The sequence below is a fragment of the Leptospira andrefontaineae genome (genome assembly GCF_004770105.1).
Classification (GTDB): Bacteria; Spirochaetota; Leptospiria; order Leptospirales; family Leptospiraceae; genus Leptospira_B; species Leptospira_B andrefontaineae.
Genome location: NZ_RQEY01000018.1, coordinates 57,672 through 115,342 on the forward strand (window position 1 = coordinate 57,672; position 57,671 = coordinate 115,342).

Here is a 57,671-nt window from a genome sequence, read left to right on the forward strand (position 1 = left end):
AAAAATGAAGAGGCTCTTCTTCGTTTATTGGATTAAGTATCCGAACCTTTTCTAAATCGAAAATTAAAGTTTTATAAAATGGTCCGGTATGATTTTCAAACCACTCTCGACTTTCAAGTGAATCGGGTCCAGCTGAAAGGAGAACTTTTTATTCCAAGCCAGGCTGCGTTTTTAGCGGTCCTGGTTTTGGATGAGAAGGAAGACAAATTTGCGGATCGATTTTCTAAGATGAGAAATTTTCTGAATGAAAGGGGAGTGGCTACTCTTTTTCTAAAAGGTTTATTGACCCAAGAAGAAAGGGAAATCCACGCAAATCGTTCCGATATTAATCTTTTGTCAGATCGTCTTTCGGAGATCACTAAACAGATCAAAAATATAGACGGTGCAAATTCTTTAAAAATTTCTTATATAGGTTCGTCCGCAATTGCCGCTAGAATGTTCCGGGCAGCCGGAAGTTCAGATTCTCCCGTGGAAAGTTTGATACTGATAGGGAATGGTCTCCAAGAGTATAGTGGAAAGTTCTTGAATGCTTCCGTATTAAATATTTTAGGTGAACTTGATTTTACCGGAAGAATAGTGAATCGTTCTGTTCTTTCTAAGATAGAAAGCTCTATTAAAAAAGTCTATTTTGTACCTGGATCTCCCAGCCATTTTGAGGATAATACAAAATGGTTCATGGTATCGGAAGCGATACAAAGATGGTATCTATTCCCTGAAAAAAGATCCAGGGAATTCTCCGAATTTTAAGATTTAATGATGGTGGTGGTGATGTCCGCCTTCTTCCGTTTTTTCCCCAGGCTCAGAATGATGATCATGAGTATGATTCATTCTAAACAACATCAAAGAAATAGAAAGAAGAATGATCGCAAAGCCTGCGAGTTTGAGTTTGTCTTTTCCGAATTTCGCTAAGATCATTCTGGATCCTAAACCAAATCCGAAAAGTAAAGGAAATGTACCTAAAAAGAAAAAGAACATACTGAGTGCGCCGAATGCCGGTGAACCTGTTGCAAATGCCATTACGAATGCGGGATATAAAATTCCACAAGGTAGAAATCCAGTCAGCATTCCGAATGTAAATCCGATCACTAAGCGAGAACTTGGGCTTTTATTCTCTCTGGCTTTTAGAAGTTTAGATCCAACTTTAGAGAATACTTTGGAAAAAAACCTATTTTGGGTCCAATCTTTTTGGAATAGGATAGAAACTCCGAAGAGAAGTATAAAAGCTGCTCCAAACCAAGCTGCAAATTCTTGAGCAGGAAGTAAGAGTGAAAGGCTTTGGTTTGTGATGTTTCCTAAAAATCCAAAACCCAAACCGATAGAAGTATAAGAAACCAATCTCCCTAGATTATATAAAATTTGTAAAAGGACAGGACTCGTTTTTTTGTCAGAAGGAGAAAGTGTTAGATTTAAACTTCCCGCTAAAGGTCCGCACATTCCCAGACAATGGAAAGAACCTGTTAATCCATTTAAAAAAGATCCGAATAATATCGCAGATACCAGTTCCATGATAAACTCCTAATTCGATTTGTCCTGTTTGTCTTCTTCGAATAACATTCTGTATTTAGGGCCCTCGATATCTTCATATTGGCCTGATTTGAGATTGAGTAGGAATATGTAAAATGCTCCGAATGAGATCATGAGTGCGATCGGAATTGTTAAATACAAAGCGTTCATGTAAATACCCTATTTTTTAAAGAAATTGAATTTAATACTACAGTTAGAGAGCTTAATGTCATAAAGCCGGCACAGATCACAGGAAGCATTAAACCTCCCGCCGCGAGAGGAATCATTATGGAATTATAAACTAAGGAAAGGCATATATTTTGTAAAATTACTCTTCTTGTTTTTCTGGCAATCAAGACAGATTTTGGAAGTGAATCCAATCTGTCCTTCACCAGGATAATATCCGATTTATCCAAAGAAAGATCAGAACCCATTCCCATGGAGATCCCCAGATCCGCCTGCGCTATACATGCAGAATCGTTGATCCCATCTCCTACCATAAGAACCACTTCTCCGGAAGATTGGGCTTCTATAATCCTTTCTTTTTTTTGTATCGGAGTTAGATTTGCTTTGAAGTTTTGAATACCTAATTCTTTGGAAAGTGTTTCCACCTTTGATGGAATATCTCCGGATAGAATTTCCATATTAGAAAAGAATGATTTTAATTCTTGAATGGAACCCTTTGCTTCGATTCTGGCCTTATCTCTAAATTCCCAGGCAACTAAAGGAATACCGTTTTCGGAAAGATGGACCCATCCATCATTGTCCGGTTTGTTTTCCCAGGCAAAGCTCTTCTTTCCGATCCTATAGATCTTGTCTTGGAATTTTGCTTCCATTCCTTCTCCTGGAATTTCTTTGTAGGAGTTCCAACCTGAGAAGTTGCTGCTATTTGGATCGTTCGAAATATCATCTATAGAGATTTTTTCCAAGAACTCAGGTGACTCACTCGTAAACGCTTCTATAATCGATTTAGCGATCGGGTGAGAGGAATTAGATTCTAATCGAATTGCAATTTCTCTAAACTGAGAGCGGTTTTCCTCTAACGCGAAATACTTTTCCGCGTTTAATTCTAATTTTCCTGTAGTCAAAGTTCCGGTTTTATCAAAGAAGATCCGGTTTGCTTTTGCTAAAATTTCCACGGATTCAGGATTTTTGACGAGAACCCCTTCTCTGGATTGAAGCAAATGACTGATCACGAGAGCGGCTGGAACACTTAAACCCAAAGCGCAAGGGCAGGCTACGATCAATACGCTGATCGTATTTAAGATTGCGTCTTCTGTTGAATAAAATCTAAACCAATAGATAAACGTTCCTACCGCAACAAATAGGACTACTTTGATAAATACTGCAGCCAGTTTATCCGTACTTCTTTGGATTTTCGGTTTTGTTAATAAAGAATCTTCTAATATTCTGCCTATTTGAGCCAAGGAACTTTCATTTGCATTTCCTTTTGCTTGGAATTTTACGTCTGTAGAAAGTGAAACCGAGCCTGCTTTGATCTCCGCTCCCTTGGATTTTCTGATTGGTTTACTTTCCCCTGTCAAAACGGATTCGTCGAAAAATGCAGTTTCTGATTCTAAGATCCCGTCTACTGGCGCCTTACTTCCCAAGGATAATCTGACTGTGTCTCCTTTTTCGATTGAGGATGCAGAATGTTTGGACCAGATTCCTTTTTTGGAAACTTCATATTCTTCAGGAAGAAGGGAGAGTAATTCTCCAATTTTAGCTCCTGCCTTATAGCGGATCATTGCTTCGAAATATTTTCCGAGTAAAATGAAGAAGTAGATGGTACAAACCGAGTCGAAGTAAACTTCTCCCTTACCGGAAATGGTTACATAGATACTATAGAAGTAGGCGAGACTTACTCCTGCAAATAATAATGTGTCCATTCCGAGTAGTTTTCTTTTCCAAGATTCGTAGGCTCCTTTCCAGAATGGATAACCTGAGTAAAAATAAACCGGAGTAGCAAATATCCAGGAAATATAATGGAATAAATTTTTAATATTGAATTCCATTCCTTCGAAATACCCGGCGTATAGACTTGCGGAGAATAACATGATATTCCCCCAGCAAAAGCCAGCGACTAACATTCGAATGCTCAATTCTTTGAATGGTTTCTCCACTTTAGATTCGGCTTTTAGTGGGGAATATAATTTGGCTTTATATCCTAAACTTTCGATTGTTTTTAAAATTTTTCCGAGTGTGATCTTAGAAAGATTGAATCCTACTTTGAGCCTTCCCGTTCCGAAGTTGATCCTAGCTTCTTGGACTCCTTCCGTTTTGGTCAGAACGGTCTCAATTAGCCATACGCAGGCAGAACAATGTAGGTTGGTGACTGTGATATATACATTTGAATCCGAGCCGTTCTTTTTTTCTAAATATTCCGAATATACGGATTCGTTGTCTAAATCTTCTAAGGAATTTTTTTGGACTTCTCTATCGATCGGTTCTAAGGATTGGGTACCTCTGATCTGATAGAATTGGTCTAGTCCGTTTTCGAGTAATAGATGAGAGATCTCTGCGCATCCGTTGCAACAATATTCTCTTTCCGATCCTTGTTCTGTTCTGCGTATAGATACTCCGTCAATTTCAGTATTACAATGAAAACATAATGTTTTGTTTTCTAATACTTTCAATGGATTACCTTAACTGATACGGTTTTTTCCAAAGTTCCTTCCGGGATTTTTGCAGAAACTGAAACTCTCCATTCTCCTGGGAACGGGATAGAAAGTGTTCCTTGGTATTTTCCTGGAATAATTTCTTTTAAGCTGATTGTTTCATTGAATTTTTCAGTAGCCGTTTTATCCAATAGGACTTTGATCTGTGCACCTTTGATCTTTTCTTGTCCGTGTTTGAATTCCAACTCTAGTTCTTGTTTTCCTGATTGGAGAAGTTTGGGATTTTGGATCCAATCCGCTTGGAACCCATATCCGTTCTCTATCATTTTTCTTTGAGAGAGAATGGATTGTTCGTATTTGAGTCCTTTTTCGTAATAATTGGAATCGATAGTGGGAGTATGTCCTGCTAATGCAAGTTTTACTGTGAAAAATGTGGCCACGAATAATGTTAGGAAGGCAAACTTAATCACCCAAAATGCTCTTTTTAAACTAACGTCCATGGACTATCCTCTCATCATTTGGTAATTTCCATCCGGATATAGATACCGGAAGTAGGAATGGAACTGTTTCCGATTTGGAATATTCAGAATCCTGAATGTCTATCACTTTTAGCTTAATATCATGACTTCTTCTTTTGGCGTCTTGATCCGCTATTTTAAGTTCTATAAATAGCCTGTATCTTTCTTCCGAGTTTCCTTTTAGTTCTACTGTGGCTTCTTCTGTTCCGCCGACGAGTATTCTTCTTTCTCCTTGAAGATCAGAAGTTTCTATTTCGAATTTTAAGGTTCTGTCTTTAGAGGTCAGATTTTGCATTTGTACTTCATAGAAGTTACGAACGATCCCTTCTTGGACTAACATAGGTTGGATGTTTCTGTCAGGAAGAACTGATAGATAGAGTGGGACTCTGCTGGATAATAAGATTCCTATAGCAGAAATTGTAAGAATTAAAGAAAGGGCGTAAACGATTGTTCTTGGGCGGACCCAGCGGATAGGAGATCCTTTTTGGGAGATTTGGTTTTCCGACCAATAGCCTATTAGTGATTTTTTATTTTCCTTAGCCATTTGTTTTGTGCATGCGTCTGAACATTTTCCGCATGCGATACACCAAGGATTTGCTCCATCTCTGATATCTATACCTGTAGGACATACAACAAGGCACATATTACAAGCGGTACAGTCACCGATCTTTGTTTTTCCCTTTCTTCTAGGTTCACCTCTTGTGTAATCATAGGTAATGTTTACCGAATGATTGTCCATCATCACTGTTTGAAAACGTGCATATGGGCAGCCGTATTTACAAAACTGTTCTCGTATGAATGCTATATCTGCATACATCGCGAATGTAAAAAATCCCAGAAATAGGGACCAGGTAGGGAAATCTAAATTAGGATTTTTGAAATAAGAGATCATTTGGTATGGATCTGAAAAGTAAGAGATCCAAGCAAAAGATGCAGCAAAGCTGACTAAGATCCAGGCTATATGAGTTAAAATTACTAATGCGGAGTTTGCGTCTTTTTTTCCATATTTGGAATCTTGGATTTTTCTTCCGATCCAATCAAAAATATCTGAGTAGATGGTTTGAGGACAGGCCCATCCGCACCAAACTCTACCGATTAAAGTAGTAAATAAGAAGAGGCAAAGTCCTGCCGCTATTAGGAATAGATGAAGAAAGTATCCTTCCTGTGGAATAAAAATATGACCGAATAGAAAAAACTTTCTATCCGGTATATCCAATCGGATAACTTGAAATCCGTCCCAGCGAATCCAAGGAGTTATAAAAAAGAGAAGTACCAAGAATACCTGGACGTAATTTCTGGCGGTCCTTATCTTTCCTTGCATTGGCCTTGAAATGATCATTGCTCCTCCTATTGATTCATTGGGACGGTTAACTTATTCGGAAGATTTTAGCTCCGGATTCTTGGAAGCCAACCAGGCAAGCACTTGGTAAACTTTTTCAGAACCTAATGAGTTCTCATGAGCAGGCATTGGTCCTCTACCTAACTTAGTCCTTTCTACGGAAATTCCCTTCATTACGGTTGTATAAAGTTCTAGATCCGTATTTCCATGCAGCCATTCTTTATCCATTAGATTAGGGCCTACTAGACCTTCTCCTGTTGGACCGTGGCAGGCTACACAATAGGTTTGGAATGCTTTCTGTCCTGCATTGATTGCGTCTTGATTCCCTCTGAATGGATTGGATCCGTCAGTGGACTCAACTGCAACGTTACGATTCGGGAATTCTTTCTCGTATTCTTGGATTTGGGCAGCGTAATACGCGCTTGTTCCCCAATCCGAAAACACGTGGAAATATACCGCATAAATTCCTGCGAAAATTATACATCCTAAGAACACCCATTTCCACCATTCAGGAAGAGGATTGTCTGCCTGTCTGATCCCGTCGAATTCCTTGTTTGGGTCGCTCATATTAATCCTCCTCCAGCATTCTGAATTTAGGTTTTTCCATTCTTTCCTTTCTGGAACTTCTATATACGTATAAGATAATCGTAAATATGGAAAGAACCAGGATAGGAAGTCTTAATGATTTATAGATTTGTAATGTATCTAGATCCATATTGCACCTTACTGTAAACTTTTGGACAATTCGGCAGTATCTCTTCCCAACTTCAGAAGATAAGCGATTAATGCATCTCCTGCTGTTTTGCCTGCTAAAAGGGTAGAAGCAGAAGAAATGTCTTCCTCAGTATAAGGAACTCCAACCTTTTGGAGTCCTCTCATATGGTCCGCGATCTTAGAAGCGTCGATGATAGAAGACTCTTCGAATAACCATGGATAAGCAGGCATGATGGAGCCTTTTGCTGTATCCCTTGGATTGATCAAATGTGTCTTATGCCATTCCGCAGAGGGTTGGATCTGTGATTCGTGAGCTAGATCCGGTCCCGTTCTTTTGGATCCCCATAAGAAAGGGTGGTCGTAAACATATTCTCCGGCTTTGGAATATCCGTCTTTTCCGTAAGAATGTTGCGGGTCGAAACGATCCACTTCCCATTTGAAAGGACGTATCATCTGAGTATGACAGTTATTACATCCTTCTTTCTGATAAACGTCTCTTCCTGCTAATTCTAATGCGTTATACGGTTTTACGTTCTGGATAGGTTCCGCAGTTTTCGTGAGAAAGAATGGAGGAACCAGTTCGAATAATCCTCCGATCAAGATAGCGATCGTAGTATATAAGGTGAATTTAACCCCGTGTTTTTCCCACTGATCGGTAAAACCGGAGAACCAATCCAATAATTTGTCGAACCAATTCATACAACTTTCTCCTCTTTTGATCCGATCCTTAGATCGATTTCCTTGAATCCGGAGCCGGAGTTCATTATAGTGCGGACAACATTATAGATCATGATGATCAGTCCAATCAGATATAAACCACCTCCGATACCTCGGAATAATCTATAAGGTTTCAGAGTTTCAGTGATCTGTACCCAGTTCGGGAATTTTAAAGCTCCTGTTTCGTCTATCGCTCTCCACATGGAACCTTCGCTGATACCAGATACCCACATGGATACGATATACAGTAAGATCCCGAGCGTCGCTATCCAGAAGTGAGTGTTTGCAAGTCTTTCAGAGAATAGGTTAGTATTCCACATCCTAGGTACCAGGTAATAGATGACTGCGAAGGACATCATTCCCACCCAACCTAAGGTTCCACCATGAACGTGACCAATGATCCAGTCGGTGTTATGACCTAAACCGCTTACAGCTCTTATGGAAAGAAGTGGACCTTCGAATGTGGACATACCGTAGAATGTAAGTCCTACGAGTAACATCTTCAAGGTAGCATCGGTTTTGATCTTTTCCTTTGCCTGTGTTAGAGTTAAAAATCCATTTAACATTCCACCCCAAGAAGGCATCCATAACATGATACTGAATACCATACCTGTTGTTTGTAACCAATCAGGAAGAGGAGAATAAAGTAGGTGGTGAGGACCTGCCCAAATGTATAGAAAGATCAAACTCCAGAAGTGAATGATGGAGAGCCTATGACTGTAGATAGGTTGTTTGATATGTTTGGGAAGGTAGTAATACATTAATCCCAAAAAAGGAGTAGTAAGAACGAAAGCAACGGCGTTGTGTCCATACCACCATTGGATATTAGCGTCATACACACCGGAGTATACCGAATATGATTTGATCCAACTTACCGGAATGGAAAGGTTATTTACTATAAATAGAATTGGGATAGTGACCCAAGACGCTATATAGAACCAGATTGCGGCGTATAATTGTTTTTCTTCACGAGTAAAGATCGTTGCGAAATAATTAATTAGGAAGATCACAAACCAGATCACGATCATAAGGTCCAAAGGCCATTCCAATTCGGCGTATTCCTTGGATTGGTTTAAACCTAAAGGTAATGTGATTGCTGCAGCTATTATCGTAAGATTGTATAGAAATAAGTGTAAGTTAGAAAGCTTGTCGCTCCAAATCCTTACTCTACAAAGTCTTTGCACCGTATGATAAGCTGTTGCGAATATGATACTTAATGCGAAACCGAAAATTGCCGCGTTCGTATGTAAAGGTCTTAGCCTGCCGAAAGTGAAGTAGGGTCCGAAATTCAATTCAGGATATACCATTTGGAAGGCGATCCATACTCCTACAAGCATGGAGGCTACACCCCAAACCAATCCCGATATCAAAAATCCTTTGACGATCGTATCGTTATATTTTTGTTCTGAAGAACTCATTCTTGATCTCTCCGGTATTTTCCGTGAAGGATAATTCCACATTCAGATTGGAATGTCGAAACGCAAGGAATCCGACTTCTACTTCCCTCAAAATCGACTTGATAATTGTCAATTGGAGAAAGAAGAGTCAAGTATGATTGGAAATAAATTATAGATTAATGAAATTATAATATATGAAGAAGTATCTATTGGCTTTCGATTTTGAGAATTAAAATCCTTTAAATCTTTCGAACGCTTCTCTTTCCAGTGCTTCCCTGTGATTTGGATGAGCAATTTGTGTAAGAAGTTTTGCCCTTTGTTTTAGATTCTTGCCGTAAAGATCTGCAATTCCGTATTCAGTGATTACATAATGAACATGTGCTCTTGTAGTGGTTACACTTGCACCAGGTTGCAAAATTGGAACTATCCTTGATTTTCCATGAGAAGTCACAGAAGGAAGCGCAATGATCGGTTTTCCATCTTCTGAAAGAGAAGCTCCTCGGATAAAATCCATCTGTCCCCCCACACCTGAATATTGTCTGGTCCCAATAGAATCCGCACATACTTGACCAGTAAGATCGACTTCGATTGCGGAATTGATCGCAGTAACTTTAGGATTTTTGCGGATATTTGCTGTATCGTTTATATAACCTATATCTAAAAATACAACTTCAGGATTATCATCTACGAAATCATAAAGTTTTCTAGTTCCCATTACGAAACCTGTTACTATTTTTCCCGGATGGATCTTTTTGTTTTTACCGGTGATAACACCTTTTTCTACCAAGGGGATCACGCCGTCTGAAAACATCTCAGTATGGATTCCAAGATCTTTATGATTTTGTAAACAAGACAGAACTGCATCCGGAATGGCTCCGATCCCCATTTGAAGAGTGGCACCATCTTCTACAAGACCCGCAATATATTTTCCGATTTTAGTTTCTACTTGGTCTGGCTCGGTATGTTTTGCTTCTAATAATGGAATATTACCTTCTACTAATTTATGGATTTTGTTTATATGAATGATCCCGTCCCCGTGGGTCCTGGGCATAAATTGATTTACCTGAGCGATTACAATGTTTGCAGAATCTACAGCAGCCTTGCTCGTATCTACTGAAACCCCTAAAGAGCAAAATCCATGTTTATCGGGAGGGGAAACTGTGATGAGTGCCACATCCAATGGTAGTATCTTTTTCCTGAATAGAGAAGGGCATTCACTTAGAAAAATAGGAAGGTAATCCGCTCTTCCTTCTTTCACAGCCTCTCTCATGTTCGCACCTACGAATAGTGCGTTTGTATGAAAAGAAGTCTCCATTCCTTTCTGTGCATATGGAACTTCTCCTTCCGTATGGATATGGACCATTTCAATATTTTGTAATTCGGATGCTCGAGCGCTTAGTGCTTCAATTAGAAGTTTTGGAGCAGCATATACACTGTGGATGAAAACTCTTTGGTCGTTTTTGATCTCTGAAACTGCTTCTTTCGGGGAAACAAAATGTAAATCCATATCGGAAGAATTTTTAGTTTTTAGCTGAGTAGAAGTCAAGGGACAAAATTAAGTAAAATCCATTGATATTTCTTAGTTTCCTTAGTTTCGAGCTATTATAAGAAGAAGGTCCGTTGGACAGAAATGATCCCTAGAATAAGGGAGAATTTCGTTCCTTCTATTTCTTTACTGAATACTCATTTGGAATATTAAAAAGGTTTATAAATCCAGAATGGTCTGAAGAATCAGTGTAGATGGTTTCCGTTTTTTCTCGAAAATTTCCAGGAGTTTTACTGGTCTCAATCCTAATTTTCAGTTTGGGATGTGAGTTAGGATCTTCTGCTAAGAAAAAACCAAGAGTAGAAAACGGAATACTAGACCTAAGCAAAGATTGGGACTTTGGAAAAGAAGAACCTCTGAGTATAGAAGGTGATTGGGCATTTTATTGGTCCCAATTATATTCAGAGATCAAAAATCCTTTAAAGACCGATCTGGATCCTTCTCAAAAATCGAAATGGCAAATCGAATTCGGAGATGTTCCGAATGTTTGGAATGAGAACAAGGACCAAAAATATCCCGGTTTCGGATATGCAACGTATAAGGTGCTTGTTCGTTTAGAAAAGCCGGAAACGGATATGGCAATCAAGATGTTGGAAGCATCCACATCTTATACACTTTATGTAAATGGAAAGAAGGTAATTTCAAGCGGAGTAGTTGGAAAAACTCCCGAAACAAGCGAGCCTTTATACAGACCTGGAGTCAGCGAAATATTTGACTTAGGAACAGAGAACGAAATTGCGATCGAGATCTCCAATTTTTCCCATTTCAAAGGAGGTCCTTGGGCGAAGATCTTTATAGGAAAAAGAAAAGATCTGGTTACTATACGCCAAAGTAATGTTAGATTAGATTTGTTCGTAGGAGGAGGACTTTTTGTTTTAGGTCTATACCACCTAAGTTTATTCGCATTCTTAAGAAGAGAGACCTCCACGCTATATTATGGAATTCTAACGATCTGCTCAACCATTCGTATTTTGATCACAGGAGAAAGGATATTATATTCTATTTTTCCTAATTTTGATTTCGAATGGGGGTATAGATTGGAATTAATATCCAGCTTTTTTATCGCCATATTCTTCCCATTATTTATCCAAACCTTATATCCGGATGAGATAAACAAAAAAGTCATTCGGTTTTTAATTAGTATTGTTGTCGGGCTTTCCTTTATCGTACTATTCACTCCTTTGGTCATATATTCCAAGACCATTTCTATTTTTGGGATATTAGTAACTATCGCTTGTTTTTATTTGGTTTATGTTTTTTGGAAAGCAATGCGGAACAAGAAGTTAGGAGCCGATGTTGGCTTATTCTTCTTTCTTCTATTTTTTGCAGTGGTGACCAATGATATTTTGTATGCGAATATGATCATAAATACTGCATACTTCTCTTCTTATGGAATAGCTTCTTTTTTCGTTGCTCAAGCATTTATGGTCTCTCAAAGATTTACAAGTGCCTATCAACTTTCGGAAAAATTAGCTTACGATCTGAAAGAATCCAACCAAAGATTGATATCTTTGGATAAACTCAAAGATGAGTTCTTGGCAAATACTTCTCACGAATTAAGAACTCCTTTGCAGGGTATTATAGGAATTGCCGATTCTTTAAAAAGAGGAGTAGGTGGCCCGTTATCCCAATCCGTGGAAAGACAATTGGGAATGATCGTCACAAGCGGACAAAGGCTTTCAAGTTTAGTAAATGATATTATAGATTTTTCTAAATTAAAACATAAAGACTTAAATCTGAATTTAAGAGCTGTAGACTTATACCAAGCGGTGAATTTCACTCTGGAATTGAATAAGGTCTCAACAGATCAAACCAAGATTAAATTAGTAAATGCGATCTTACCTGAATTTCCGGACTTACTTGCGGACGAGAATAGATTACAACAGATCCTTCAAAACTTAGTGAGTAATGCGATCAAGTTTACGGAGAAGGGAGAAATCGTTGTCAGCGCACGTATCAAAGCCCTTGGAATCGCGGAAATCAGTGTAAAGGATACCGGGATCGGAATAGATAATTCAGAGCACCAAAAGATATTCGAATTTTTTGAGCAGGTAGAAAGGGGAGATTCTAAAAATAGTTCCGGTGCAGGACTTGGGCTTTCAATTAGCAGGGCATTGGTTGCCTTGCACGGGGGAGAGATTGGAGTGGAATCCAGCCTGGGGCAAGGTTCTCGTTTTTATTTTACCATCCCGCTCGTGTCTGGAAAAATCCCTAAATCGGATGGAAAGGAATTAAAGAATTATAAAGAAGGAAATCATCCGGATCCAACTGTCACACTTCAAGATGAGCCATCAGATTCGGAGAAGAATGCAAGGATCTTGGTAGTGGATGATGAGCCTGTTAACTTGCAAGTAATCCAAAACTATCTTTCGTTACGAAATATTTCCTCTGTCACCGCAAAAAGTGGACTGGAGGCCTTGGAAATATTACAAAAAGATAAGGCATTCGATGTTGTTATTTTAGATGTGATGATGCCTAAGATGTCCGGTTTAGACACAGCCAGAGAGATCCGTAAAACACTTAGCACACTGGAACTTCCTATTTTGATGCTGACTGCAAAAAATCAGGACAAGGATCTGATGGCGGCATTGAATAATGGTGCAAATGATTATCTCCTCAAACCTTTTGATTTTGAAGAATTGATCCTAAGGATCAATAATTTGCTCGCTTTGGCGGACGGTCACAAGAGCCGCTTAAATCAAGAGAATGAGAAGAGAGAGGCCGTGAATAATGTAAGGCAAAGGATCAATATCGATCTACATGATCACCTGGGCGGAAAACTCACAGATCTAAAATTTTTATCGGAAGAATTATTATCTCAAAACAAAGAAGACAAACCAATCTTCAGAAAGATAAATGAGGCGGTGAATCAATCTATCCATATACTCAGAGAACAAATGTTGAAGATAGAAGATCTGGGTTTATTGTCCGAGAATTTTATCACAGGTATCAATTTGGTTTTACTCAGAAGATATTCCGATGTCGAGAGAGACTTAGAATTCGAATGCCAAGAAGAGCTACTTCAATTCTTTGAAGAAGAAAGAAAAGAAACTTCTATCATTGAACTTTATAGTATTGTAAACGAGATCACGAATAACGATCTAAAATACGGACAAGGTGTGGCCAAATGGAATTTCTATTTGGAAAACGGGAGTCTCGTGACGGAAATGAATGTGGAATCATCTTACCATTTGAAAAAACATAAAACAGGAAGAGGAACGGAAAATCTGATCTATAGGATCTCTGGCCTGGGTGGAAAAGTGGAAATGTCCTTAGTAGAAAACATATATAAAATAAAAATAAATATCCCGATCGGAAATTTTTCCGTAAAATAAGAAAGGTGTGAATACGATCATGAAAAATTCAGATATCAAAGTAGGAATTGTAGAAAACGACGAAAGTTTTAAGGACCAGATCCTAAAAACTTTGGAATCTATTCCGGAGATAGGCGGAGTATTCCATTGGGAATCTGCAGAATCCTTTTGGGAAGATGAGAAAGGAAGAGCCTTAGATATTATTTTTCTGGATATCATGTTAGCTGAAATGAATGGAGTGGAACTTGCGGGAAAAATTTCTGCAAGAGATCCTGAAATTTCCAAAATTATGCTCTCCAATATGAATTCGGACGAGCTAATTTATGAATCCTTAAAGAACGGTGCCATAGGTTATATCCTGAAATCGGAACTTAAGGATATAGCGGATGTGGTGGATACAGTCTTAAAAGGTGGAGCGATCATCACTCCTACAATCGCATTTCGTGTATTGAATAGTTTTAAACAAAAAGATTATTCAGGTGAGTTTAAACTTACCCCTAAGGAAAAACAGATCCTGGACGAAATGGTAAAAGGTAAAACAATCGGAAGAGTTGCAGAATTCCTAAAAGTCAGTAAGTACACCGTACAGCATCATGTGAAGAACATATACAAAAAACTGAATGTACATAATAGGGCTGAGTTGGTGAGAAAGGCAAGCGATATAGGATTATTACCTTAAGCGGGTGATAATTCCTGCTTCTTTTTCAAACACCTAGATTAGTCAGTTCGTCTAAAAATGCCACGGCAAAACTTCCCGTGCCTGAGCATTTTTCTGCTGCCCTAGAGCCTGCGATTGCAAAAACTGCGGAAGCAGAAACAGCAGCACGTAATGGGTCTTTTTGAATGCCTAAGAAGGATGCGATCAACGCTCCTAAGGAACATCCGACTCCAGTCACTTTAGTCATCAGAATATGACCTCCAGGAACTGCTATTGTCTCTTTTCCGTCCGTGATATAATCTACTTCTCCACTGATTGCAACTACTGCTCCTGTGCTAATTGCTAATTCTTTAGCAAGAGGCAAAGCATCAGAAGAAGCGGCAGTGGAATCTACACCTTTTCCTCCACCTACAGCACCGGCCAAGGCTAAGATTTCTGAAGCATTTCCCCTAATAACTGTTGGTTTATGTTGTAGAAGGTCTTTTGCAATTTCAGTTCTGTATCTAAGGGCACCTACTGCAACTGGATCTAAAACCCAAGGAGTTCCGGATTTTTGGGCAGCGATCGCAGCTGACTTCATTGATTTGGCATCAAAGCTATTAATGGTCCCTACGTTAATCAGCATTCCGGAGGCAATTGTTGCGAAATCGGCAACTTCTTCTTCCGCTATAACCATGGCAGGAGAAGCTCCGGCTGCGAGAAGAACATTCGCGGTCCAGTTCGTAACTACTATATTGGTAAGTACATGCGTTAACGGCGCGTGTTTACGAACTTCCGCGAGATCTGATATGATCTCAGCGGAAGGCCATATCTTTTGGGGTATATCTGAAGCTGGCATATATACAGGTATAATAGTGAAGATTGGCCTAAAAAGTCGACCCATTACTCAAGAGACTCATGGTATCAGGTCGGTCACTCAACACTTATCTTAATTTTTTTTGCGAATTTTTTTGAAATCGTAAGACATAGTGTAGGGATTTTTTATAAGATCCGTCTATTTTCATAATCACTTGTATCTAGTTTCATTAGGGAGGAATAATGAAAGGAAGGATTGCCGGCATCAATGAGAAGTCGAATAAAATGATCATACTTACCGAGCACGGATATACATTCGGAATTGGTAATGTAGAATACATGCAATTGGATCATGTAATCACCGGTGAATTAAGAAGTAGTGGGACTGAGATCTTAACTAATATGACTTCTGGAGACGACTTCGTGTTGGATATAGAAGCATATGATTGTTCTAAAGAGATCGCACTTACTCTATTGAACGCGGAATAATATTATAAGATCCGAAGCCGGGAGACCCGACTTCGGAGAAAAGAATTATCTTCCGTATTTAGCTGTTAATTTTCCTTCCGCAAGTTTTAGGGAATTGATATAAAACCCAACTAACGCTCCAGAAGCTTCTCCATCTAAGTCTATCTTATCCTTCAATGCAAATACCTTGAATATATAACGGTGAGGTTTGTCTCCTTTTGGAGGACAAGGACCACCGTATCCAGGTTTACCAAAATCAGTTCTACCTTGGACAGCACCTGCTGGAAGAGGTCCTTTATCATTTCCTGCTTTTGCGGGAAGGCTTGTGACAGTAGCGGGAATATTGATCACAGTCCAATGCCACCATCCGCTTCCAGTGGGAGCATCTGGATCGTATGCAGTCACCGCAAAAAACTTAGTTTCTTTAGGTGCACCTGACCACTGTAAGTCGGGAGAGTTATTTTCTCCGGAACATCCGAATCCTGAAAACACATGAGCGTTGGTAATTGTTCCACCTTCTTTGAGGGCGGAGCTAGTGACTTTTAGGTCGCCGGCAAACGCGGATCCAGCAAAGAATAAAACACAAAGTAATATACCGCTTTGAAACGATATTGATCTCTTCATAAAACCTCCGGGTTCTTGCGATGCAGAATAACATCGGAAATCCAACTATGCATTCCAAATTTATGAAAAATTAGGTCTTATGTCCGGACCCGATCAAGGATTGTGCCGTTTCGATCACGACTTGCTTCTCTTCTTAGCATTGTGGGGGAATATCCGAATCTGTCTCTGAATCGGACCGCAAATCTTGAAGCTGAGTCGTATCCAACCTCTCTTGCGATCTCTCCTATACTTCTGTCCGTCGCTTGTAATAAAGAAAGAGCGAATGACATTCTGACATCGATCAATATTTCTGAAAAAGAAGAATGTTCTGAAGAAAGCCTTCTTCTTAAGGTCGCTTCGCTCATTTCCAGACGATCTGCAATTTCTATAGCAGACCAATCCTTTGCAGGATCTGCACTTAGGAAAGATCGAACTTTTTGGGAGATATTCTCGGTGGAAGGTATCTTAAACTTTCTGCCGTATTCTCCGAGCCAGATTAATATCTCGGTTGCTCTATGGATCGCAACTTGATCAGAGATCAATTTATCCGTGGTAATAGATTCTCTTGCGAGTCGAAATGCATCTGAAAATCCGGATATTATATTAGTAAAAATGAATGCTGTCTCTATATCATTCAAGCCAGGGATATTAGGCCTATAATTTCGGATCACGTTTGGATGGAACGCGATCCATTCCGCTTCGAATTCTCCATGATCCGGTCGATTGATCACATCGAAAGCTTGGGCCCCGGCAATTGCAACAGCCTCTCCAGATTTAATATCCAATTCCAGATCATTCTGTCTAAGACTTTTGATCCCTTTTTTGACGAACACAAGTGTGGGTAGGTCCGTGACTACTCTGGAGAGGTATAATTCTCTTCTTTGGATCACAGTGGCCGAGAGTCCGACCCCTTCCCTGGATATGATGGAACGTTTCATATTTTGAGTTTCCAGTTTGAAGTTAGACTTGTCTTCTCCGAAATCGAAGGAACGGATTTTGTTTTATTCGCTATTTAGAGGTATAAACCGACATTTTGGGTCAATAAATCGTATATAATTTCTGCTTGGACGAACTGCTCTATCCTTCACGAATTTTGCTCTTCACTTTCTTGTACTTTAAGATGAGCTATAGAGAAGGAGTTTATGCTCTTCTAAAATTTCTTTCATCATTCCTAAAAAGAATAAAAAAGTATTTCCTAATTTTGTTACTTATCGAATACCAACAGGAACGAATGTTTTGATCCATCTTGGTATATTTTATTTGTTTAATATACTTATAATCTATTAAAATATATTAAACAGAGTTATTTCGATATCTGAATCCTTTTATTCGTTTATAGGCGAAAATTAAATAAAGGGATCGAAACGTTCAGCTAATCAGGAGTTTTAATATGGCTGAAAACAGCATTCCGCAACATTCTTTGGGAGATAACGCAGCTCGTAAGCTTGCAAATACGACAAAAACAAATGCACAGTATGATTTAATCACTCCCCGGTGGTTAGTTCGTTTATTGGATTGGAAACCTTTAGAGTCCGGGACCTTAAGAGTGAATAGAGTTAAGGACAATACCTCTGTCGAAGTTCTTTGCGGACAAAAAGACGAACAACCTCTTCCTGAAACTTTTGTAGACTACGAAGAAAAACCTAGAGAATATACATTAAGTGCAATATCCACAGTATTGGATGTTCATACCAGAGTTTCCGACTTATTCAGTAACCCTCACGATCAGATCCAAGAACAACTAAGACTTACAATCGAAAGTGTTAAAGAACGCCAAGAGAATGAACTCATCAATAACGAAGATTATGGTCTATTGAAGAATGTTCCTAAAAAACAAAGGATCCAAACTAGGAAAGGAGCTCCTACGCCGGACGATCTGGACGAACTGATCTCTAAAGTTTGGAAAGAACCTTCTTTCTTCTTAGCACACCCATTGGCAGTCGCCGCTTTCGGTAGAGAATGTACCCGCAGGGGAGTTCCACCGGCTACTGTATCTCTTTTTGGAGCTCAGTTCTTAACTTGGAGAGGACTTCCTATTATTCCTACGGATAAACTGTTAGTGGGAGGAGAAACTTCTCCTAAGGCTCCTGGTGGAACAACCAACATTTTACTTTTGAGAGTAGGTGAAAAGAAACAAGGTGTGATCGGGCTATACCAACCTGGTTTACCTGGAGAACAAACTCCTGGTCTTTCCGTTCGATTTATGGGGATCAATCGTTCTGCAATCGGTTCTTATTTAATCTCTCTCTATTGCTCCGCTGCTGTTCTGACCGACGATGCGATCGCCGTTTTAGAAAACGTGGATGTAGGCAATTATTATGAGTACAAGTGATTTTTCTCCGGAACTTCCCGGAGAATTTTCGAATTGGAAAGGTGTTTCACCTCCTATAGATCCCAACTTGATCGCAGAATGGTCTAAGAATTTTTTTGGACCTCTGCCAAGTGGATCTAACGTGGATGAATTGGTTCTTTCTTCTTCCAAAATCCCGAATGAGATCCCTGCGAATAGCCAGAACGTTATTTCTCAGGTAGAGTCTGTGTCTGGTGGAAATTCTTGGACTTCTAATTCTGGGACAGGATATACAAGAATACCTGATCTAGGATTGTCCGGTGTTGGAGTGCCTGCATTCCCGGGTGGTTTGAATGTTCCCGGCTCCGGGCAAGGATTGCCTGGACAGAATTCCCCATTTTCCTTTTTGGACGAATTTAGATCTTTCGATTCAAATGTGCAGAATATCCAAATTTCTGATCCATTCAGTTTTAGCCCAAGTCTTGTTCCTTCTGTAGATATATCTTCCGGGAATTTTGATCTGAGTTATGCCAGAAAAGATTTTCCTATCTTAGAAGAAAAAGTAAACGGCCGGAATTTAGTTTGGTTAGATAATGCCGCTACCACTCATAAACCTCAGGCTGTGATCGATAGGCTTTCTTACTTTTACAAACATGAGAATTCTAATATCCATAGGGGAGCTCATACTTTAGCTGCAAGAGCGACTGACGCATACGAGGCTGCAAGGGAGAAGGTAAAGGGTTTCCTAAATTCTTCTTCTACCGAAGAGATTGTATTCGTTAGAGGTGCCACGGAAGCGATCAATTTAGTCGCTCAAACTTGGGGAAGACAGAATATCGGAAAAGATGATGAGATTCTCATCTCCTGGCTGGAACATCATGCTAATATTGTTCCTTGGCAGATGTTATGCTCCGAGAAGGGTGCTAAATTAAAAGTAATTCCGGTAGATGAAACAGGACAGATCATCCTGAGTGAATACCAAAGATTACTCACACCTAAGACTCGTATAGTTGCATTCACTCAAGTATCTAATGCATTGGGAACTGTTACACCGGCTGGGACAATGATAGAATTGGCTCATAAACAGGGTGCCAAGGTATTATTGGATGGAGCCCAAGCTGTATCCCATATGCCTGTGGATGTACAAGCATTGGATTGTGATTTCTATGTGTTCTCCGGTCATAAGGTTTTTGCTCCAACTGGGATAGGAGTTTTATTCGGTAAGAAAGAAATTTTGGACCAGATGACTCCTTGGCAAGGTGGGGGAAATATGATCCAAGATGTTACCTTCGAAAGAACGGTTTATCAACCAGCTCCTTTTCGTTTCGAGGCGGGAACAGGTAATATCGCGGATGCAGTAGGTTTAGGCGCTGCAATAGATTATCTGAACAAATTCGGGATGATCCGTATTGCAGAATATGAACATTCCCTTTTGGAATATGGAACCAAGGAATTGAAAAAAATTCCCGGCCTGAAGATGATCGGAACCGCACCTGATAAGGCCGGAGTATTATCTTTCGTGTTAGAAGGTTTTAAAACGGAAGATGTAGGAAGATATTTAGCTCAGGAAGGAATTGCTGTTAGATCGGGACACCACTGCGCTCAGCCTATTTTGAGAAGATTCGGATTAGAAAGTACTGTCAGACCTTCTTTAGCATTTTATAATACTTGCGAAGATATAGATGCTCTGATCCGAGCTCTTTACGATTTGAAAGGTGGAAGGACTTCCGGCCCTCTATGAGGGTCGGATCCGAAAACAAGTTTTAGTTGATATTCTTCAGATAGAAAAATCGATCACATTGTCTAGTTCTTTTGAATTTCTGACCCGGATCTCATTTTTCTGATACACTACGGAATAAGGAGGGACACTTTGTGTGACCCAAGTGTTTCCTCCTATGATACTATTTCTTCCGATCACAGTATCTCCACCCAGAATGGTTGCTCCCGCATAGATGATCGTATTTTCTTCAATTGTAGGATGTCTTTTTACGCTGGCTAAATCCTTACTAACGGACAGTGCTCCTAAAGTAACTCCTTGGTAAATTTTAACATTATCCGCTATTTCTGAAGTTCCTCCGATCACGATGCCGGTACCGTGATCCATGAAGAATGATTTCCCGATCTTAGCACCAGGATGAATATCAATCCCTGTTTTTTCGTGAGCATATTCGCTGAGCATTCTTGGAAAGATCGGGATCCTTAAACGATGTAATACATGAGCAACTCTATGTACTGCAATCGCGTAAAAACCGGAGTAGGCGAGTATGACTTCTTTAACACTTTCTGCTGCAGGGTCTCCCTCATAGGCTGCGATTGCATCTCTCCAGATCAGATCATATAAAATAGGTAATTCTTTTTTGAATTCCGCAAGTACCCAATTGATCTCCGGACCATTGGAACCTACTAAGTATGGTTGCAACTTCTTCTTTGCATCCAAAAGAAATCGGGAGATACTATCTTCTACCTGAGTTCTATCTCTAAAGTTTAGGTCTGAAAAGAAACCGGCAAAAAGAATATCGAATAATTCTTGGACGAATTGCCCTGCAACCTGCCTCCCCCCGTAACGATGGGGATCTTCATTCTGTTTTTTGAATATAGAATCTAGGAAATTACGATAGGTATCTTCCGAGGTTGGATCAACTTGAGATGTTCCGTTCGTTTCTTGGATTCCCATAATATTCTCCTGATCTATTCTTTTTGCGGAATAAAATCTGTTATAATAGATATACTTAGAGCCTATTTCTATAAAATCCATAATAATTTTAATATATTAAATATATTTCTGTTTTAATTGTATAATTTGCTCAATCTAGTTTAACCGGATGAGATTCATGAATAATATATTCATCTATTTTGAAGACTTGTATTCGCTTTGTTGGATTTTTAGAGTGCTATGACGGAAATTTTAAGGAAACTTATAGTATTCAGGGTTCTGGGGAGGAACAGAAATGCAGAGAGGTTTGGTCCGAAATAAGTATTCGGTTTTTATAATATTATTATTCGTTTTTGGGAGTGGAGAAGTTTTAGCGGTCGATGGATTATACTTCAACGCGATCAATTCTAGATATTTAGGTCTTGCAGGAGCGGGTTATGCACTTGGCGGCTCTCCGGTGGATGTGGCTTTGAATCCTGCGAATTTATCCTTGGTCAAAGGTAAAAAATTGGAATTTGGTTTGGGAGCTTCTCTCATTCAAAATAGATACAGAGACCGTTTCCAAGATCCGAATCCGGAACTTGTTTATGAGAATGATAAAACGACTAACGTAGTTGGTCCTGGTCCTTATATTGCTTTTAAACTTCCTGTTACTGAAAATATAAATTACGGAGTCACATTCTATGTTCCGGGAGGAGCTTCCGGGGGAGTGGATAAGATCACAAGAAATACTCCTACTGGAGAATCTGTAAACCAATGGGCGGATGTTAATTTGCCAGGTCCTCTCGGGAATTCTAAACAGATAAAAGAATCCAATTCGAATACGTTTGCAGTTTTTAAATTGGTAAACGGACTCTCAGTTAAATTAGGAAATTTATCCTTGGGTGGAAGTGTGGAACTTGCTTATGGAACCCAGAAATTGAATCAGAAATATTACGATATCACTGGAAATATCGAGATTCCTGGACAAGGTTATTATTACGAAAGTTCCAAAAATGCTTTTGCTTTGGGTGGAATTTTAGGAGCTAATTATTCTTTCTCTGATTCTTTCCGAATTGCATATGCTTACCAATCTCATGTAGGAATTCCTTTGAATGGCGGATACAATATTGGAACAAATGATCCGAATTATTATCGTAAGACAGGTGTTTCTTATACTTTCGATCTTCCTGAAAAACATGTATTGGGCTTTGCGTTCGGACCTGAAAATCTGAAATTCGCATTGGATTTTGTATATACGAACTATGGTTCTTATTTAAGAAAGGCAAACCAAACTTTGGAAGATCCATGGCTTCCTACTCCTTTAGGAAAAACAGGTTCTGCTGATGCACATTTGAATTTCAGGGACCAATGGGCGGTCATTTTAGGAGTAGAGTATAAAGCTTCTACTTCTTGGATACTGAGAGGAGGTTATTCTTATAATTCCCCATTGGTAAAAAGTAATGCTTTAGGGGGAACTACCGGGGGATTTTTCTCTCTTACGGATATTGTTTCCGCAGGTTTTAGTTATCTATTCGATAGCTGGAGTTTGGATTTAGCAGTAAGTTATAATATTCCTAGAAAAACGATAGAAGGAGGAAAGGGAACAGATTGGGATCTTTCTCATGCAGTAGGAAATGTGGGTAACGCGAACTTAACCGGATATTCTTATAATGCAAGAGCGGGAATTCCATCCTTCAATATTGGTGCTGTAAAATCTTTTGATTGATATGATAAGTCAATAGGAGCCGGTTGCGCCGGCTTTTAAAAGAAAGATAGAGTTGATCAGGACTTATTTATTCTTTCTAAAGAAGAATTTAAGTCCTTGTTCGTTTTTCGGCTTAGTAAACGAAATTTCTAAGTTGTTGGAATACGGAACCGGAGTGTGCTCTTATATAAAGAGCATAGCTACTGGTTAATATACTCAGTACAAGCGGTAGAAATTTGAAAAACTTATTTTTCGAAAACGAGAACAGGATAAACGCAGGGAATACTCCTACGATCGGGATTAACGATCCTATAAATAGGAAAAGATAAAATACCCAAAAGGAGGCGATTTCTTCCTCTTCCGGTTTTCCTGTTCTATACTTGATTGGTTTCTGGGGCTGAGCTCTTGAATGAATCACGACGCCGCCCGGTTGGGTTCTCATGCGGTACTTTTGGTCCGACTTCTGGCTTCTATTGTCCATTCCTTAAGTGTAGATCTTTTTGAATAAAGGAGCAACCTGATTCGGTATATTCACAAAATAAATAAAATATTATAGAAATCGAAATTTGATCCAATTCAAAGAAATTCGATGAAAACGGATACTTAATTAATAAATAGAATTAAGAACCTTCTATAAGATCGGAATTCCTACAATAACGTAAGTTTTCGTAGGATATCAATTTAAGGGGGAAAGAGACTGTAATTCTATGATCATTTTCGTACCATGATCCAACTCACTTTCTGCATAAATTCTGCCATTTAGAGCTTCTACTTGAGACTTGGTGAGAAATAGTCCAACCCCTCTTGCATCTGGATGTCTATGGAATGTTTTATGTAAACCGAACAGTTTGCTTTGGTATTTATTCAGATCTATCCCTAATCCATTGTCTTCTACGATCAGTAAATATTTATCTTCCACAATTTCTGTTCGGATTTCTATCTTTGGAATTCGATGGGAAGATCTATATTTAATAGAATTTGAAATTAGATTTAATAAGATACTTTCCAAGTAAGTCTTATCGTATTCGAATTCTTCGAGTGCGGAGAAGTCGAAGCGGACCTCAGCGGAAGTTTCCAGGATTTGGCCTTCTAAAATTCTCAGGATCTTTTTTAGGATAGAATCGAATCTGACTGTTTCAATCTTTCTTCTCGTCCCTTCTTGTATTTTTAAAACTTCTACTAAGCTGTCTAAGGTCTCTTGTAAATAATCCACAGAAATCTTGAATTTTCCGACTAAAGAATGGACTTCTTCTTCAGATTGGGCTTCTTCCACCAATTCCACTAGGGAAATCAAATTGCTTGTAGGAGCTCTTAAATTATGAGAAGTGATATGTGCGTAGTTTAGAAGTTGTGCATTCTTTCTGCCCAATTGGTCGGCTAAAATTTCCAATTGTAGTTTTGTATCTTCCAGTCTTTCTAAATATTCCTGAGCGCCCGATACATCCGTACCGATTCCTAAAAACCCGGAAATTTTAGAATCATAACCTTTGACAGTGGTGATGATCATTTGTGCAGGGAAAACGGTTCCGTCCTTTCTTCTGTATTTCCAGATCCTGGAATCGTATGATTCTCTTTTGGCAACCTCGCTAAATATATCGAAACCTTTAAGTTCTTTATTATAAAGTTGGCTTAGTTCTTTGCCTCTTTTACTTGTATCTTCTTTGTCGTGGAGTATTTCAGGTGTATATTTACCGATCAATTCTTCTTCCGAATATCCGAATAGATTCTCGGCTCCCTTGCTGAAAACCGTGATTACTCCTTGTAGATCCGTTTTAATAATAGCGACTTGGGTAGCCGAATCTAAGATCTGTTTCATCTCGTAGTTGATCGCCATTAACGATTGTTCTGCGATTTTCTTTTCAGTGATATCTTCTATCTGTGAAACAAAATATAAAAAGTTATCTAATTTATCCCTGACGGAGGAAACGCTTAGGTTGATCCAAATAATGGAACCATCTTTTTTGAAGTAGCGTTTTTCCATTTTGTAGGATTCAATCTTATTGTCTAAGATCTGTTTTACGAATGATAAATCCTTTTCTAGATCTTCCGGATGAGTGATGTCTTGGAAGGTGAGGGAGTGAAATTCAGCTTCTGAATATCCTAACATCTCACAAAGTTTTCTATTTACTTTTAACCATTTTCCTTCAGAAGAAACGACTGCCATTCCAATCCCATTATTCTCGAACGCCCCTCTGAACATGAGTTCACTTAAGACAAGGTTATCTTGATTCTTTCTGGATTCTTGGTCTGCAAGTTTGATACGGGTGATATCCCAATTTGTTCCGATCATTTGGATCGGATTCCCTTCCGAATCTCTGAAAACTGCGGCAATTGCTTTTATATAATGAACAGATTTATCGGGCCAAATAATCCTGAATTCAGTATCGAATTCTTTTCTTCCAGCAACTGCATTATAAAAATCTTCTATAGCTCTGGTCTTATCTTCCGGGTGTAGTGACTTCTCCCAAGCCTCATATGCACCTGAAAATTCCGTTTTCGGAATTCCATATAGCTTATACATTCCTTCGTCCCAGACTAGAACGTTTTTTATCAGATCTAGATCCCAGATCCCGACATTTGCCGCTTTTGTCGCGAGTTTTAATCTTCTATTACTTTGTCTGAGAGATTCACGATCTGCTTTTGGTTTTGTAATTTCTTGGAGTAAGAATATATATTTGCCTGAACCGCTTGTAGAAGATTCTAAATACCGAATTCCGACCTTAAAGTATAAAAAATCTCCGTTTGATCCGGCGATCTTCAATTCGAATGCCTCCGGATTTTGTCCGCTTTTTGCGGATCCAATTTCTACTTCTAATTTTGTCCTGTCCGTAGGATGGATCTTTGTGAGGAAAAGTGAGAGAGAAATTTCGGATTCGTTTAAACCTAAACGTTTAGAGAGTTGAGAAGGGATCTTGCAAAGATTTAGATCTTCCGTTTCCCAAACATATGTGTCCAGAAGTTCGGTTAGGAAATCTAGGGTTTGAGTGGATTTGGTTTTTCCGAGTTCTTCTTTTTGAGACATACCAGGTTTAACTCGGGTCAATGGAATCTTAGACGTAAGATATTGGAAGTCAACACCAAACAAAAAAGTTCTTTCTGTATTATGGATCTAGTTTCTTATTTTGGCATGTCTGATCTCCCATTGATTACAAATATTCACGAAGTCCCAGGTGGTAAAATTTTCCAGATCACCATGAATCGCCCGGAAGTTCATAATGCAGTGAATAAGGAAATGGCAGATCTGTTTGTAGAAGCATGGAGAACTTTTCAAAAGGATCCCGAACTTACGGTAGCTGTTTTACATGGAGCAGGTGATAAGGCATTTTGTTCCGGAGCAGATCTTTCCGGTTTGGATAAAATGGCAAATCTGTATCTAAACCAAGAAGAAAGAGAAGAATATGCTAAGAACGATCCTGGTCCTTTAGGAGGATCAAGGATTGTTCAAAAAAAACCTGTGATCACTGTATCTCATGGTTATACATACGCAGGCGGTTTGGAATTATTTTGTCATGGCCATATTCGTATTGCGGAGCCTCAGGCAATCTTCTCTGTTGCTTGTAGAAGATGGGGAGTTCCTCTAGTAGATGGAGGCACTGTTTATCTTCCAAGATTGCTTGGTTGGGGATCTGCATTACCACTCATACTAACAGGGCAAAGGATCCGCGCAGAGAGAGCTTACCAGCTTGGCTTAGTATGGGAACTTGTTAAAAAAGGAAAAGGTTTAGAAAGAGCATTCTCTTATGCCACCCAACTTTGTAGGCAACCTAGAGATGCAATGTTTGCGGATCTAAATTCTGCCTTAGACGGTTGGAATCTTACTGTAAAGGAAGCCTTAACATTAGAAGCCAGAAATACTTTTCCGGTAATGGAAAGCAAAAGCACCAAAGAAGGAGTAAAACGTTTCTTAGATGGAGATCGTTTCTGGTTTCGTTAGAATATAATAAGCTTAAGCATTCTCTATATCTAAAATTGTATTGTTGATTCCGAAGAATAGTGATCTAATCCTAAAACCATTGCGGTTCCTTATCAATCAGATATTATTTGGAAAAATCTATCTGCCATAATATGGAGAATGTTTATGCGATCTAAAAAAAGGATTTTGATCTTACTATTGGTTTTATTTTCGTTTGGTTTTGTAAATTGTGATGCTTATGACGATTTATACGGAACCGGAGATGATAAGAGTGACAAAAAAAATTGCAGTGCAGCTGCTGCGTTGTATTTAAGCTGCTCTAACGAAAACCCGGGATATGCAAATACTGCATGCTCTTCCCAATATCTATTGGCTGCAGCAGCTTGTGGTTATGGCGGGGGAAGTGGAGGCGGCGGCGGGGGAGGTTACTAAACTTTCTCCCCGAGTTTTGAAAGCGGATCAGCAATTGTTTGATCCGCGTTTTAATTTTATTTCTGTCCTGAAAGAATTTCTACATTCCATTCTTTTAAATTAGTTAATACAAAATTCAAAAGTGTTTCCTGGGCTTTTTTAGAATCTTTGGTGTCTATTTGAGCTCCGAACTTCATATGGATCTTTCTGTCTCTATATAAGCTACCTAAATCCTTCCAGATCTTACCGTTTTCCCAAAAATCAGTTTTGATCGCAAATGGTACTACCGGAACTCCAGCTCTGGAAGCAAGTTTGACCGCAATTGAATTGAATTCCGCAGGATTAAAAGTTCTAGTCCTTGTACTCTGAGGAAATACTACGATAGAAACTCCTTTTTTCAGCAGAGTAGCACCTTCTTCTAATACCTTGACTAAGTCTTCTCTTGGGTTGTCTCGTCCTACAGCGATCGGATCCCTACTTCTCATGATAGGGCCAAAATAACCCTTTATTAAACTTTCTTTAACTACATAGGTTAGTCTTCTATGAGGCACTAAAAAATAGGAAAAGACGAAAGTTTCTAGAACACTCATATGGTTTCCCGCAAAAACCACAGGCCCCTTAGGAGAAATAACATTCTCTAAATTTTCAATTTGGAATTTTCCTTGGCAACCTTCGATCAAGTCCAAGATCCCACCCGATAATTCAATCCAACGAGGATCGAAAAACTTTCCTTTTAGAGCAGTTTGCCTTGCGATCATGATTTGTCGGAAGTATCCGTATAAAAATGTAAGATCTGAACCGAGTAGGACCCGATCTAAGAGCCATCTTCTTCGATTGGAAGGAGTGACATATCTCAAGCTCACTCCTTCTCTCAGCTCGATCCTTTGTCCCAATTCTTCCTTGGTTAAGTCGTAGATCCCGGTTTTTAAGGCTGAGTCCGGGATTTTGACTATAGGTGTTGTGATCTTATCATGAATGGATTCTGTTAAACTCACTCTAGGTTCCTTTTAGAAGCGAAAGAATGACGAACATATTAATTTTCCCCGAATTCTTTTCCAGCTAATAAAAGGTTTTTTAAGATCTATTGTGCAGAGCACCGTTACAAAAATTTCCGGGAGAAGATCACCAGTGCACTTCCAAAAACGGTTTTTCTACTTTGCGTTTCTCTTCGAAATTTAGGATCTCTTTTGCATTTTTCAGAGTGATATCAATATCGTCTAAACCTTCTCGGATCCGGTTCACAGAAGCGGGATCCAAATGAAAGAAGAAGGTTTTATCTCCCGCTTGCACTTCCGAATTTTCCAGATTGATCCTGATTTGAGATCCTGGATTTTTAGAAACCCATTCATTTAGATATGTGATCTCTTCTTCTTTCAAACGGACTAATGCGATCCCATTCTTTGCGGAATTAATGGAGAAGATATCCGCGAAAGAAGGAGCTAAAATCGCTCTGAATCCGAAATCTGCAAGTGCCCAAGGTGCATGTTCTCTACTAGAACCGCAGCCGAAATTTTTTCCTGCTATAAGAACGCTTGCATTTTTAAATCCTTCCCGATTCAGAATAAATTCAGGATTTGGAATATTTCCCTCTAAGTCTGAATATCTCCAATCATGAAAAAGATGTTTTCCAAAACCTTTCTTATCTATTAATTTCATAAATTGTTTTGGAAGGATTTGATCCGTATCAATATCCTCTCTTGGGATAGAGATCGGGACTCCGGTATGTATCGTCCAAATTTTTGAGCTCATGCTAATTTCCTCACATCTGAAAATTTTCCGGTCACTGCGGCAGCCGCTGCCATAGAAGGACTTACCAAATGAGTTCTCCCACCTCTACCTTGTCTTCCTTCAAAGTTTCTGTTGGAAGTGGAAGCGCATCTTTCTCCCGGTTTTAATACGTCGTCGTTCATTGCAAGACAAAGAGAACAACCAGGCTCTCTCCATTCAAATCCAGCATCTTTGAAAATTTTATCTAAACCTTCCGATTCCGCCTGACGTTTTACAGAACCTGATCCAGGAACGACCAAAGCTTGCACATTAGGATGGACTTTTTTTCCTTTGGCAACTTCTGCTGCGGATCTCAAGTCTTCTATCCTAGAATTTGTGCAGGAACCAATGAATACCTTATCGATTTTGATCTCAGAAATTGGAGTTCCGGGTTTTAAACCCATATACTCTAACGCGTTCTGAGCAGTTTCTTTTGCTCTTGGATCTTGGAATTCTTCCGGGTCAGGAACTACAGCTCCGATCGACAAAGACTGAGAAGGATTTGTTCCCCAAGTGACCTGGGGTTCTATTTTAGAAATATCTAATTCTATAATCTCATCGTATACAGCGTCTTTATCTGTGAAGAATGTTTTCCAATATTCGACTGCTTGATCGAAACTTTTTCCTTTTGGGATCAATTTTCTATCTTTCAAATAATCGAATGTGATCTGATCAGGAGCGATCAAACTTGCTCTTGCTCCTGCTTCTATACTCATATTACAAATAGTCATTCTTCCTTCCATGGAAAGGGAATTTATCCATTCTCCCTTATATTCCATGGTAAAACCTCTTCCTCCTGAGGTTCCTATTTTCGAGATCAATTCCAAGACGATATCTTTTGCAGTGATCCCAAAACCGGGCTTGCCGATAAAACGAACCAACATTGATCTTGTTTTGGCTTGTTTTAAAGTTTGAGTGGCAAGCACATGTTCCACTTCACTTGTTCCTATTCCGAAAGCCAATGCACCGAATGCCCCATGTGTTGCAGTATGAGAATCGCCGCATACGATAACTGAACCTGGGATAGTAAACCCTAACTCCGGACCCAAAACGTGTACGATGCCTTGCTCAGGATCTTCCGGACCGAATAGACGGACTCCGAAGTCTTTGCAGTTTTTTTCCATTGTATCTATTTGCAATCTGGAGACAGGCCCTGCTGCATCTCTATTCTTACGATCTCTTGTGGAAACATTATGATCCACAACTCCGAAGGTAAGATCGGTCCTTCTTATATTTCTATTCTTAGTTCTTAAACCTTCGAAAGCTTGGGCAGAAGTCACCTCATGAAGAATATGACGGTCCACATATAATATAGATTCTGAGTCAGAATCCTCTGAGATCCGATGACTTTCCCAAATTTTGTCGTATAAAGTTTGTCCCATATTTCCCTCTCGGTAAAGAAGGTATCAAATTTACTGATATAATGCAAATAAATTGGTTTTATAAAATATATAACTAAAAGTTATATGTTCTTATGGAATTCAGACAGATCATATATTTTCTGGAAATTTCAGAATCAGGCACATTCCAAAAGGCAGCTTCCCGTTTGGGATTAACTCAACCGGCTCTCTCTAAACAGATCTATCTTTTGGAAAAAGAATTAGGCGTTAGTGTTTTGGAAAGAGGAGGGAGATCTGTCCGACTCACTCACGAAGGAGAAAGATTCTACCAGTATTCTATCCGTATGAAAGAATTATGGGAAGAGATCCAAGATGCTTTCTCCAAGGAGAATGAACTAAAAGGAAATTATTCCATATCGGCTGGAGGGACAGTTTCTGCTTGGATCCTACCTCAGATCTTAAAGGAGATACTGAAAAAAAGACCAGGACTTTCTCTTTCCGTAAGAGAAGGGGACGCCGGGGAAACTAAGGATGCAGTATTGAAGGGAGAAGTGGATCTAGGGATATTGACGGGTCCGATCTCAGAACCTAGTCTGAATGTTTTGGAATTTTTATCGGACCAGATCTTTCCGGTGGCTTCTAAGGATCATCCGCTCTTTCTAAAAAAGAAAATTAGAATAGAGGATCTAAAAAAACAATCTTTTGTATTATTCCATCCAGGTTCCGCTCTTAGGAAAGTAGTTGAGAAGAGGATAAAATCATTCTCTAAAGAATTTGGTCCTAAGATCGCAATGGAACTTAGGAGCGTAGAATCGGTTATCAAATCTTTGGAAGCAGGGCTTGGGATAGGATTTTTATCCGAATATTCTATCAGCCCAAAATTAAAAAAAATAAAATTCGAAGATTGGAACACGGAAAGGAAATTTTATCTTTGTTATCGTAAAAAATCCGGACCTGGACTTGCTCTACTTGCTGAAGAAATTTTAAGATCTGCGAAGGAATGGGGATCTGCGAAAGGACCTTCTTCCCTTTAAAAGGAAGAAGGTGATCATCTTATTTTACTCCGGTTTTATGCAAGAAGTCCAAAACTTCTTTTTGGACTTTCTCCTTATCGGAGAATACATGTTTAGAAGTCAAAACATGGCTTCCTATTTCTATTTGAGCCTTTGTATTAAGAGGATTCGGATTATCTCCTCCGATCTTATCAAAACCTTTTAACATAGCAGGCACACTTGCCGTTTTGTCTTGATGATCCTTGTCCTTATAATAATATACTAATAGAGTAGGAACCTTTATATTTTCCAAACTATGTTGGCTGAGAACGAATTTAGTCGCGTTACTTACGTGTTGGATCGCGGCTAAATATTGATCCTTATACCAATGTTCGTAATAATGTTCTCCAATTCCATCATCCGGTGTTTTAGGAGGAGACTTTCTGATCTTTCCTTGGACTGTTTCTCCGAATGTCATTCCACCCGGGTAGAAGAATATTTTAGCCAAAGGAACGGCAAAATCAAAGAATGGGGAGAATAATACCAGATCCTTGATCTTATCCGGATACTTTCCAGCCAGATAAACAGAGATCAAACCGCCCATACTTGTTCCCATAAGTATAGTTTGATTTCCTAATTTATCCATCATTAATAAACTTTCTTCAGCCACGCGTAGGTATTCAGTAAAAGGAGTATCCCTATGATCTTCATTATTTGTTCCATGACCAGGGAGTCTTAAGTAGTATGTATTTGCCTTGAGAGAGGCAGAAATTTTATCTACAGTTTCTTCTCCTTCTGCGCGGGACGCGCCGAAGCCATGTATATAAAGAATTGCATATTCCGTTTTACCGGCAGAGTAACGGATCAGCTTTTCTTCCGAGCCTTGTCTACCTTTGAGTGATTTGGTCTCTTCTAATTTAGTTTTATAAAACGAATCAAAACTTTGAGTTAAGTCCGCCTTTGGATGGAATTCGTATTTGGGAAATGTAGCGTAATAGATCCCCAAATAGGCGATAAGCACAGCACCGAGGCCAATCGAAACCCGTTTGAATATTTTTTTCATCCTTCTCTCCAATTATTTTGCGGATTGAAATGAGCGACGAAAAGAATATTAGGAACCCTTTATTTTGAGGCAAGGATTTTTGTTGGAAGAAATATGAGGATTTAGACCGAGTTCTTCTTTAACTAACGGCGCTTATGCCCGCTTTTTCTTTTCGGAATCCAATTGGAAAAGCACATCTGAAAGATGGAACTCACCTAGTTTTGCTTCTAGCGCGGATTGAGCCTCTTGGAAAATTCCAGTCAAAGTGGTTTGTATTTTTTTGCCCACAGGGCATTTCGGGTTGGGCTTATCATGGATGGAGAATAAAGGACCCTCTGTTTCCACTGCCTTATAGATCTGTAAAAGTTGGATCTCTTCCGGAAATTTAGCGAGTTTTGCTCCTGTCACACCTTGTTTAGAAACTACAAGGCCCGCCTTTTTCAATTTTCCTAGGATGTTTCGGACTACCACCGGGTTAGTCCCAATGCTATCCGCCATAATTTGGGAAGAACTGGCTTCTTCTCCATCCTTGTCTATCAAGGAAAGAATATGGATCGCTATGGAATATCTGCTCGGAATCGACATCTTTCCCCCTTAGTTGATATTGGACGATATGATCGGATTCGCCAATCATATTTTCGAACGGCAAAAGTACCTAGGAACTCTCCCGGCAGGGAATAAAAAACAAATATGAGTCTATTTTTTCGTTTTCCCCTGGTTTAAGAAATATATTTCTGATTTCTGCAATTTCTCGGAGGCAATCCTATGTTCGCCAAATATTCGACTCTATTATTAGGGGCATTGTTCTTTTTTCACTGCGGTAAAAAGTTGCCGGTTTCTATGATCACGGCTACTTCCATGGATAGTGGGCTTCCGTTCGAGATATTGGATGGGAAAAAATGGAGACCGGAAGAAGGTGCCAAATTTGTTAAACTTCATTTTTATCCGGACGAGACCTTCTTATTATCCAAGATAGAAGTAGAATCCTGCAATGGAGACTTCTCAGATCCTATCACCGCCTATATTAATTTTGATGAATATAGTCAGGAATTGTCCACAGGATCCACTGCTGCAGTTACCTTTGACGCACCTAAAAGTACTCGATCCGTAACTTTTAACTTTCATAGAAATGCAAATCTATGTGTCCAAAAGGTAAACTTCTACGATGACAAGGGTTCCAAGATGAAATGGAAGGGGCCAAAAGTTGTAGAAGCAACTGTTTCAGCATCCGAAACAGCTAAGCCAAATCTTTCTTATGATGTGATGAACTTATTCGATTCTCGATACGAGTACGCTTGGGCTTCCGACAAAAAAGGACCGGGAGTAACTTTAGATTTCGACTTTAAGGAAACACAAAAGATAAAATCTATCAAGATCTGGAACGGTTACCAAAGATCCGACAGACATTGTCAAACCAATGGAAGATTAAAAGTAGCAACTCTTACCGGTGATAATGGTTTCGAAGAAAAGATAGAAGTGGGAGATATCATGGGGCCTCAGACCATCCAATTCTCCAAAACTTTTGAAGGTAAAAAATTAAAACTTAAAGTAGATTCTATTTATACAGGAAAAGATTATAAAGGATTAGTTATTAGCGAGATCCGTTTTTCTGACGGAGATGATTGGATCTTACCAAATCCGATGGAACAAGTTAAGAAGATCGCAAAAAATAATTTTTTCCAATTCTCCGCAGCTAATATAGATAATGTTCTGAACTGGAGTTATGTGGGAGGAGAATATACGGGAAATATTCCTGCTGCAACTGCAAGTGTGGAACAACAACAAGCACAAACTACGGAAGGTTCTCCAGCGGAAACATCTGGAGAAGAAGGTCAGACCCCGGAAACCGGTTTAATCTCTTCTAACTGGACCTTACGTTTAAGATCTGACGGAAGTCTTTTCTTTGAAGGAAATACTACGGAAGCGGATGGTGATAGCCAAATTAATAAAAGTTTCTTTGCATTAGGAAATTATGAAGTAAAGGAAGCTAAGCCTGACGGTTTGAAACTTCGTATATTCGGTCTTGTTCGTAAAATGACCCAAAAAGAGTATAACGAAGATTATTACGGAGGGGACTGCAATGGTTGTGGAAGGGACTGCAATAATAGCCAGGATTCCGAGAATGGAGAGAAAATTTTCCAAGAACAGATCCTTCTTCGCAAATCGGGAAATAAACTTTTTATAAAGAATGAAAATCCGGGAAAAGTTTTCCAATTTTCTACTTTAGAATTGGTTCAGGAATAATTTTTTGTTTAGAAAAATTTTCCCTCCACTTTTCATTTTGATCGCACTTTTGCTTTCATGCGAAAAGGAAAAAAGTTCTGATCCTTCTTTTTCCCTGAATCTATCCGGGAAAAAGGGGGGAGTTCCAGTTCGAATCGATTGGATCTACAAAGGTTTTCCCGGAGAGATGAAAATTTATGAACTGGCCTCTCAAAGGCCGGTTCAGCTCTGGGATACGAATACAGTATTGGATCTGAATCTGGCTCCTGTTTCTAGTTTGATAGAAGGTTCAAAATTGGTTTTGGGTCCCGGGGAAACTCGTAAGTTTGCATTGGTATATAAGAATGAAACAAAGGAGAAACTTTACTTCTTCGCGGCTCCTCACTCAGTCAATCCGCCTGAATTCGGTTTTGGTTTTAAATTTAAATGTCTATGTGTGAACCATCTATTCCAAGTAGAACCGGGTTCCGTTTGGTATAGAATTGTAGAAATTCGCACAATGCCTAACTGGGCGAGTGATCCATTTCAGATCACTCATACTTTGGTGAGGGTTGATCCAAGCCAGGCAAAAGAATGGAGTAATTCAGGAACACATTCTCATTCAGATGAATGAGAATATTCTTATTGTTGAGTTTGAGGTGTAGCAGCCGGATCCGGTTTTACACAAACCAAAACCTTATTTTCCAGATAACATTCAGTTTCTGTTCCGTCTTTTTTGGTATAAGGTCCAGGATTAGAATTGCTGGAGTCAGTAAACTCAGTCACTAGAACGCTTCCATCGGTGAATGTAACTTTGCCGGAACCTTTAATGATCCCTTTTGCAAAATTTCCTCGGATTACCGTTCCATTGGAGTAGAAATACATTCCATCTCCTTCTTTCAGATCGTTTACATAAATTCCTTCGAACTTGTCGCCATTCTTGTAAACGAATTTACCTTTACCTTCTCTCATTCCGCTACTGAATCCACCGGTGTATATATCTCCTGTAGAATATACATAGGTGCCTGTGCCGTTCTCACAATTGCCTGATTCGCAACGGCCGTCTTCAGCTTCTTGGTCTGGATTGATAGATCTGTTGGAAACAGAGTTTGAACCCTCTGATCTGGCTGTACTCGCGCTTGTATTGCTGGAAGATTCGGAAGAATCCTTTGTTTCCCCGGAAGAACAGTTGAATATTATAAAAAATGCGAAAATGGAACAGGTAACTGTGAAAATTCGAGCCATAGTAAAATTTTTGACCCTAAACTTAGTTTCGTCAATCCGATTTCACTGTAATAATTCTCTGACTGGCATTCCTTGGCGGTTGATAAAGTCGGGGAGTTTGTTCTTGATCCCCAAAAATACCAAATAGTAGATTTTAAGCAAAATCGGATGAAATAAGATTTTGTCGCGTAACCGGTAATGGCTCCTGCCTCTTAGAAATAATTTAAGTATAAACCCGATCAATCTGGAAGGTTCGGACTTGGATGCCTGGAATTGGAAGCGGAACGTTTTAGGATATTTTTTATGATATTCTTTTGCGAGCCTTTTGGATGCCGCTAATAGGCCTGAGTTTTCCGTATAGAGTAGTTTTCTTGCGTTTAAGATGAGTCTGAATGTCTTTTTCTGGAATTGGGAATTATAAGGTAGATCTAGTTTTTCAGAGATCTTCTTCATACGAGAAAGTTTGGAGAATGCTTCTTCTCCTAATTGTAGAGACTCTTTCGGATTAGGATTTAAGTAGTGGTATAAAGATCGAAAAGGATCGGAAACTGTGATCTTGTCCCATGTGATATGAAGAATGGGAGGGATCCGAACACGATGCATATAAAAACTTTGTCTGGCAAATCCAGGATCATATAAAAGATTTAGGATTAATTCTTCACTTAATCTCAAAAATTCTATAAATAGATCCGCATTCTTTCTGCCGTAAAATTTATGCAGAATATCTTCTAAACTTTTTTCCGGCTTAGTAAATAGCTGAACTGAAACGAATGTATTCAATTCATTCCAATAAGAAGAACGTCTTAAAAATGTGATATTTTTGAAGGAAGACCAACCTCCAGTTTGTGTCCAAACACTGATCCCAGCAATATTCGATTTTCCTAAAAGTTCCGATCTATATTTTTCATACATCCAGCCTACAAAACTTGGGTATTCTCCGAAACCTTCGTATTCTCTTCTTGCCTGTAATTCTAAAAGTTTAGGCTTATCATCTTCGAAAAATAGAGGATTGATCGGAAGATATCTAAAAAAATCACCTTCTCCATATTTTAAAGAAATGATTAGGGATTTACTTTGTATATCTTGGAATACCTTACGATATGTTTTCGGATTCCAGATCAAATCTCCTATTTCATATGCTCCTAAAGTCCAGGTCCTGAATATTAATATTTTATTATATTTTTCGAAAATAGGCAGGATTTCCTTCAAGAATGAATTTGCCTGGTTAGGGTTTTTGAGCAGAAGTTTACTTCGGAAATCCCCAGTAACGTCTACTCCGTCCGATTCGCCGATCCTAAGAACAATTCCTGAAATTTCCGCAAAACTTGAAAATAGATCTTCTAAGGATTCTTTGAATAATTGAATGATCTTGTCCAGGTTTCCGTTCGTATGTTCCAGAATAGAATCATTGATGGAGAAAAAATCGCTGGTGATAAATACTTTCAATCTTTGAGAAGAAGCGATCTTAAATAGTTTTTTATATTTTTTACGATAGGAAGAGATCTTTCGTTTTAGATCTTCCGGATAAAAATCCCTTTCGGAAAGATAACAAAGTTCATCCAGACTAATCGCATTAAATCCTAATTTAGAAATTCTTTTAGTGTATCTATAAAAAGATTCCCTGACCCTTTTATGTTTTTTCTTAGAAGGTAGAGAAGATTTTTCTAAATGAGCTAAAGGAGCCTTGGACCAATTCTGATGTTTTTCTTTGGATTCCAGAAAGAAAGGAGCAGATCCGTCTACAAGTGCAAACATTCATCTATTCCGTTTTTCTTCTATATCTAAAAGATTCGAGGGCCGCTGCAAATAAGATCAAAGCACCTCCTATAAATTCTTCCTTTCTGGGAACTTCTTGTAAGATGGCCCAGGCAAGGATTGCGGAATATACAGGTTGTACAGTGGATAGTAAACCTGCGGTTTTGACCTTCATCTTGAACACAGACTTGATATAGAACGTATGTCCGACCGCAGTAAAGAATACCCCTAATAGAATGACCAGTCCCCAATCCTTAGGAGTGATAAATAGATCTTCGAATAACAAGATCGGACTTAATACAAGGCAAGTAATAGCAGTTTGGTGAAACATCACTTGTGTTGATCCATGTCCTGATAAATATTTTTTGGTGAGAATATTCCTGAATGCCATTGCCCAGGATGATGAAAGACCGAGTCCTACCCCCAGAAGGTATTTGTTTTCTATATCAAAACTTGGGACGAGTATCCACATTCCGAATAGAACAAGCACCGCGAGTCCAAGGTCGAGACTTCTGATCTTAGAAGGAAAAAATAAAGGTTCAAGTAATACAGTCCAAACTGGATGAGTGAATAGCGTAAGCACAGCCACCGCGATAGTCGCTTCTTGTGCAGATGCAAAAAAAGTAACCCAATGAAATGCAAGAAGTACTCCTAAAGAAAATGAGATCCAATTTTCTTTTTTGGTAGGGAAGAAGAACGGTCTTTTTCTAAACCAAAGAACGAAACCTAATAAACTTGCGGCGAACAATGTTCTTCCCCATGTGATTAGGGAAGGGGAATAGGAAAGTACCTGGGCGAATAATACGTTTCCGCTGATTAAAATTTGGGAAACTTGGAATTCAAGATAGGTTCTAAGTCTGTTTTCCTGCATCTGGCAGGACTAATTTTAGATGCCTATTCGGAACGGAAAGGAATTACTTTTGCTCCTTAAACGATTTCTATGATTTGTAATAATCTAAAAAAGAAGAAGGATCCGGGTTTGCACCCGAATCCTATACCAAAGAAAAATCTGTTTTAAGCCGCTAGTGCCTGCTCTTTACCCAAACGATTTCCCCTGAAAATACTTCCGAAATCATTAAATCTAATCCCATAACGTTTCATCGCAGGGTGAACGAAAGGTGCCACCGCTTGTCTGAGATAAAAAGGCTGGTTCACTACGAAGTGATGTATTCCATGAGTGCTTCCAAAATTAAAACAGAATAGATGAAGAGGGAATAAAAACCAACTATTCAAAACTTGAGTTTGATCGTGAAGCCCCTTTACATCTCCATAATAATGCATATTAGAAGAAACAATCTGGATACTTGTTTGTCTGATCCAATTCGGGATTGTATAAACCACTGCCGAAATATTCAAGAAATGGCGGACAGTACCCAACCAAGCTGGAATTTCTAGAGGTTTTCCTAATAATTCATTTCCAATATAGAAAAGATTGATGAATAAAAAGTTATACCAAAGATGAAAATAGATCACAAGATAAGGCCAACTGGAACGAGTGATCTCACTTCTTTTGAACTTTGGAGCCTCTCTTCGTAAGATATGAGATTGGAATAAGAAGGACATATTCCCATCCATCATAGTGATAAAACGTTTTAATCCGAATTTCATTCCGTTCCCGATCAAACGTTCTTCTATATCTTCTTTATGACCGGATACCTTATGATGAAGAGTATGGATCATTCTTCTATACCAAGGACTTACCGTATTACCTCTAAAGATCCAGACCGTCCAGAACATGAAGTTTTGGATCTTTAGATTATCCTTATAATATAAATTATGAATTAAGTCGTGCTCAACTTCATGAAGAATGGATGCAAGAACCCCGTTCGCAACGATACAGGCCCAAGCAGGAATGAGCCCTGCAATATATAATCCTGCGAACAAGATCATACCTGCGGCGGAACCTAAGGTAATTGTAAGACCTAGTGCGTCTTGGTGTTTTAAGAATTCGAATTTACCACGTAATTTTCTGTCCCTGAATCGGATCCATTTCATGATCTTCTTACTTTTTTCTTTCTGAGACAATCTAGTATAAAGTTTGGTTGGAACCTGAGACGTCTTTCTTTCTGCAATGGCGATCATCGGTTTCCTCCGTTTTTGTTTTCGGTTGTCCATATCTTACGGAAATTTTCGGAAACAGTCGTCTCAATTGATCGAATGCAACTGGGTATTTGGTCCCAATCTATAAATTTTTACCGATCTTTCTAAGGAAGGCGCAATTAGTTTGGCGACAAACTGATTAACTCCCTCTGAATTCGGAAGGAGTTTTGCCGGTATGTTTTTGGAATGCTCTATGGAATGAGGATTTGGTAGCGAAACCAACTTCGAATGCTATGTCCAAGATCGATCTATCAGGTTCTTTTTGTAGAAGTTCGCAAGCTTCTTTGATCCTATAATCGTTCACAAACGCGGAGAAGTTTTTTCCAAGTTCCTGATTGATCAGTTCCGAGACCTGATGAGTGGAAAGTGCGAGTTCGTCTGCAAGATCTGCAAGCCCCAACTTCTCATCCCTATATAATTTTTCTTTTTCCATAAGTTGGGTAAGGCTGTCTCTGAGTGCGTGTCTATTCACTCCAGAGAGGAGGGAGCGTGCGTATTTTTGTCTGGTGGCCTGGCTCACTTCTTGGAGCACTTGGAAGAATGCGGGCCGCTTGTGTCCGATCAGGTAGGCGAGACAAAGACTTATCCCCATCATGGAGGAACAAGCGAGAAGAAAGATAGGCGATTTACTCGATAGGTAAACCGCGCCGAATCCAAGATTCACGAATGTAGAAATTACCATGAATGCTAAGATCCTTGCGGTCCATTCTTCTTGTAGTACCTCCCACCGAAGTAGGTCAGAACTTCCTTTTAGGATGAATAATATATAAAATACGAGGATTAGGATAGGGGAAGAAAGTAGGATCTCTCCTTCATTCCATCCGGTTTCTTTCAAGAAGATAGAGATCTTTTCTAAGATCCATTCTTGGGGGAGAAGGTACACTGCCAGGAAATATGCAACCCAGACAAGACCAGGTAGGATTAGATGCTTTTTCTCTAATCCTAAATAAGAGATTTCCTCTGAGTCTCTGTCTTGGCTTACGCTGTGAATTCCGAAAAGGATAGGGCCCACGGATGCAATAAGAGGAAATTGTATAAGAGAAAGCCTGGGAAATTCTACATACAAACCGGAAACTAAGAGCAGAAAGCTACCTTGTATTAGCCCCAAAATCAGGAAAATCAGGGCCAAAAGCCTGTTTAGGGCAGACTTATTCTCCATAACAAGCTGCCCGAGAGACATTAGAATTCCAAGTGCTGTTCCGAATTGGGTGATTGCCCAAAGGACCTGGAACCAAATCCCTGGATTGTAGTAACTATGACTTCCCATTGCGTCTGGAGGCATGGCAGGGAGAATGAAAAAATATGAGCAAGTTGTCAAGGATTCCCTTTGCGATTTGCAGCCTCTCTTAGAGAGAAGAATTTTGTAGTCACTTCTACAAGTTAGAACGAAATCTAGAATAAATTTTATAAAACAGTTGTTCTTTTTAACCCATCTCCCAAGGGATAGAAGGGTAGTTTCGTTTTTTGTAATATAGTTTTAATTCGAATGGACAAAATTGAAGTCTCAAAAGATAGATTGAGACCTTCAATCGAAAAGTCCTATATTGAATAACAATTGTTATTTTAAAAACAACCCAAAATCAGCCGGAAACTTTTTATAGAGTCTCGCTTATTTTTTTTCAAATGCACCGGAAATATAAGCCTGATATAAGCCCGCTTTATGTAGCGATCGCTATGCTTTCCACACTTGGAAAGAAACTGTTAGGATAAGCTAATAGATATGAATATAAAGAAAGCACACATTCTTTTCTCGCTTTGTTTGGCTCTGGGGATGGGCTGTCAGGCAGGTGGAGAAAAATCAAGCGCGGATACTTTTTACGATAATATCGATTATAAAGGAATTCGCCTTTTTAATATATTTGATGATTATCCTTCCATCAAATCAGGTTTCCAAAGTTTAGAACCTATTCATTTTAATCTTAAATTAGAGTCTTCCATGACTATTCCTTATAGAGAGGATATCGTGGGATTCTTACGAGTTTCCGGAGATCTTCTTCTTAAACCGGAAGCTCATGTGCGTCAGTCTCTTCTTAGAGTTCATTCTCTTTTAGATCGTATAGAGAAGGCGCCGAATAGCGCATTCGATACTCTTCAACCATGGTTGGAATCTTTACGCACGTATCGTAGACCTGTACTTCGCAATATGGCACCGCTTAGCCAAACTGCTTTGAAGTATATGTATACAAATTATTCCAAAGAAACTATGGAAACTAAGTTCAAAGAGGTTTCCGCAGTATTAAAAGATCCTGAAATTCGTATCCTTTTCGTGGAATTGGAAGATGTGCTGGATAAAGCAATCAACCGAAACACGAATGCGAAACAAGCGATTGTAGGTCTTTTACAAGGGATGGTAGATCCTTCTCTCATTTCTGACAGAGTGATGAAAGAGAAAATGATCCAGATCATTTCCGCTCTTGGAAAATCCTTCCGCCAAAGAGCTGGTTTTAGCGACGCTAAGTCTTCTGAAACGGTTCTGAAAAACTTGGTAGTTAATTTAGAAAAATTTTATACTGCAGGCGGTTCCGTTTATTCCGATCCGGCCTTTGCTGATTATAGAGATGCTACTTATCCTACAGAGTTTGCTACTGTACTTAGCGAATCCTTCCGTTATTTGAGACCAATGCTTGGAAGAGGAGGGAATTATACTTCTGATCCAAACGTTATTCTTTCCTTGGAAATGGCTAAAAATTTTGCCAAGTTCGACTTCTCCTCCGGTGTAACCGGTGTTGATCACTCTCTTCGTGAGTTGATCCGTATGGATGCTTCCGGATTGGATAGAGCGGATCCTGCAAATATTACAAGCAGCCCGATTACCGCATTAGAATCGTTGATGTTCATCCTAACCTTATCCGACACTTACGGATTCCGTTGGGAAAATCCTGCTGATACTTCTATGATGAGACTGGAGCCGAACGGTTCCGGTAACGGTGGTCCGATGACCGGTGGAGTTCTTACTGTAGGTGACAGTATCTATTCTATGAAGTCAGCGATGACCGGCAATATCGGTATTAAAGCTTTCATGAACCAAAGCTCTAACGACGCTGCCGTGTTCAAGAATGGAGATGCAAGCACTCCGACTGCACTTTCTATCGGGATCAATACTCCAACGTTGACCTTATTGGAAGCTCCGGATCCGGCTATTATCCCTGCTGCAAACGATCCTGTTTATACTAAGACCATACCATTTATCATGAAATTAATCCGCACAGTCCTGATCTCAGGCGGCGGGCCTTATTATAATAAGAACCGAGTGGATTCCAGCGGGAATGTTCTTACTTTGGATGGGAAATTATATAGAGATTCAAACGGTGTAGACCTAATCTACAAAGAATCTTGGAATACTTCGGAATATAGGGTCAAGGTCTCAAATACTGCCAGCGGCTCTTGTACCGGCGGTACTATTTGTAAATGGGTAGGTCCAGGCGGAAGAGAGACTAACGCAGTTGTTGCAAACAATTCATTCACACCTGTTGCATCAGGGCAGAACGCTTCCGGTGCAAAAGGTTGGAGTATACCTGTTTGGGAAATTCCAAAAGATAATACAACTGAAAGAGCAGTGAATACGGACGAGGAAGCGCTTTATAAGAACTTCCAGTGGCTTCTTCATGAAAAACGAATGGTGGCTGTGATCCCACTTCGCGCTTCTTTGGGTGCAGGGGTTCCATACAAAATGGCTGCCTTTGTTACTCTGATCGCTAACGGTATGACCGGTCTTATGAACGCAAGACCTGTTCTACAAGACGGATCTGCATGCGCGGACCGTATCAATGCGATTTGGAAAATTAAAAATACTTTCTTAAAACCAGGATGTGCAAGTTCTACTCAACCGAATTTCAGACAACCTGGAGTTCCGATACTCCAAGAGAATTATTCCGATATTCCTGGCGATAGTATGTTCTATCTAGAAGCATGGGATTACGGAACAAGCGGTGCTAATTCCTTGACCTTTAATAGCTTGGGAGATGCTTCCGTTTATAGTATCTTCTATCCTGATCCTGAAAATTCTTACGGAGTAATTCCGCAAGTAATCGCAGCTAACTTTGCAGTGATGGAAAGACTTTCTTTCTTAACTCCGGATAAGGTTCTTCCTTCCGGTGCGAACGTTGCCTACGGAAAATCCGTAGAAGAAGCTTGGGGACAAAGAAATAGACTTCTTCCTTTAATACTTTCTCTTGCATGGACCTTGGATGACCAAGCAAATCCAAGCTTGAACAAAAACCCGTTCCAAATACTAACTGGACTCAGTGCAGCTCTAACAAGACCACTTCTTGCAAGAATTACGGATCCGGAACCTAATAGTGGAGGAAGAACGATCGATGTAGTTAAGATCGTGAACTCTGATGCAAGTGTAAGAAGTAACTCTGCAACTGAAGGTGAATATTTCTTCAGATATCTGGATCCTGTTTCGAGCAAACCGGTACGTTCTCCACTTTCTATCTTAGCTGAAAACGAAAGAAGATACCAAGACGGGTTATTAAACCTAATGTCCAGAACGGATCTTCTATCCACATTTGTGCAGATGCTTGCCGAGATGGGGAAACCGGAAAGAGCAAGCGGTGCACTTCTTACGTTCCAATCCATTGCGGATCTGATCGGAGAAATAAAACTTACGAATGAAGCTCCAACAGCAGTTCAGTTTAACTTAGAAGCATACTTGGGAGAAGTTAGAGATATGCTCGCGGCATTCCCTGACTCTCGTGTTGCCAATATTTATGATCCTGAATGGGATAGGCTCGGGAATTGGGCAGTTCGTTTAAGGGATTATTTCGATCCTGATTCCGTTTATAGTTTGATCCCAACCTTGGATTTCTCCATGGACATGATCATAGACAATATTCCTACCAACACTCAATTGGTATCGATCGTGGATCTTCTGGGCGGACTCACTCGTAATGAGAGTAGCGTCCAGGATTACTTAATTACGAATTTATTAAGTGTAGATACGGCGGATCTTGCACAAGTCTCCGCTCCTTACGGAAGAAGCACCGTGGGAGTGTTGATGGGTATCGTTAAGACCGGTGAATTCTATTCTTACTTAGAAGCGGATATGAGAAGTCCGCATTCACTCAAATCCATATTCAAAGACGCTAAAAGACTTTTGGTGTCGGATATGATACAAACACAAAGAAAAGACGAAAGCTCTCTGATCTATACGGCGGGAGTGTTGATGGGTATTTTTGCGGATCTTGCTTCTACGGGTAAAAAACAATTCCCGGATGGGTTCGTATTCTACGACAGATTTAACGAAGATGAAAACTCTGACACCTATTGGGATAGGTTCGTTACGGTATTCACCCGGTGAGAATAATGAAGAGAATTTTTTTGGGAAAAATAAGTCGAGGGCTGGAAATGAATCTGAAAAATATAAAAGTTTCTAATGTCGATAAGGGAATCAAACTCGCGATCCTTTCTATTTTATGGGCAGGTGTCTTAGTCGGATGTAGCCCTGAAAAGATGAAAGGATTTGCAATGTCGGATGTTTTCGACCTAGGATTCTTTTCAGGCGGAAGAATATTTGGGGCGAATCCGAATCTTCAGCCTCCGTATAACAGTGTGGATAATGACACTGCGGTTCTTCCTGTGGATTTCGGTTCTACCAGTCCTCAGGCAACTTTATTTATCAACTCCACTGAAAACGTGGATAGATACAAAGAGTTGGAGATCCGTTTTTCCCACCCAATGAATAAAACCACAGTAGAGGCAAACTTTACTATCAATGGTACTACTGGAAATCTTTCCGGGCCTAATCCTGGCGGAGAATTCTACTGGATGAGCGGTCAGAAACTTCGTTTCAATCCTTACAGAGAATTAAAACCGGCCGAGTCTTATACGATTACAATTACTCCGGATGCCGCAACAATCGGTGGAGTAGCTCTGGAAAATTATACGATCACTTTCAGGACTGGGTTAGATTATAGTCTTACAAATAAGATTACCCAAGGTAGCCAATATACTCTGAACGGAACGAATGATATGACATTCGACCAATCAGCAGCTTTAACATTGGCTTCTACCTATTCAAATCCTGTTGTAGGTGAGAATTATATCCAATCGGTCCTTTTGAAAAAAATAGGTTCTAATAATTCTCAAGATATTTGTACCACTGCTCCTTGTTCTATGAGCGGTACTATTTCCTTAAACCTAAGCACTTCTCAAGTTCCTCCTACAGTTGGTGGGAATACCTACTATTATGAGATCGCTACTACGAACGGAAAAACTTTCCGCAAGTATTTCAGCTTTAACTACGGTAAATTGGAGAATGCGAACGGCGTTCTTCCTTACGTAGCAAACGGTGTAATGGATGAAGCGCAGATGCTTCCATTCTTAGGAAAAGCGATCCAGAAATATACTACTGGTGCTTTCAAAGTTAAGGATGCAACCGGAGTTCCTCGTACTTTCCAAGAATTCTTATTAGGAATGCCTGATTTTCCTAAGAAAAAATTCTTTGAGAATGGACAATGGACCATCGGCGAAGCTTGTATGAGACAAGACGGTAAGATGTCCGGTAACGCAAACGAAGCTGCATTTAAGGATTTCGATTATATTCCTGTGTTCGGAGCTAAATCTGGCGGAGCAGGAAGAGGATATTGTTGGGTAAGGCACCCTGATTGCGTGACAGACAACGGACCTCCTTTTCATCCTAAAAAAAGAAATGGGATAGATAGAGACCAATGGTGGAATATATACAATAGTAATAATTGTGGCCAAAACCAGAATAATGCGAATTATCCTCAGGCTTGTAAGAACTTATTCCATTGGAATGAGGCTGCTTGGAGTCTTTGTCATTATCCTACCGACGTGAAATCCTACAAAAACGGTGGATATACTTCTACTGTATTCTCTACATTTGGTAGACCGGAAGGAGATATTACATCAGCTGGAGAAGACTTATTAGATTGTGCATTCCCAGCATGTTTCTTCGATTCCTATCATATCGAAAAAATCGCTCCGGGACCATTCTCTAAATACAGCGCTATCTTGAACGTAGCTTCCGGTGGAATTGCAGACGGTAGTGCTGCGATTACCTTGGACGTATACGTAACGGATATGAGACTTCCTAAGTTCGTCCGATGCGGATCGAATAATGCAACTCATGGTTGTGCGGCAGGAACTGGAACCCAATTAGGAAACGTTGTTGCTGACTTAAAAGTGAACCCTGGCTCAGGAGCAGTAAATCCTGGATTGGGACTGGATCTAAAATCCAGATACACCGAAGTGGATCTTTTGGTTGTATCTCGTTTCGAGGATTGGTATGGAGCATTCAACGGACCAGGAGCTCTGCTCGTATTCAGAACTACTGCTAAGTTGAACTGGGATCCGGCAGTCGAGGGAGTTTTAAATCCGAACGGTTACGATTGGAATGACGTAAAACTTTCCAAACCACGTTTGGCCTTAGCTCGTACTCGTAACAATATGACTGTGACTTCCGACGGTTTGATCAATATGACCGTTAAGACTCCTTTCACTGTAAATGACGATTACTTCCCTGATAATCCTAGCATCGCACAGATACTCTCGAATTCGAATAACTTCTTCATTCGTCCATGGGCAAACCCATTACATATGTCTTTAGCTGGTTTATATCCTGGAGAAGATACTTCCGACTTCATGTATACGGCTCCAATGACTTACATTCATGGTAGTGAAGGTTTTAACACTATCATCGAAGCTCTCGTAGGTAGAGAAGAGTTGAGTAATATGGCGAACCTGACTGTGGATCAAGTAAAACAGATCATCACACAATATATGCTCAGAGATATCGTACAAAGGATTGCTCCGAACGTTCTGAACTCAGTGATTGCTGACTTAAGAGATACTGGAGTAACTATTACTTTACCAAGTTATCTTCCTGCTCCTCTTGGAAACTTCCCATTAACAGTGAAGTTCAAACTGAATACGGATGCAGCAATCAAACATGATGGAACCAATAAAGGTCTTGTGACTTCTTTGGACTTTGCGTTCACAAGCGGTTATAACCCTCCTGGCGGACTAAGGACCCAATCCGGAAAATCCGGAATGGTTACCACAAGAACTTGGAGTGCTGCGAATCCGCCTCCTTCTACTTATCAGTTCAGCCAATCTGCTGCGAACCCTGGGTTCTTGATCTCTATGCATACTGACACTATCTCTCAGGCTGCATTCCATTTATGGCAGAGAAGGGGATTGGATATCGTTCTGAATAAGGCATTCATCGATGGAATGAACGCATTTGCAGGAGCAGATCCTCTATTCGCATTAACCACTTCTTTCTTAAAGGCTTCTCCTTTGGTTACGATCCTTGTGCCAGGAAGAAACAAACTACAAGGTTTGAACGGTTCCAACGCGATTGCACCTCCGGTAAAATCTTTTGATGATATCGATATGGTGATGTCTCCTATCCATGCACCTAACGTGAAGTTCAAACCTATGACTTCCGCAGGAGTGCCTAAGATGAGATTGTATTTTACAGAAATGCAATTACAGATCATCGCTAAGAAACCAACTTCTTGCACAGGTCTCGTGGATGAAGAACTTACGGAATGCCAAGCAGATACAAGAGCGAATGGTTACCAACAAACTTTGGGAACAGTTAGGATCAGCTTTGCTGCGGATGCAGACTTCCGTTTCAAAATGTTCTCTAACCCTACCAATAACCCTGCACTTGCTAACTTAAACGCACTTCAGGTTATCTTGGATCCGATCAATAACTTGGATTATGCTGTAGAAGTTTTAGAGGGACAAACTTATAATCCATTCGGTTTGGACCCTGACGGTATTAAATCAGTGATCTCTCCGTTAGTCACCACTCTGGTGATCCCAATGGTAAACAGTATTATGAAAGAGATCCCAATGCCTCCGGATATCACCTTCCCTAAATTGATCAACCCTGCAGGAACTCAATCCTGTGCGATCAGCGCGAAGAGTGATAAGGTACAATTCTTCACCTTGAATTCACCTCAAGTTGCAGATCCATATCTGTTAGGAGGAATGAGATTTGTAGGACAAGCTGTAACAGATCCTGCATCTCTGATTGTCTGCCCTTAAACACTCCTAGCTATTTCGAAAAACTAGATGTCGAAATAACCGAAAGGGAAAAACCCTTTCGGTTTTTTTTTAAGGTGTTTATTGGATTACTAAATTAGAAAAAACTTATGAGTGAGTCTTCACTCAATTAGGATTGTATAATTTTGATTTTCTTTTGCTACAGTTTCGCAAAAGTTTTCGTTCGATTTTGTATCGAACTGCATCATTATTTCATAACGATCGTTAGAACGTGCTATATATTTTTATAAAAATGGAAAGGAAACTCATTCAAATACTTGCATTTAAAAATAGTGAGCATTTAGTCACAATTTTTGTCCCGTTTTCATAAATGGGTTGCAGGAATCCGGATAAGATAGGAAACGAAAAGTGGATATGACGTATTATCAGCTTTCATGTTATTTGGTCGTGACTGTATTAGTCTACCGTACGATCCATAATTTAGTTTTATATTTTAGAAATCGGAAACAGTCATACCTTCTTTACTTCGCCTTACTCCAAGTTGCGTATGGCGCTTATCTATTTTGTTTTATTCAAACAATCAATGCTGAAAATCCTGAAAGGGCTTTGATCTGGGAAAGAGTGGAGAACGCTACTGCGGTAGTATTTGCCACGTTTATCGCGTTGTTCGTGAATAATTATAAAAAACTCTTTAGCAGGGATTTCATTCTGCTATATGTGTTTATGAACCTTATCCTGGTAGGGATACTCTTGCAGGATCCAAACGCTTATACAATGAGCGTTTCTCACCCGAAACATTTTCCTTCTTTAGGCATTATTATCTACGAAACAGACCAGCCTACTATCATGCAGTTTATCTTCCTTTCCAGTATTCTGATGATTATATGGACAGTGATGAAGGTAATGAGCCAGGTCCGTAAGAATAGATTTAGGAATCATTTCCTATTTTACGGATTGGTATTGTTCTTCGCGAGTTTGATCGCAGATATCTTGGTTGCGAGTGATATAATCGGAATCCCTTATACTTCTCATTTTAGCTTTTTGATCCTTATGTTCTGTGTGGATAGCTTTCTTACGGTAAATAAGTCCGAAAGGGAAGTCAGAATGGAATTCAAGGAATCAGTTTCCAAATGGCTTACTAAGCCGGAAGCTTCTTCCTTTGGATCACAAACTAAGGACCTAAGTGGAGAAGGTCCTGGATCTAAACTTAATAATGAGAAGGGCCGTAATCCTAAAAAGTTAAGTGTTAGAGCACTTGGTCCATTAGAATTGGATTTGGATGGGAAGAAGATCCCGGCAGCCGAATATTCCAGTAAGAAAAAACTACTTAAACTTATCAAACTTCTGTTAGTTCGTTTCGGCAAAGGTGTTCATAAAGAAGAATTATTAGAAAATCTCTGGCCGGGGATGTCGGAGAAAAATGCCCTAAATAGTCTGCATGCGTTACTTTTCCGTCTTCGTAAAATATTAGGAAATCCGGAAGCGGTTGTATTCGCAGAGGATAGATTATTCTTCCATTCTGATCTGGTAGAAGCTGACTTTGTGGAATTCGAAAAAAAATTCGAGGCTGCAGGGAAACTTCTTCGTAACAAAAAAGAAGAAGAAGCTGTACAATCTTATAGAGAAGCACAAGAATTATATACTGGGGACTTTTTCGAATTCGATCTATACTTCCCTGAATCAGAACTAAAACGTGAATATCTGCGTAAGAACCTGATCGAAATTTATAGAATTTTATGTGAATATGCTCAGAAAGCAGGGGATGCTAATTCTTTACTTTCGGATTCAGAAAGTTGGATCCGTTTGGATGATCTGGATGAAAGAGCTTGGAGATTTCATTTCGAGTCCTTACAATCTCTTGATCGTAAGAATGAAGCCCTACGCAAATTTGAGGATATGAAGAAGATCCTCAAAAAAGAATTAGGTGTGGAACCTGACCAAGAGACAGTATCCCTTATCGAAAAGATCCGTGTTACTTCTCCAGTGGGCTGATTGTTTTGGAAACGCTGCACTATAAAATAAAACGCTCATTAGAAAAAAAATATTGGACGAAGTAAAACCCTTCTGTACGTTCTTCCAGAATCCCCCATATTCTAAGTAAAAAATAACCCCCGAAATAAAATGAATAAACGAATCCTTTTTTTTGTAACGATTGTTACAATTACCCTGGCAAACTGTTCCATCGTATATAGAGTTACTGGTAAAACTTTAAACTCTTACGCCCAAGACCATTTGGTTCCTTTTTATCTGGCTTCCGACGATATGGATGCGATCTGTACTGGAGGAACTGCACTTGGGCCATTGGTAGCTTCTTTCGAAAGGACAGGAGCTTCTGTGGAACTGGCTACTATGGTAGCGCAGATGGGAGCAGGGATGTGTGCGGAGAAACAAGCACAAGAAGCTGAACTTTTATATATCGCAGCAGTGCGCAAGGGTAAGGGAGAAGAGGCTCTAGATAATCAGGCTAGACAGATCCGTTACCACGGGATTGCCGCAAAAAGATACGGGGACGCACATAATAGATTCCTCCAATACTTCGGAGAATGGAATGGAAAATGTCCTTCTATCAGCGAAGACGAAGAGTTATATTATTTAGTAGGACTTTCTTCCGGATTATTGGCGATCCTTCACGATTTCGCTTCCCAAGGATATGCAGGGATTACTCGTGAAGTGCCTAGCGTTGTTGCAGGTGGATCCAAATGTTTGGACCCTAAAAAATGGTGGGGAACTCCTTTAGCATTAGAAGCTGTTGTATGGCTTTCCGTTCCAGGTGCGACTCCTGAAGGAAAAGATGCTGCTAAACAAATGGAAGAAGCAGTGAAGATAGGCGACAAAGAAGGTGTTCGTTTAGCTCGTGCATTCCAGATCCAAGCCGCAGCCGGAAAAGGTGATGTGGAGAAGATCAAAAAGCTTATATTAGAACATTCTAAAGTTCTAAGTCAAATTCCTTCTAAGAAAGAATATCGTTTCTTAGAGGCATTCGCGGAAAATTTATCACGTCATGAATCTGATAAAATTTGGATGAAAGAGACCGGGCATAGGGGACCGATTAATTTCTCCTCTTTCCCGGGAAAAAAGAAAAACAATAAAGAAGAAGACGATCTGTTAAAAGATCTTTGAGCGGGTTCTTGGGTGGAAAACGAAAAAAAAGGGACCTTAAGGAGAAAAAACTATATGAAGAAGTTTCTCATTCTATCGGTAATCATTCTCGGGACTTGGATGTCCGTAGGTGTGGGAGCAGCGGAGACGGTGGATCGATCCATGTGTGTATTCGATCCTTCCGGCGCGCACGGAGACGTGTTTAAAGCGGCACAAAGATACCAAGCACAAGCTTTAACATGGGGAATCCGTCTAGACCTTAAAGCTTACACGGACGAAGTGGTGGCAAACTCCGACTTCAAAGCCGGAAAATGTAATATGGCATTCTTAACTTCTCTTAGAGTAAGAAGTTACGTACATGAATCAGGATCCATCGAAGCGATCGGTGCATTGCCAAGTTATGACCTTCTCCGTAAAACAATCGAAGCATTATCAAATCCTAAAGTAAGGGAATTAAACACTGACGGCGACTACGAGACCATGGCTATGTTCCCTGGTGGAGCAGTTTATCTTTTATTAAGAGACAAGAACTTGAAAGATATCAAGGACTTGGCCGGTAGAAAGATCGCCACTTTAACTTATGACCAAGCTGCCACTACTATGGTTGATATTGTAGGAGCTTCTATGGTTCCTGCTGAGATCGCTACTTTTGCCGGTATTTTTAATAACGGAAGAGCGGATGCTTGTTATTCTCCGGCAATCGGGATCAAACCTTTGGAACTTATGAAAGGTATTTCTCCGAACGGTGGGATCGTACGTTTTCCAATAGGGCAATTGACCTTCCAAATCGTGGCTCGCCACAAAGATTTTGCAGAAGGTTACGGAAATACTTCTAGAGCATGGGCTGCAACTCAGTTCGATGCAATGCTTTCTCTTACCAAAAAGGCAGAGCAAGAAATTCCAGCTAAGTATTGGATAGAAGTTCCAAAAGACCTTCAAAAGAATTATTTCGAAAAATTTAGAGAAGTAAGGATTAGGCTGAGAGACAAAAAAGTATATCATCCTACCATTCTGAAATTAATGAAAAGGGTCCGTTGCAGCGCTGATAAAGAAGCAGTTGAGTGCTCGGATAACTTGGAATAATTTCCAAAACTAACACAAAAAAGGCGGGAAAAATCTTTCCCGCTACTCTTATATCAATCAATCGCAGATTCCAAAGGATATTCTATGTGGAGAAAAATCGTTTCCTGGGCGGTATTATTCTTTTTATTCGTACCCCTTGTTCAAAGTGGAAGCCAGTTAGTTCAGGCTAGGTTGCTAGGTTTAGGCGGAAGTATTTGGCCGAACTACGCAATGATCCGAAATGTTTGTATTGCCGATCCGAATGCGGAAGCGGACACAAAGGCAGAAGTCAGCCAAGCGGATATGGACGCCTTGGATGATATTGGTCTTGGAGATACTTCCGGTGGGAAGAATATAACAGCTCCTACAGGACCAACTGAAACACAATTGGAGTTGGAGAAGCTTGCAGGCTCTCTAACAACAGGACAGAAATTATATTGTGGATTTGAGCGCAGGCTTTCTTGGATTACAATCTCAGCCATAGATTATATTCCTATGACCATGGTATTCCTACTGATCGTAGCTGGAACTGTTTCCACAACCAGAAGATACCATATCGCTCTTAGAAATCCTGAAAATTCGAAAGAGGAAAAGATCACCGAATGGAGCCAGATTATCGCAAATACGATCATCATGGTGTCCGCTGCATTCATGTATCCTCTCCAAAAAGGTGTGGAAGCACAGATTCAAGTTCTTTGGGTTTTGGGACTTTTACTTTTGGCAGGATTAAATTTTTATAATTTAAAGAATCCTGTATTTAAAAATGGGGAAGGTAAACAAAATACCAAACTTTCGAATGCATTATTATGCGTTCCTCTATATGCTTGGATGGCTCTTATCTGCGGATTGTACTTCTTCATTTTGGAAAAACACCCTGCAGGACTTGCGATCTATCTGCAAAAATTGACCGCACACGCTCAGCTCTATATCCAGATCGGCCTCTATGTTTGGACCGGTATTCTTTTGAGAGATACTTCTTTGGGAAAAAGATTTTTTGATCTTTTAAACCCATGGAAACTTCCTTCAGAATTGATGGCAGTGATCATCGTCGTTGTTGCGGCTCTTCCTACTGCTTATAGTGGTGCTTCCGGGATTGTGGTTTTAGCATTAGGTGCTACTATCTTCAAGGAATTGAGAAGGGCAGGTGCAAGCCAAGAGAGAGCTCTCGCGGCAACTGCAATGTCAGGAAGTTTAGGAGTGGTTCTTCCTCCATGTTTACTTGTTGTGATCGTTGCTTCTTTGAACTTAGAAGTGACTACAGACGAATTATTCCATTGGGGTTGGAGAGTTTTTGCACTTTCTTCCACTCTATTCTTGATCGTAAGCTGGTTTAGTAGAACTGAATCCTGGAAGATCCGTCCGGAACAAGACGCGTTCAAAAAATCTTTACTGGCATTCAAATCTTTCTCAGTGTATTTGGTGATCTCTATTGCAATCGTTCTTACGATCGTTCTTGCACTTGGAACCCATTTTGACGAAAGAACTGCTCCTTATATCCTTCCGATCGCAATGTTGGCACTTCTATTCATTGATTATAGAATTTCCAAAAAGGAAAAACTGGAAAAGGGTGAAACTCATAACGAAGAAGTGGAACTTTCCAGAACTTCTTATGATGCCGGCTCACATTTAGGGGCACTTCTTCTTCTCATGGGATTATCGGCTTGTATGGGTGGGGTTTTTGAAAGATCGGAAGTGATCAATCTATTCCCAACTCAATTAGGATCTCCAATGTCTGCGATGTTGATCTTAACATTTGCACTTGTGATCATTGGAATGTTAATGGATCCTTATGGAGCTGTGATCCTGGTTTCCGTGACCTTGTATCCGATCGCTAAAGCGAATGGCATCCATCCTTTGAATTTCTGGATGACTGCGCTTGTTTCCTTCGAGTTAGGCTATTTGACTCCACCGGTTGCACTCAATCACCTGTTGACTAAGCACGTTGTTAGAGATTTGTTAATAGAAGATAAGAGTTTGGAAGGAAAAGGTTTCTTCGCAAGGCATGAACATATCGTAATTCCGATTATAGTCCTGACACTTACCTTGCTCGTAACTGCTTTCGGGCCGATCCTTTATTCTAAATACGCCGGGTAAAATCCTTCGCGGTCTTAGTGACTTTGCGTGAGACAAATTTTATCAATTTGATTTTCACGCGAAGCCGCTAAGAGGAGAAGGTCTCGATTTTTGACCTTAAACTCTTTGTGAGCTCCGTGCGAAATTTCTTACTTCTTCTTTTTCTTCTTACCTTTGGTCTTAGGGAATTCCAGTTTAGAAGGACCGAAATTTCCTTTTGCAAATTGTTTCTTCTTGGTTTCGATCCAAGGTAAAACCCAAACCAGTTCTTCTGCCAGAGAGAATAAGTTTTCGTTAATATCCACAAGTTCTTCTACCACTAAGAAGTAAGCAACGCTGGATTTTAATTTGCTATCTCCTTTGCGGATACGTTTCATCTGGTTTTTATAGATACGGACTTTGATATCTGAAAGTTCTTTAGTCTTTTTGCCGGATCTTGCCTTTTCCACTAAACCTGGGACCTTGTCGGATTGTGCCAAAAGTTCGAAAAGATCTTCCGCTAATTTACGAAGTTCTTTTAGATCTTCTCTTTCGTCCTTGGTAAGACCGGTTTGGAAACGATCTATCTTTTCGGAAGTGTTCCTATGTATATTTGTAAGATTCTCCGCGATACGATCTATATAGCCGAGTGCATTTGTGAAAGGATGTATGGATTGGAAATCGGACTCGTCGAAATGTCTATCAACCAGACTTAAGAAACCGGAAATGGAGGATTCGTAATTTTTCTTTAAGTTCTTTAGGATCTTAGAAGCTTGTTTGAAATCTTTCTTCTTCCCGCCAATATAACCGGAAGAAAGAGTATTCATCGCCTTCTTCGCCAATAACAAATTACCTAATAAGGAAGAAAGTGATTTAGAAAGTGCTTTTTCCGGATGTTTACTGAGTAAGAGTAATTTTTCCAGATTCTCATCGTATTCTGCCTTTCTTTTCTTGTGGATACGATTGAATGCGAGAACTAAGAAGAATGTGAATACTAAAACTACTACAACCGCTGCAAATCCGAAGAAATAGAATAGAGCCGCGATAAATCCACCTGTAAAGGAAGCGAATATCGCAGTCATAAACCATCCACCTACTACAGTTAAAACTCCGCTCACACGATTGACTGCATTTTCCTTCTGCCAAGCCCCGTCCGCAAGAGAGGTTCCCATTGCCACCATGAAGGTTACAAATGTTGTAGAGAGAGGAAGTTTTTCTATAGTTCCAATCAGGATAAGTGCGGAAGCGATAAGTATGTTTACGGAGGCTCTGAGTAGATCGAACGCATCACTTTCATGTAAACGAACTAATTCCAGGGTCCCACTTTGTTTAAATCTGGAAGAGATCCAATTTCGGATGATCGAAGGCAAAAATCTTTTGATAGGATAATAAATACCAACTGCAATCTGAACGAATACTCTTGCGACCAAACTGGATTGATACGCTTCTACAGTTTCTCCTTGGGAGCCTAAGCTTACTTCTGTTCTGGTTACTGTTTCCGCCTTCTTGGATTTGAATAATGCGACGATCATGATGAGGGCTGCACCGATCAGAAGTCTATTATCAGTTAGGACTTCCTTTCCTAAACCGGATGCCATTGTATTTGCATCCCAATTAGCTGCTTTGATCAATTCGTGGGTTTGTAAACTTGCAATTGGAACTCCAATAAAGTTCACTAAGTCATTACTTGCAAATGCCATCGCAAGTGCAGCTGTTCCAAATAATACTACGATCTTCAGAACGTTTATTTTAGATAAGATCAGTATTTGGAAAAGAATGGAAAATCCTATAAAATTCAGGACCAATATGGTTTTGAAATTTGCCTGGATCCAAGCTAACACATCTTTACTCAGGAAAGTAGATCCTTTCATCGCAGTAAGTAGAATGAAGAAGATCACTACTGTGACTGCAAGTCCTGAGAAAATTCCCCCGAACCATTTCATCGTTTTTTCCAAACGGAAACTAAATATCAATCGGAAGAAGAACATCAGTATCAGCCCCGCAAAAAATGCGAGTATTACAGATAGTGCGATCCCGAATATGATCTTTAAAGCGGACTCTGAGTTTATGATCTTGAAGGCGTCGTTTAATGTATCAGCTTTGAGAATTGCCAGTACCAAGGAGGCGCCCAATAATTCAAAAACCAAAGACACTGTAGTGGAAGTAGGAAGTCCTAAGGTATTGTATAAGTCCAGAAGGATAATATCCGAGACCATCACCGCTAAAAATAAGAACATCAACTCTGCTAGGCTGAAAAATTCAGGATGAAAGATCCCTTTTCTTGCGACCTCCATCATTCCGCTGGAGCTTAAAGCTCCGAGCAAGATACCGAATGCAGAAACGATCAGGATGATTTTTCTGGAAGCTGCTCTAGATCCGACTGCTGAATTCGTAAAGTTCACTGCGTCATTGGAAACTCCGACGAGTAAGTCCATTACCCCGAGCACAGCCATGACCGCTACTATGATTAAGAAAATATCCATGAGTCCTATCCCGAAAGGGTGTTTTGGGTAGTATTTAAGGCAAAGTAGGAGCCTCAACCCAAATTTCCGCGGGTTTCTTTTTTCAAAATATGGATTATGAAATGGGCTTTCGATTTCTCCCCGACCTGAAAGAATGGGTGATCTAACCGGTTTTCTTAAGAATTAGAAGACGGGTGAATCAATCGTCACGATATACAAAAGGAGGCGGTATGAAGATTTCAGTGGGCAATCTTCCCCAGGAATGGAAGGAAGAAGATTTGGAAAAATTATTCTCCAAATATGGAAAGGCCGAACATATTTCCATCAAAAAGGATAAACTCACAGGACGGTCTTTGGGTTACGGTTCTTTAGAATTGGAAGATGGGGCAGCAAAAAAGGCCCTGGAAGCTTTAAACAAGTACGAGGTTTCCGGAAAAGTTTTAACGGT

Annotated in this window: 46 protein-coding genes (2 of these 46 cut by a window edge); 20 read left to right on the top strand and 26 right to left on the bottom strand. The window is 39.8% G+C overall.

Annotated features, from left to right (window positions below):
* Both EHO65_RS11960 and EHO65_RS11965 read left to right on the top strand, forming a co-directional pair.
* A protein-coding gene (locus EHO65_RS11960; RefSeq protein ID WP_135774602.1) for a Crp/Fnr family transcriptional regulator crosses the window boundary here: on the top strand, window positions 1–36 show its 3' end. The gene continues 645 nt to the left of window position 1, outside the view; only the last 36 of its 681 coding nucleotides appear in the window; its start codon lies beyond the left edge, outside the window; its stop codon occupies window positions 34–36.
* 81 nt (window positions 37–117) lie between these two features.
* Entirely contained in the window at window positions 118–747 is a 630-nt protein-coding gene (locus EHO65_RS11965) for a dienelactone hydrolase (protein WP_244243522.1), read from the top strand.
* A gap of 3 nt (window positions 748–750) precedes the next feature.
* Here the strand turns inward: EHO65_RS11965 and EHO65_RS11970 are convergent, their stop codons facing one another.
* The 10 genes from EHO65_RS11970 to EHO65_RS12015 all read right to left on the bottom strand — a co-directional run bounded on the left by EHO65_RS11970 (window position 751) and on the right by EHO65_RS12015 (window position 10,313).
* On the bottom strand, window positions 751–1,506 hold the full coding sequence (locus tag EHO65_RS11970; protein ID WP_135774606.1) for a sulfite exporter TauE/SafE family protein: 756 nt from the start codon (window positions 1,504–1,506) through the stop codon (window positions 751–753).
* 9 nt (window positions 1,507–1,515) lie between these two features.
* Entirely contained in the window at window positions 1,516–1,674 is a 159-nt protein-coding gene (gene ccoS, locus EHO65_RS11975) for a cbb3-type cytochrome oxidase assembly protein CcoS (RefSeq protein WP_135613653.1), read from the bottom strand.
* Window positions 1,671–4,139 (bottom strand): heavy metal translocating P-type ATPase, encoded by a 2,469-nt coding sequence (locus tag EHO65_RS11980; RefSeq protein WP_135774608.1) that lies wholly within the window; start codon window positions 4,137–4,139, stop codon window positions 1,671–1,673. The genes ccoS and EHO65_RS11980 overlap by 4 nt, the downstream gene beginning before the upstream one ends.
* Window positions 4,136–4,621 (bottom strand): FixH family protein, encoded by a 486-nt coding sequence (locus EHO65_RS11985; RefSeq protein WP_135774610.1) that lies wholly within the window; start codon window positions 4,619–4,621, stop codon window positions 4,136–4,138. The genes EHO65_RS11980 and EHO65_RS11985 overlap by 4 nt, the downstream gene beginning before the upstream one ends.
* Complete coding sequence (ccoG, locus tag EHO65_RS11990; protein ID WP_135774612.1) at window positions 4,611–5,978, bottom strand: cytochrome c oxidase accessory protein CcoG; 1,368 nt, start codon at window positions 5,976–5,978, stop codon at window positions 4,611–4,613. Before ccoG ends, EHO65_RS11985 begins: the two co-directional genes overlap by 11 nt.
* 33 nt (window positions 5,979–6,011) lie before the next feature.
* Window positions 6,012–6,545 (bottom strand): cbb3-type cytochrome c oxidase N-terminal domain-containing protein, encoded by a 534-nt coding sequence (locus EHO65_RS11995; RefSeq protein ID WP_135774614.1) that lies wholly within the window; start codon window positions 6,543–6,545, stop codon window positions 6,012–6,014.
* A gap of 1 nt (window position 6,546) precedes the next feature.
* The gene (locus EHO65_RS12000) at window positions 6,547–6,693 is read right to left on the bottom strand and encodes a cbb3-type cytochrome c oxidase subunit 3 (protein WP_020768294.1); all 147 of its coding nucleotides are present in this window, start codon (window positions 6,691–6,693) and stop codon (window positions 6,547–6,549) included.
* 8 nt (window positions 6,694–6,701) lie between these two features.
* The gene (ccoO, locus tag EHO65_RS12005; protein ID WP_135774616.1) at window positions 6,702–7,391 is read right to left on the bottom strand and encodes a cytochrome-c oxidase, cbb3-type subunit II; all 690 of its coding nucleotides are present in this window, start codon (window positions 7,389–7,391) and stop codon (window positions 6,702–6,704) included.
* The gene (gene ccoN, locus EHO65_RS12010; protein ID WP_135774618.1) at window positions 7,388–8,827 is read right to left on the bottom strand and encodes a cytochrome-c oxidase, cbb3-type subunit I; all 1,440 of its coding nucleotides are present in this window, start codon (window positions 8,825–8,827) and stop codon (window positions 7,388–7,390) included. The genes ccoO and ccoN overlap by 4 nt, the downstream gene beginning before the upstream one ends.
* A 208-nt stretch (window positions 8,828–9,035) precedes the next feature.
* Entirely contained in the window at window positions 9,036–10,313 is a 1,278-nt protein-coding gene (locus tag EHO65_RS12015) for an acetyl-CoA hydrolase/transferase family protein (protein WP_135774620.1), read from the bottom strand.
* Between the two features lie 233 nt (window positions 10,314–10,546).
* Here EHO65_RS12015 and EHO65_RS12020 point away from each other — a divergent pair, with 233 nt between their 5' ends.
* Window positions 10,547–13,687: a response regulator gene (locus tag EHO65_RS12020; RefSeq protein ID WP_135774622.1), complete on the top strand. Its 3,141-nt coding sequence runs from the start codon at window positions 10,547–10,549 to the stop codon at window positions 13,685–13,687.
* A 19-nt stretch (window positions 13,688–13,706) separates the two neighbouring features.
* On the top strand, window positions 13,707–14,345 hold the full coding sequence (locus EHO65_RS12025; RefSeq protein ID WP_135613643.1) for a LuxR C-terminal-related transcriptional regulator: 639 nt from the start codon (window positions 13,707–13,709) through the stop codon (window positions 14,343–14,345).
* Window positions 14,346–14,370: 25 nt separating this feature from the next.
* Here EHO65_RS12025 and thiM read toward each other — a convergent pair whose 3' ends face one another.
* On the bottom strand, window positions 14,371–15,162 hold the full coding sequence (gene thiM, locus EHO65_RS12030; protein WP_135774624.1) for a hydroxyethylthiazole kinase: 792 nt from the start codon (window positions 15,160–15,162) through the stop codon (window positions 14,371–14,373).
* A gap of 200 nt (window positions 15,163–15,362) precedes the next feature.
* Between thiM and EHO65_RS12035 the strand changes: the two genes are divergently transcribed.
* Window positions 15,363–15,608 (top strand): hypothetical protein, encoded by a 246-nt coding sequence (locus tag EHO65_RS12035; protein WP_100766949.1) that lies wholly within the window; start codon window positions 15,363–15,365, stop codon window positions 15,606–15,608.
* A 45-nt stretch (window positions 15,609–15,653) separates the two neighbouring features.
* Here EHO65_RS12035 and EHO65_RS12040 read toward each other — a convergent pair whose 3' ends face one another.
* A complete protein-coding gene (locus tag EHO65_RS12040) occupies window positions 15,654–16,211 on the bottom strand; it encodes a YbhB/YbcL family Raf kinase inhibitor-like protein (RefSeq protein ID WP_135774626.1) in 558 nt (185 codons plus the stop codon).
* Window positions 16,212–16,288: 77 nt separating this feature from the next.
* Window positions 16,289–17,128: a helix-turn-helix transcriptional regulator gene (locus EHO65_RS12045; protein ID WP_135774628.1), complete on the bottom strand. Its 840-nt coding sequence runs from the start codon at window positions 17,126–17,128 to the stop codon at window positions 16,289–16,291.
* 452 nt (window positions 17,129–17,580) lie between these two features.
* Between EHO65_RS12045 and EHO65_RS12050 the strand changes: the two genes are divergently transcribed.
* Window positions 17,581–18,522 carry a family 2A encapsulin nanocompartment shell protein gene (locus EHO65_RS12050; RefSeq protein ID WP_135774630.1) on the top strand — a complete coding sequence of 314 codons (942 nt, stop codon included), beginning with the start codon at window positions 17,581–17,583 and terminating at the stop codon, window positions 18,520–18,522.
* Window positions 18,509–20,221, top strand: a complete 1,713-nt coding sequence (locus EHO65_RS12055) for a family 2A encapsulin nanocompartment cargo protein cysteine desulfurase (RefSeq protein ID WP_135774632.1) — start codon at window positions 18,509–18,511, stop codon at window positions 20,219–20,221. Before EHO65_RS12050 ends, EHO65_RS12055 begins: the two co-directional genes overlap by 14 nt.
* Before the next feature lie 36 nt (window positions 20,222–20,257).
* Here the strand turns inward: EHO65_RS12055 and epsC are convergent, their stop codons facing one another.
* A complete protein-coding gene (gene epsC / locus EHO65_RS12060) occupies window positions 20,258–21,154 on the bottom strand; it encodes a serine O-acetyltransferase EpsC (protein ID WP_135774634.1) in 897 nt (298 codons plus the stop codon).
* A gap of 274 nt (window positions 21,155–21,428) precedes the next feature.
* Between epsC and EHO65_RS12065 the strand changes: the two genes are divergently transcribed.
* Window positions 21,429–22,841: an OmpP1/FadL family transporter gene (locus tag EHO65_RS12065; protein WP_135774636.1), complete on the top strand. Its 1,413-nt coding sequence runs from the start codon at window positions 21,429–21,431 to the stop codon at window positions 22,839–22,841.
* A 655-nt stretch (window positions 22,842–23,496) separates the two neighbouring features.
* Here EHO65_RS12065 and EHO65_RS12075 read toward each other — a convergent pair.
* Window positions 23,497–25,842 carry a sensor histidine kinase gene (locus EHO65_RS12075; RefSeq protein ID WP_135774640.1) on the bottom strand — a complete coding sequence of 782 codons (2,346 nt, stop codon included), beginning with the start codon at window positions 25,840–25,842 and terminating at the stop codon, window positions 23,497–23,499.
* A gap of 81 nt (window positions 25,843–25,923) precedes the next feature.
* Between EHO65_RS12075 and EHO65_RS12080 the strand changes: the two genes are divergently transcribed.
* Together EHO65_RS12080 and EHO65_RS12085 are read left to right on the top strand one after the other, a co-directional pair.
* The gene (locus EHO65_RS12080; protein ID WP_135774642.1) at window positions 25,924–26,754 is read left to right on the top strand and encodes an enoyl-CoA hydratase-related protein; all 831 of its coding nucleotides are present in this window, start codon (window positions 25,924–25,926) and stop codon (window positions 26,752–26,754) included.
* A gap of 144 nt (window positions 26,755–26,898) precedes the next feature.
* Window positions 26,899–27,165 carry a hypothetical protein gene (locus EHO65_RS12085; RefSeq protein ID WP_135774644.1) on the top strand — a complete coding sequence of 89 codons (267 nt, stop codon included), beginning with the start codon at window positions 26,899–26,901 and terminating at the stop codon, window positions 27,163–27,165.
* Between the two features lie 56 nt (window positions 27,166–27,221).
* On the opposite strand, the gene EHO65_RS12090 is transcribed toward EHO65_RS12085, so the two are convergent.
* The 3 genes from EHO65_RS12090 to leuC form a co-directional block, all read right to left on the bottom strand.
* On the bottom strand, window positions 27,222–28,139 hold the full coding sequence (locus EHO65_RS12090) for a lysophospholipid acyltransferase family protein (protein ID WP_135774647.1): 918 nt from the start codon (window positions 28,137–28,139) through the stop codon (window positions 27,222–27,224).
* Between the two features lie 127 nt (window positions 28,140–28,266).
* Window positions 28,267–28,893, bottom strand: coding sequence for a 3-isopropylmalate dehydratase small subunit (gene leuD / locus EHO65_RS12095; protein WP_135774648.1), 627 nt, complete (start codon window positions 28,891–28,893; stop codon window positions 28,267–28,269).
* The gene (leuC, locus tag EHO65_RS12100) at window positions 28,890–30,293 is read right to left on the bottom strand and encodes a 3-isopropylmalate dehydratase large subunit (RefSeq protein ID WP_135774650.1); all 1,404 of its coding nucleotides are present in this window, start codon (window positions 30,291–30,293) and stop codon (window positions 28,890–28,892) included. The genes leuD and leuC overlap by 4 nt, the downstream gene beginning before the upstream one ends.
* 92 nt (window positions 30,294–30,385) lie before the next feature.
* Here leuC and EHO65_RS12105 point away from each other — a divergent pair, with 92 nt between their 5' ends.
* Window positions 30,386–31,285, top strand: coding sequence for a LysR family transcriptional regulator (locus EHO65_RS12105; RefSeq protein WP_135774652.1), 900 nt, complete (start codon window positions 30,386–30,388; stop codon window positions 31,283–31,285).
* Window positions 31,286–31,304: 19 nt separating this feature from the next.
* Here EHO65_RS12105 and EHO65_RS12110 read toward each other — a convergent pair whose 3' ends face one another.
* The gene (locus tag EHO65_RS12110; RefSeq protein WP_135774654.1) at window positions 31,305–32,306 is read right to left on the bottom strand and encodes an alpha/beta hydrolase; all 1,002 of its coding nucleotides are present in this window, start codon (window positions 32,304–32,306) and stop codon (window positions 31,305–31,307) included.
* Between the two features lie 132 nt (window positions 32,307–32,438).
* Complete coding sequence (locus EHO65_RS12115) at window positions 32,439–32,870, bottom strand: Rrf2 family transcriptional regulator (RefSeq protein ID WP_135774656.1); 432 nt, start codon at window positions 32,868–32,870, stop codon at window positions 32,439–32,441.
* A gap of 180 nt (window positions 32,871–33,050) precedes the next feature.
* On the opposite strand from EHO65_RS12115, the gene EHO65_RS12120 reads away from it, so the two are divergent.
* Window positions 33,051–34,529, top strand: coding sequence for a discoidin domain-containing protein (locus tag EHO65_RS12120; RefSeq protein ID WP_135774658.1), 1,479 nt, complete (start codon window positions 33,051–33,053; stop codon window positions 34,527–34,529).
* 4 nt (window positions 34,530–34,533) lie between these two features.
* Window positions 34,534–35,121 carry an LIC11469 family lipoprotein adhesin Lsa20 gene (gene lsa20, locus EHO65_RS12125; protein ID WP_135774660.1) on the top strand — a complete coding sequence of 196 codons (588 nt, stop codon included), beginning with the start codon at window positions 34,534–34,536 and terminating at the stop codon, window positions 35,119–35,121.
* A gap of 8 nt (window positions 35,122–35,129) precedes the next feature.
* Here lsa20 and EHO65_RS12130 read toward each other — a convergent pair whose 3' ends face one another.
* From EHO65_RS12130 to EHO65_RS12150, 5 genes are all read right to left on the bottom strand, one after another.
* A complete protein-coding gene (locus tag EHO65_RS12130) occupies window positions 35,130–35,732 on the bottom strand; it encodes an MORN repeat-containing protein (RefSeq protein WP_135774661.1) in 603 nt (200 codons plus the stop codon).
* A 42-nt stretch (window positions 35,733–35,774) separates the two neighbouring features.
* The gene (locus tag EHO65_RS12135; RefSeq protein WP_135774663.1) at window positions 35,775–37,466 is read right to left on the bottom strand and encodes a glycosyl hydrolase family 67; all 1,692 of its coding nucleotides are present in this window, start codon (window positions 37,464–37,466) and stop codon (window positions 35,775–35,777) included.
* 4 nt (window positions 37,467–37,470) lie between these two features.
* Complete coding sequence (locus EHO65_RS12140) at window positions 37,471–38,337, bottom strand: DMT family transporter (RefSeq protein ID WP_135774665.1); 867 nt, start codon at window positions 38,335–38,337, stop codon at window positions 37,471–37,473.
* A gap of 143 nt (window positions 38,338–38,480) precedes the next feature.
* Window positions 38,481–39,548, bottom strand: a complete 1,068-nt coding sequence (locus EHO65_RS12145) for a fatty acid desaturase (RefSeq protein ID WP_135774667.1) — start codon at window positions 39,546–39,548, stop codon at window positions 38,481–38,483.
* 157 nt (window positions 39,549–39,705) lie between these two features.
* Complete coding sequence (locus EHO65_RS12150; protein WP_135775224.1) at window positions 39,706–40,848, bottom strand: AraC family transcriptional regulator; 1,143 nt, start codon at window positions 40,846–40,848, stop codon at window positions 39,706–39,708.
* Between the two features lie 438 nt (window positions 40,849–41,286).
* Here EHO65_RS12150 and EHO65_RS12155 point away from each other — a divergent pair, with 438 nt between their 5' ends.
* From EHO65_RS12155 to EHO65_RS12180, 6 genes are all read left to right on the top strand, one after another.
* On the top strand, window positions 41,287–44,868 hold the full coding sequence (locus EHO65_RS12155) for a tryptophan 2,3-dioxygenase (protein WP_135774669.1): 3,582 nt from the start codon (window positions 41,287–41,289) through the stop codon (window positions 44,866–44,868).
* 5 nt (window positions 44,869–44,873) lie between these two features.
* Entirely contained in the window at window positions 44,874–48,590 is a 3,717-nt protein-coding gene (locus tag EHO65_RS12160) for an Ig-like domain-containing domain (RefSeq protein WP_135774671.1), read from the top strand.
* 372 nt (window positions 48,591–48,962) lie between these two features.
* Window positions 48,963–50,540: a BTAD domain-containing putative transcriptional regulator gene (locus EHO65_RS12165; protein ID WP_135774673.1), complete on the top strand. Its 1,578-nt coding sequence runs from the start codon at window positions 48,963–48,965 to the stop codon at window positions 50,538–50,540.
* Window positions 50,541–50,669: 129 nt separating this feature from the next.
* Complete coding sequence (locus EHO65_RS12170; protein ID WP_135774675.1) at window positions 50,670–51,668, top strand: hypothetical protein; 999 nt, start codon at window positions 50,670–50,672, stop codon at window positions 51,666–51,668.
* A gap of 54 nt (window positions 51,669–51,722) precedes the next feature.
* On the top strand, window positions 51,723–52,730 hold the full coding sequence (locus EHO65_RS12175) for a putative solute-binding protein (RefSeq protein ID WP_135774677.1): 1,008 nt from the start codon (window positions 51,723–51,725) through the stop codon (window positions 52,728–52,730).
* Between the two features lie 84 nt (window positions 52,731–52,814).
* Window positions 52,815–54,803, top strand: coding sequence for a TRAP transporter large permease subunit (locus EHO65_RS12180; RefSeq protein ID WP_135774678.1), 1,989 nt, complete (start codon window positions 52,815–52,817; stop codon window positions 54,801–54,803).
* A 128-nt stretch (window positions 54,804–54,931) separates the two neighbouring features.
* Here the strand turns inward: EHO65_RS12180 and EHO65_RS12185 are convergent, their stop codons facing one another.
* Complete coding sequence (locus tag EHO65_RS12185) at window positions 54,932–57,244, bottom strand: inorganic phosphate transporter (RefSeq protein WP_135774680.1); 2,313 nt, start codon at window positions 57,242–57,244, stop codon at window positions 54,932–54,934.
* A gap of 209 nt (window positions 57,245–57,453) precedes the next feature.
* On the opposite strand from EHO65_RS12185, the gene EHO65_RS12190 reads away from it, so the two are divergent.
* Window positions 57,454–57,671 carry the 5' portion of an RNA recognition motif domain-containing protein gene (locus EHO65_RS12190; RefSeq protein ID WP_135774682.1) on the top strand. Its footprint extends 142 nt past the window's final position, so 218 of the gene's 360 nt are visible here — the first part of the coding sequence; its start codon is at window positions 57,454–57,456; its stop codon lies beyond the right edge, outside the window.

Bases quoted from the DNA above. Each gene is read 5' to 3' on its own strand.
- EHO65_RS11970 (WP_135774606.1), bottom strand. From the start codon at position 1,506: ATGGAACTGGTATCTGCGATATTATTCGGATCTTTTTTAAATGGATTA.
- EHO65_RS12185 (WP_135774680.1), bottom strand. From the start codon at position 57,244: ATGGATATTTTCTTAATCATAGTAGCGGTCATGGCTGTGCTCGGGGTA.
- EHO65_RS12145 (WP_135774667.1), bottom strand. From the start codon at position 39,548: ATGATCGCCATTGCAGAAAGAAAGACGTCTCAGGTTCCAACCAAACTT.
- EHO65_RS12165 (WP_135774673.1), top strand. From the start codon at position 48,963: ATGACGTATTATCAGCTTTCATGTTATTTGGTCGTGACTGTATTAGTC.
- EHO65_RS11995 (WP_135774614.1), bottom strand. From the start codon at position 6,545: ATGAGCGACCCAAACAAGGAATTCGACGGGATCAGACAGGCAGACAAT.
- EHO65_RS12025 (WP_135613643.1), top strand. From the start codon at position 13,707: ATGAAAAATTCAGATATCAAAGTAGGAATTGTAGAAAACGACGAAAGT.
- EHO65_RS12105 (WP_135774652.1), top strand. From the start codon at position 30,386: ATGGAATTCAGACAGATCATATATTTTCTGGAAATTTCAGAATCAGGC.
- EHO65_RS12000 (WP_020768294.1), bottom strand. From the start codon at position 6,693: ATGGATCTAGATACATTACAAATCTATAAATCATTAAGACTTCCTATC.
- EHO65_RS12155 (WP_135774669.1), top strand. From the start codon at position 41,287: ATGAATATAAAGAAAGCACACATTCTTTTCTCGCTTTGTTTGGCTCTG.
- leuC (WP_135774650.1), bottom strand. From the start codon at position 30,293: ATGGGACAAACTTTATACGACAAAATTTGGGAAAGTCATCGGATCTCA.
- ccoN (WP_135774618.1), bottom strand. From the start codon at position 8,827: ATGAGTTCTTCAGAACAAAAATATAACGATACGATCGTCAAAGGATTT.
- EHO65_RS12110 (WP_135774654.1), bottom strand. From the start codon at position 32,306: ATGAAAAAAATATTCAAACGGGTTTCGATTGGCCTCGGTGCTGTGCTT.
- EHO65_RS12175 (WP_135774677.1), top strand. From the start codon at position 51,723: ATGAAGAAGTTTCTCATTCTATCGGTAATCATTCTCGGGACTTGGATG.
- EHO65_RS11985 (WP_135774610.1), bottom strand. From the start codon at position 4,621: ATGGACGTTAGTTTAAAAAGAGCATTTTGGGTGATTAAGTTTGCCTTC.
- EHO65_RS12035 (WP_100766949.1), top strand. From the start codon at position 15,363: ATGAAAGGAAGGATTGCCGGCATCAATGAGAAGTCGAATAAAATGATC.
- ccoG (WP_135774612.1), bottom strand. From the start codon at position 5,978: ATGATCATTTCAAGGCCAATGCAAGGAAAGATAAGGACCGCCAGAAAT.
- thiM (WP_135774624.1), bottom strand. From the start codon at position 15,162: ATGCCAGCTTCAGATATACCCCAAAAGATATGGCCTTCCGCTGAGATC.
- EHO65_RS12075 (WP_135774640.1), bottom strand. From the start codon at position 25,842: ATGTCTCAAAAAGAAGAACTCGGAAAAACCAAATCCACTCAAACCCTA.
- EHO65_RS12170 (WP_135774675.1), top strand. From the start codon at position 50,670: ATGAATAAACGAATCCTTTTTTTTGTAACGATTGTTACAATTACCCTG.
- EHO65_RS12115 (WP_135774656.1), bottom strand. From the start codon at position 32,870: ATGTCGATTCCGAGCAGATATTCCATAGCGATCCATATTCTTTCCTTG.
- ccoS (WP_135613653.1), bottom strand. From the start codon at position 1,674: ATGAACGCTTTGTATTTAACAATTCCGATCGCACTCATGATCTCATTC.
- epsC (WP_135774634.1), bottom strand. From the start codon at position 21,154: ATGGGAATCCAAGAAACGAACGGAACATCTCAAGTTGATCCAACCTCG.
- EHO65_RS12080 (WP_135774642.1), top strand. From the start codon at position 25,924: ATGGATCTAGTTTCTTATTTTGGCATGTCTGATCTCCCATTGATTACA.
- EHO65_RS12135 (WP_135774663.1), bottom strand. From the start codon at position 37,466: ATGTTTGCACTTGTAGACGGATCTGCTCCTTTCTTTCTGGAATCCAAA.
- EHO65_RS12160 (WP_135774671.1), top strand. From the start codon at position 44,874: ATGAAGAGAATTTTTTTGGGAAAAATAAGTCGAGGGCTGGAAATGAAT.
- EHO65_RS12065 (WP_135774636.1), top strand. From the start codon at position 21,429: ATGCAGAGAGGTTTGGTCCGAAATAAGTATTCGGTTTTTATAATATTA.
- ccoO (WP_135774616.1), bottom strand. From the start codon at position 7,391: ATGAATTGGTTCGACAAATTATTGGATTGGTTCTCCGGTTTTACCGAT.
- EHO65_RS12150 (WP_135775224.1), bottom strand. From the start codon at position 40,848: ATGCCTCCAGACGCAATGGGAAGTCATAGTTACTACAATCCAGGGATT.
- EHO65_RS12130 (WP_135774661.1), bottom strand. From the start codon at position 35,732: ATGGCTCGAATTTTCACAGTTACCTGTTCCATTTTCGCATTTTTTATA.
- EHO65_RS12045 (WP_135774628.1), bottom strand. From the start codon at position 17,128: ATGAAACGTTCCATCATATCCAGGGAAGGGGTCGGACTCTCGGCCACT.
- EHO65_RS12120 (WP_135774658.1), top strand. From the start codon at position 33,051: ATGTTCGCCAAATATTCGACTCTATTATTAGGGGCATTGTTCTTTTTT.
- EHO65_RS12180 (WP_135774678.1), top strand. From the start codon at position 52,815: ATGTGGAGAAAAATCGTTTCCTGGGCGGTATTATTCTTTTTATTCGTA.
- EHO65_RS12015 (WP_135774620.1), bottom strand. From the start codon at position 10,313: ATGGATTTACATTTTGTTTCCCCGAAAGAAGCAGTTTCAGAGATCAAA.
- EHO65_RS12085 (WP_135774644.1), top strand. From the start codon at position 26,899: ATGCGATCTAAAAAAAGGATTTTGATCTTACTATTGGTTTTATTTTCG.
- EHO65_RS12020 (WP_135774622.1), top strand. From the start codon at position 10,547: ATGGTTTCCGTTTTTTCTCGAAAATTTCCAGGAGTTTTACTGGTCTCA.
- EHO65_RS12040 (WP_135774626.1), bottom strand. From the start codon at position 16,211: ATGAAGAGATCAATATCGTTTCAAAGCGGTATATTACTTTGTGTTTTA.
- leuD (WP_135774648.1), bottom strand. From the start codon at position 28,893: ATGAGCTCAAAAATTTGGACGATACATACCGGAGTCCCGATCTCTATC.
- EHO65_RS12055 (WP_135774632.1), top strand. From the start codon at position 18,509: ATGAGTACAAGTGATTTTTCTCCGGAACTTCCCGGAGAATTTTCGAAT.
- EHO65_RS12140 (WP_135774665.1), bottom strand. From the start codon at position 38,337: ATGCAGGAAAACAGACTTAGAACCTATCTTGAATTCCAAGTTTCCCAA.
- EHO65_RS12050 (WP_135774630.1), top strand. From the start codon at position 17,581: ATGGCTGAAAACAGCATTCCGCAACATTCTTTGGGAGATAACGCAGCT.